56 protein-coding genes (2 of these 56 cut by a window edge) are annotated in these 56,062 nt (G+C 72.6%); 21 read left to right on the top strand and 35 right to left on the bottom strand.

All coding sequences use genetic code 11. The features are described from left to right. A protein-coding gene (locus AB0C59_RS18135) for a TetR family transcriptional regulator (protein ID WP_363005589.1) crosses the window boundary here: on the top strand, positions 1-542 show its 3' portion. The gene continues 55 nt to the left of window position 1, outside the view; the window shows 542 of its 597 coding nt (coding positions 56-597); the start codon falls outside the window, past its left edge; the stop codon is at positions 540-542. 99 nt (positions 543-641) lie between these two features. Here the strand turns inward: AB0C59_RS18135 and AB0C59_RS18140 are convergent, their stop codons facing one another. Next, complete coding sequence (locus AB0C59_RS18140) at positions 642-1,268, bottom strand: alpha-ketoglutarate-dependent dioxygenase AlkB (protein ID WP_363005591.1); 627 nt, start codon at positions 1,266-1,268, stop codon at positions 642-644. 65 nt (positions 1,269-1,333) lie between these two features. Then, a complete protein-coding gene (locus AB0C59_RS18145; protein WP_363005593.1) occupies positions 1,334-2,005 on the bottom strand; it encodes an AIM24 family protein in 672 nt (223 codons plus the stop codon). Between the two features lie 138 nt (positions 2,006-2,143). On the opposite strand from AB0C59_RS18145, the gene AB0C59_RS18150 reads away from it, so the two are divergent. The 3 genes from AB0C59_RS18150 to AB0C59_RS18160 all read left to right on the top strand — a co-directional run bounded on the left by AB0C59_RS18150 (position 2,144) and on the right by AB0C59_RS18160 (position 5,586). Beyond that, positions 2,144-3,655 (top strand): FGGY-family carbohydrate kinase, encoded by a 1,512-nt coding sequence (locus tag AB0C59_RS18150; RefSeq protein ID WP_363005595.1) that lies wholly within the window; start codon positions 2,144-2,146, stop codon positions 3,653-3,655. 97 nt (positions 3,656-3,752) lie between these two features. Beyond that, on the top strand, positions 3,753-5,063 hold the full coding sequence (locus tag AB0C59_RS18155; protein ID WP_363005597.1) for an MFS transporter: 1,311 nt from the start codon (positions 3,753-3,755) through the stop codon (positions 5,061-5,063). 151 nt (positions 5,064-5,214) lie between these two features. Further along, the gene (locus AB0C59_RS18160) at positions 5,215-5,586 is read left to right on the top strand and encodes a DUF6479 family protein (protein WP_363005599.1); all 372 of its coding nucleotides are present in this window, start codon (positions 5,215-5,217) and stop codon (positions 5,584-5,586) included. A gap of 45 nt (positions 5,587-5,631) precedes the next feature. Here AB0C59_RS18160 and AB0C59_RS18165 read toward each other — a convergent pair whose 3' ends face one another. Further along, positions 5,632-6,597, bottom strand: coding sequence for an ATP-dependent DNA ligase (locus tag AB0C59_RS18165; RefSeq protein ID WP_363005601.1), 966 nt, complete (start codon positions 6,595-6,597; stop codon positions 5,632-5,634). A gap of 210 nt (positions 6,598-6,807) precedes the next feature. Here AB0C59_RS18165 and AB0C59_RS18170 point away from each other — a divergent pair, with 210 nt between their 5' ends. Then, on the top strand, positions 6,808-8,232 hold the full coding sequence (locus AB0C59_RS18170; protein ID WP_363005603.1) for a M1 family metallopeptidase: 1,425 nt from the start codon (positions 6,808-6,810) through the stop codon (positions 8,230-8,232). A gap of 29 nt (positions 8,233-8,261) precedes the next feature. Here the strand turns inward: AB0C59_RS18170 and AB0C59_RS18175 are convergent, their stop codons facing one another. Together AB0C59_RS18175 and AB0C59_RS18180 are read right to left on the bottom strand one after the other, a co-directional pair. Then, positions 8,262-9,908 (bottom strand): phospholipid carrier-dependent glycosyltransferase, encoded by a 1,647-nt coding sequence (locus tag AB0C59_RS18175; RefSeq protein WP_363005605.1) that lies wholly within the window; start codon positions 9,906-9,908, stop codon positions 8,262-8,264. Between the two features lie 211 nt (positions 9,909-10,119). Continuing rightward, positions 10,120-10,620: a hypothetical protein gene (locus AB0C59_RS18180; RefSeq protein WP_363005607.1), complete on the bottom strand. Its 501-nt coding sequence runs from the start codon at positions 10,618-10,620 to the stop codon at positions 10,120-10,122. Between the two features lie 243 nt (positions 10,621-10,863). On the opposite strand from AB0C59_RS18180, the gene AB0C59_RS18185 reads away from it, so the two are divergent. Further along, positions 10,864-11,394 (top strand): hypothetical protein, encoded by a 531-nt coding sequence (locus tag AB0C59_RS18185; RefSeq protein WP_363005609.1) that lies wholly within the window; start codon positions 10,864-10,866, stop codon positions 11,392-11,394. Positions 11,395-11,416: 22 nt separating this feature from the next. Here the strand turns inward: AB0C59_RS18185 and AB0C59_RS18190 are convergent, their stop codons facing one another. Both AB0C59_RS18190 and AB0C59_RS18195 read right to left on the bottom strand, forming a co-directional pair. Beyond that, complete coding sequence (locus AB0C59_RS18190; protein WP_363005611.1) at positions 11,417-11,677, bottom strand: hypothetical protein; 261 nt, start codon at positions 11,675-11,677, stop codon at positions 11,417-11,419. 151 nt (positions 11,678-11,828) lie between these two features. After that, entirely contained in the window at positions 11,829-12,221 is a 393-nt protein-coding gene (locus AB0C59_RS18195) for a transcriptional regulator (protein WP_363005613.1), read from the bottom strand. A 233-nt stretch (positions 12,222-12,454) separates the two neighbouring features. Between AB0C59_RS18195 and AB0C59_RS18200 the strand changes: the two genes are divergently transcribed. The 6 genes from AB0C59_RS18200 (at position 12,455) to AB0C59_RS18225 (ending at position 17,866) form a co-directional block, all read left to right on the top strand. After that, positions 12,455-12,670, top strand: coding sequence for a hypothetical protein (locus AB0C59_RS18200; RefSeq protein ID WP_363005615.1), 216 nt, complete (start codon positions 12,455-12,457; stop codon positions 12,668-12,670). A gap of 208 nt (positions 12,671-12,878) precedes the next feature. Next, positions 12,879-13,097 (top strand): hypothetical protein, encoded by a 219-nt coding sequence (locus AB0C59_RS18205; RefSeq protein ID WP_363005617.1) that lies wholly within the window; start codon positions 12,879-12,881, stop codon positions 13,095-13,097. 79 nt (positions 13,098-13,176) lie between these two features. Next, complete coding sequence (locus AB0C59_RS18210) at positions 13,177-15,063, top strand: hypothetical protein (protein WP_363005619.1); 1,887 nt, start codon at positions 13,177-13,179, stop codon at positions 15,061-15,063. A gap of 147 nt (positions 15,064-15,210) precedes the next feature. Then, positions 15,211-15,885, top strand: coding sequence for a hypothetical protein (locus tag AB0C59_RS18215; protein WP_363005621.1), 675 nt, complete (start codon positions 15,211-15,213; stop codon positions 15,883-15,885). Positions 15,886-16,188: 303 nt separating this feature from the next. Then, positions 16,189-16,839: a DUF4360 domain-containing protein gene (locus AB0C59_RS18220; protein WP_363005623.1), complete on the top strand. Its 651-nt coding sequence runs from the start codon at positions 16,189-16,191 to the stop codon at positions 16,837-16,839. A 208-nt stretch (positions 16,840-17,047) separates the two neighbouring features. Continuing rightward, positions 17,048-17,866, top strand: a complete 819-nt coding sequence (locus AB0C59_RS18225; protein ID WP_363005625.1) for an SAM-dependent methyltransferase — start codon at positions 17,048-17,050, stop codon at positions 17,864-17,866. Between the two features lie 30 nt (positions 17,867-17,896). Here the strand turns inward: AB0C59_RS18225 and AB0C59_RS18230 are convergent, their stop codons facing one another. Continuing rightward, positions 17,897-18,808, bottom strand: coding sequence for a helix-turn-helix transcriptional regulator (locus AB0C59_RS18230; protein WP_363005627.1), 912 nt, complete (start codon positions 18,806-18,808; stop codon positions 17,897-17,899). Positions 18,809-18,897: 89 nt separating this feature from the next. Next, complete coding sequence (locus tag AB0C59_RS18235; protein ID WP_363005629.1) at positions 18,898-19,128, bottom strand: DUF397 domain-containing protein; 231 nt, start codon at positions 19,126-19,128, stop codon at positions 18,898-18,900. A 365-nt stretch (positions 19,129-19,493) separates the two neighbouring features. Between AB0C59_RS18235 and AB0C59_RS18240 the strand changes: the two genes are divergently transcribed. The 3 genes from AB0C59_RS18240 to AB0C59_RS18250 all read left to right on the top strand — a co-directional run bounded on the left by AB0C59_RS18240 (position 19,494) and on the right by AB0C59_RS18250 (position 21,285). Further along, on the top strand, positions 19,494-19,967 hold the full coding sequence (locus AB0C59_RS18240; protein ID WP_363005631.1) for a hypothetical protein: 474 nt from the start codon (positions 19,494-19,496) through the stop codon (positions 19,965-19,967). Positions 19,968-20,086: 119 nt separating this feature from the next. Continuing rightward, on the top strand, positions 20,087-20,452 hold the full coding sequence (locus AB0C59_RS18245) for a PRC-barrel domain containing protein (RefSeq protein ID WP_363005633.1): 366 nt from the start codon (positions 20,087-20,089) through the stop codon (positions 20,450-20,452). A 317-nt stretch (positions 20,453-20,769) separates the two neighbouring features. Beyond that, positions 20,770-21,285 carry an ATP-binding protein gene (locus AB0C59_RS18250; protein WP_363005635.1) on the top strand — a complete coding sequence of 172 codons (516 nt, stop codon included), beginning with the start codon at positions 20,770-20,772 and terminating at the stop codon, positions 21,283-21,285. 35 nt (positions 21,286-21,320) lie between these two features. Here the strand turns inward: AB0C59_RS18250 and AB0C59_RS18255 are convergent, their stop codons facing one another. Beyond that, positions 21,321-21,755 carry an ATP-binding protein gene (locus AB0C59_RS18255; protein ID WP_363005637.1) on the bottom strand — a complete coding sequence of 145 codons (435 nt, stop codon included), beginning with the start codon at positions 21,753-21,755 and terminating at the stop codon, positions 21,321-21,323. Between the two features lie 219 nt (positions 21,756-21,974). Between AB0C59_RS18255 and AB0C59_RS18260 the strand changes: the two genes are divergently transcribed. Then, positions 21,975-22,436, top strand: coding sequence for a MarR family transcriptional regulator (locus AB0C59_RS18260; protein ID WP_363005639.1), 462 nt, complete (start codon positions 21,975-21,977; stop codon positions 22,434-22,436). A gap of 4 nt (positions 22,437-22,440) precedes the next feature. On the opposite strand, the gene AB0C59_RS18265 is transcribed toward AB0C59_RS18260, so the two are convergent. The 6 genes from AB0C59_RS18265 to AB0C59_RS18290 form a co-directional block, all read right to left on the bottom strand. Further along, positions 22,441-24,177 carry a SpoIIE family protein phosphatase gene (locus AB0C59_RS18265; protein ID WP_363005641.1) on the bottom strand — a complete coding sequence of 579 codons (1,737 nt, stop codon included), beginning with the start codon at positions 24,175-24,177 and terminating at the stop codon, positions 22,441-22,443. After that, positions 24,174-25,241, bottom strand: coding sequence for an ATP-binding SpoIIE family protein phosphatase (locus AB0C59_RS18270; protein ID WP_363005642.1), 1,068 nt, complete (start codon positions 25,239-25,241; stop codon positions 24,174-24,176). Before AB0C59_RS18270 ends, AB0C59_RS18265 begins: the two co-directional genes overlap by 4 nt. Then, positions 25,238-25,633, bottom strand: a complete 396-nt coding sequence (locus AB0C59_RS18275) for an anti-sigma regulatory factor (protein WP_363005795.1) — start codon at positions 25,631-25,633, stop codon at positions 25,238-25,240. Before AB0C59_RS18275 ends, AB0C59_RS18270 begins: the two co-directional genes overlap by 4 nt. Positions 25,634-25,680: 47 nt before the next feature. Then, on the bottom strand, positions 25,681-26,100 hold the full coding sequence (locus AB0C59_RS18280) for an STAS domain-containing protein (RefSeq protein ID WP_363005644.1): 420 nt from the start codon (positions 26,098-26,100) through the stop codon (positions 25,681-25,683). Beyond that, positions 26,097-26,996, bottom strand: a complete 900-nt coding sequence (locus tag AB0C59_RS18285; protein WP_363005646.1) for an STAS domain-containing protein — start codon at positions 26,994-26,996, stop codon at positions 26,097-26,099. Before AB0C59_RS18285 ends, AB0C59_RS18280 begins: the two co-directional genes overlap by 4 nt. A 178-nt stretch (positions 26,997-27,174) precedes the next feature. Continuing rightward, positions 27,175-28,347, bottom strand: a complete 1,173-nt coding sequence (locus AB0C59_RS18290; RefSeq protein ID WP_363005648.1) for a PP2C family protein-serine/threonine phosphatase — start codon at positions 28,345-28,347, stop codon at positions 27,175-27,177. Between the two features lie 150 nt (positions 28,348-28,497). Here AB0C59_RS18290 and AB0C59_RS18295 point away from each other — a divergent pair, with 150 nt between their 5' ends. Then, complete coding sequence (locus AB0C59_RS18295; protein WP_363005650.1) at positions 28,498-28,977, top strand: MarR family transcriptional regulator; 480 nt, start codon at positions 28,498-28,500, stop codon at positions 28,975-28,977. Positions 28,978-29,173: 196 nt separating this feature from the next. Here the strand turns inward: AB0C59_RS18295 and AB0C59_RS18300 are convergent, their stop codons facing one another. Together AB0C59_RS18300 and AB0C59_RS18305 are read right to left on the bottom strand one after the other, a co-directional pair. Next, on the bottom strand, positions 29,174-29,590 hold the full coding sequence (locus tag AB0C59_RS18300; RefSeq protein ID WP_363005652.1) for an STAS domain-containing protein: 417 nt from the start codon (positions 29,588-29,590) through the stop codon (positions 29,174-29,176). Between the two features lie 175 nt (positions 29,591-29,765). Then, complete coding sequence (locus AB0C59_RS18305; protein ID WP_363005654.1) at positions 29,766-30,941, bottom strand: hypothetical protein; 1,176 nt, start codon at positions 30,939-30,941, stop codon at positions 29,766-29,768. A 297-nt stretch (positions 30,942-31,238) separates the two neighbouring features. Here AB0C59_RS18305 and AB0C59_RS18310 point away from each other — a divergent pair, with 297 nt between their 5' ends. Beyond that, entirely contained in the window at positions 31,239-31,493 is a 255-nt protein-coding gene (locus tag AB0C59_RS18310; protein WP_363005656.1) for a DUF5133 domain-containing protein, read from the top strand. A gap of 288 nt (positions 31,494-31,781) precedes the next feature. Here AB0C59_RS18310 and AB0C59_RS18315 read toward each other — a convergent pair whose 3' ends face one another. Continuing rightward, a complete protein-coding gene (locus tag AB0C59_RS18315; RefSeq protein WP_363005658.1) occupies positions 31,782-31,988 on the bottom strand; it encodes a hypothetical protein in 207 nt (68 codons plus the stop codon). A gap of 424 nt (positions 31,989-32,412) precedes the next feature. On the opposite strand from AB0C59_RS18315, the gene AB0C59_RS18320 reads away from it, so the two are divergent. Continuing rightward, on the top strand, positions 32,413-34,782 hold the full coding sequence (locus tag AB0C59_RS18320; protein WP_363005797.1) for a M4 family metallopeptidase: 2,370 nt from the start codon (positions 32,413-32,415) through the stop codon (positions 34,780-34,782). Positions 34,783-34,853: 71 nt separating this feature from the next. Here the strand turns inward: AB0C59_RS18320 and AB0C59_RS18325 are convergent, their stop codons facing one another. The 13 genes from AB0C59_RS18325 to AB0C59_RS18385 form a co-directional block, all read right to left on the bottom strand. Continuing rightward, entirely contained in the window at positions 34,854-34,982 is a 129-nt protein-coding gene (locus tag AB0C59_RS18325; protein WP_363005660.1) for a hypothetical protein, read from the bottom strand. Positions 34,983-35,151: 169 nt separating this feature from the next. Continuing rightward, positions 35,152-35,865, bottom strand: coding sequence for a cytochrome ubiquinol oxidase subunit I (locus tag AB0C59_RS18330; RefSeq protein ID WP_363005662.1), 714 nt, complete (start codon positions 35,863-35,865; stop codon positions 35,152-35,154). 96 nt (positions 35,866-35,961) lie between these two features. After that, positions 35,962-36,639: a GAP family protein gene (locus AB0C59_RS18335; RefSeq protein WP_363005664.1), complete on the bottom strand. Its 678-nt coding sequence runs from the start codon at positions 36,637-36,639 to the stop codon at positions 35,962-35,964. A 15-nt stretch (positions 36,640-36,654) separates the two neighbouring features. Then, positions 36,655-37,890, bottom strand: coding sequence for a cytochrome P450 (locus tag AB0C59_RS18340; protein WP_363005666.1), 1,236 nt, complete (start codon positions 37,888-37,890; stop codon positions 36,655-36,657). A 63-nt stretch (positions 37,891-37,953) separates the two neighbouring features. Beyond that, positions 37,954-39,348: an FAD-dependent oxidoreductase gene (locus tag AB0C59_RS18345; RefSeq protein ID WP_363005799.1), complete on the bottom strand. Its 1,395-nt coding sequence runs from the start codon at positions 39,346-39,348 to the stop codon at positions 37,954-37,956. Position 39,349: 1 nt separating this feature from the next. Continuing rightward, positions 39,350-39,574: a ferredoxin gene (locus AB0C59_RS18350; RefSeq protein WP_363005668.1), complete on the bottom strand. Its 225-nt coding sequence runs from the start codon at positions 39,572-39,574 to the stop codon at positions 39,350-39,352. A 163-nt stretch (positions 39,575-39,737) separates the two neighbouring features. Further along, positions 39,738-40,616 (bottom strand): DMT family transporter, encoded by an 879-nt coding sequence (locus AB0C59_RS18355; protein ID WP_363005670.1) that lies wholly within the window; start codon positions 40,614-40,616, stop codon positions 39,738-39,740. Positions 40,617-40,702: 86 nt separating this feature from the next. Beyond that, a complete protein-coding gene (locus tag AB0C59_RS18360; RefSeq protein WP_363005672.1) occupies positions 40,703-43,075 on the bottom strand; it encodes an FUSC family protein in 2,373 nt (790 codons plus the stop codon). A gap of 120 nt (positions 43,076-43,195) precedes the next feature. Next, positions 43,196-44,836 carry a HAMP domain-containing sensor histidine kinase gene (locus AB0C59_RS18365; RefSeq protein WP_363005674.1) on the bottom strand — a complete coding sequence of 547 codons (1,641 nt, stop codon included), beginning with the start codon at positions 44,834-44,836 and terminating at the stop codon, positions 43,196-43,198. After that, positions 44,833-45,525 (bottom strand): response regulator transcription factor, encoded by a 693-nt coding sequence (locus AB0C59_RS18370; protein WP_363005801.1) that lies wholly within the window; start codon positions 45,523-45,525, stop codon positions 44,833-44,835. The genes AB0C59_RS18365 and AB0C59_RS18370 overlap by 4 nt, the downstream gene beginning before the upstream one ends. Before the next feature lie 61 nt (positions 45,526-45,586). Continuing rightward, positions 45,587-47,104, bottom strand: coding sequence for a streptophobe family protein (locus AB0C59_RS18375; protein ID WP_363005676.1), 1,518 nt, complete (start codon positions 47,102-47,104; stop codon positions 45,587-45,589). A gap of 202 nt (positions 47,105-47,306) precedes the next feature. After that, the gene (gene zwf, locus AB0C59_RS18380) at positions 47,307-48,683 is read right to left on the bottom strand and encodes a glucose-6-phosphate dehydrogenase (RefSeq protein WP_363005678.1); all 1,377 of its coding nucleotides are present in this window, start codon (positions 48,681-48,683) and stop codon (positions 47,307-47,309) included. A 15-nt stretch (positions 48,684-48,698) separates the two neighbouring features. Then, complete coding sequence (locus AB0C59_RS18385) at positions 48,699-50,279, bottom strand: GMC family oxidoreductase (protein WP_363005680.1); 1,581 nt, start codon at positions 50,277-50,279, stop codon at positions 48,699-48,701. A gap of 265 nt (positions 50,280-50,544) precedes the next feature. On the opposite strand from AB0C59_RS18385, the gene AB0C59_RS18390 reads away from it, so the two are divergent. Then, positions 50,545-51,927 (top strand): cytochrome ubiquinol oxidase subunit I, encoded by a 1,383-nt coding sequence (locus AB0C59_RS18390; protein WP_363005682.1) that lies wholly within the window; start codon positions 50,545-50,547, stop codon positions 51,925-51,927. Between the two features lie 25 nt (positions 51,928-51,952). Next, a complete protein-coding gene (gene cydB, locus AB0C59_RS18395; protein WP_363005684.1) occupies positions 51,953-52,975 on the top strand; it encodes a cytochrome d ubiquinol oxidase subunit II in 1,023 nt (340 codons plus the stop codon). Between the two features lie 7 nt (positions 52,976-52,982). Here cydB and AB0C59_RS18400 read toward each other — a convergent pair whose 3' ends face one another. The 3 genes from AB0C59_RS18400 to AB0C59_RS18410 form a co-directional block, all read right to left on the bottom strand. Beyond that, positions 52,983-53,921: a cyclase family protein gene (locus AB0C59_RS18400; RefSeq protein ID WP_363005686.1), complete on the bottom strand. Its 939-nt coding sequence runs from the start codon at positions 53,919-53,921 to the stop codon at positions 52,983-52,985. Further along, positions 53,922-55,745 carry a glycoside hydrolase family 15 protein gene (locus AB0C59_RS18405; RefSeq protein ID WP_363005688.1) on the bottom strand — a complete coding sequence of 608 codons (1,824 nt, stop codon included), beginning with the start codon at positions 55,743-55,745 and terminating at the stop codon, positions 53,922-53,924. It abuts the gene before it with no gap. Between the two features lie 144 nt (positions 55,746-55,889). Next, positions 55,890-56,062 carry the final stretch of a polysaccharide deacetylase family protein gene (locus AB0C59_RS18410; RefSeq protein WP_363005690.1) on the bottom strand. 574 nt of this gene lie beyond the right edge of the window, so 173 of the gene's 747 nt are visible here — the last part of the coding sequence; the start codon falls outside the window, past its right edge; its stop codon occupies positions 55,890-55,892.

A 56,062-nucleotide genomic window follows, 5' to 3' on the forward strand; every position in this document is an offset into this window, starting at 1 on the left:
GCCGCGACGCCGGGGCGACCAGGGCCGCGATCCTGCGGGCCGCCCGCCACCTCCTGGCCCGCCAGGCCCACGCGGACATCACGCTCAAGGCGGTCGCCGAGCGGGCCGGAGTCAGCCCGCCGCTGATCCTCAAGTACTTCGGGAACAAGGACACGCTGTTCTCGCAGGTCATGTCCTTCGACGCGGACGCCGCCGCGCTGCTGGACGCGCCGCTCTCCGAACTCGGCCGCCACATGGTCCGCCATGTGCTGGTCAGTCAGACCGAACACGGAGCCGACCCGGTCCTGCGCATCGTGTTCGCGCCCCTGCACGGCGAGCAGGGCGACATCCTGCGGGCCAACTTCCGTACCCAGGTCACCGAACGCCTCGGCGCGCGCCTGGAGGGTCCCGACGCGGGGCTGCGCGCGGAACTCGCCGTGGGCGCGCTGCTGGGGCTGGGCGTGATGTTCGGCATCGCGCGGGGCACCCGGCTGCGCGCGGCCGGCGTCGACGACATCGTGGACCGCTGCGCCCCGGCGATCCAGGCACAGCTGACACCCTGAGTCCCTGAGCCTTTGAGCCCCTGGGCTCCTGAGGCCCTGCGCGGCCCGGCGGCCGGCCCGTCCGAGTGGCCGCCGGGCGCGCCGAGGCCCCGACCTCTCTCAGGCCACCCCGCGCGGCCGGAACTGCACACTGATCCGGGGCCCGGCGGCCCGGGCGCTCTTGGGGATCGCGTGCTCCCAGGTGCGCTGGCACGAGCCGCCCATCACGATCAGGTCGCCGTGTCCGAGCGCGTGCCTGACCGCCTCCGTGCCGCCGCGCGGCCTCAGCGCCAATTCGCGCGGCGCGCCCAGGGAGAGGATGGCGACCATCGTGTCCTCGCGCGCGCCGCGGCCGATCCGGTCGCCGTGCCAGGCCACGCTGTCCCGGCCGTCGCGGTAGTAGCACAGCCCGGCCGTGACGAAGGGCTCTCCCAGCTCCGCCGCGTAGTGGGCGGACAGGGCCAGACGTGCCTGCCCCAGGACCGGGTCCGGCAGCGGTTCACCCTCGCGGTAGTACGCCAGCAGCCGCGGCACGTCCACCGTGCGCTCGTACATCCGCCGCCGCTCCGCGCGCCACGGTACCTGGGTCGACAGATGCTCGAACAGCACGTCCGATCCGCTCAGCCAGCCGGGCAGCAGATCGATCCAGGCCCCGGCGCCCAGTGCCGTGCGCCGGGCACCGCCGAGCGGGGCGAGCCGGATGTCGTCGGCCTGGTCGAACAAGGAGCCCTGGAGGTGCGTGGCCATGGAACCAGCGTACCCCTGGATTCGAAAATATGTTCCCATACTGTCCGTGTGGAGGAGCCGCCGTGTCAGTGCTCCCGCTGCGGGCTCGACTCGCTGGGCCGGACGACCACGAACCCCTCCCCGTCCAGCCGGAGCTGCACGGCCTCGCCCGACCCGCCGCGCAGCATCGACCCGAGGGACTGCGAGCGGTGCAGCGAGGTCTGGAGGCGGGCGGTCCAGCCCACCACCGCGTCCGTGTCCACGAACACCGGCTGCCCGGGCGAGACGGGTATCACCAGCGGACTGCCGTCGCAGGCCAGTCCGAGTGCGCCGTGCCCGGTGAACACGCTGTTGAACAGGCCGCCGCCCGAGATCCCGGCGCCCTTCACGGTCTGGATCCGGTACGAGAGAGTCGCGTCGAAGCACAGCACGTACCGTCCGTTCACGGTGAACTCGTCGCCCGGCTCGACACCGACGACGAAGCAGTTCCGCGCCTCGTGCGCGAACCACGCCTCGCCCCGTCCGCTCACGGTCATCAGCGGCAGCCCCTCACCGGTGACGGCCCGCTTGAGCATCCCGCCCACGCCCTGGCCCCTGCGCTCGAAGCGCAGGTCGCCTCGGAAGGCGACCATCGTCCCCTGGCGGGCGAGCATCTCGCCGTCGACGACGTACCGGATGGACTTGGCGTTCTGCACCGACATTCCGGGGCCGGTCGCCGGCCGCACCACGTGCTCGCTGGTAAAGAGATCACCCGTCATGCGCGCATCCTGTCGCGGAACGTCCCCCTCCGCCAAGATCGCGGGAATCGTCGGGAAGGTGACCGGGAAACGTGACGTCGGGGAACCACGGAGGCCGAACCACAGCGGCCGAACCACAGAGGCCAAGGACGGGAACGCATGACGGTGCTCGGTGTCGACATCGGTACGTCCAGCAGCAAGGGTGTGCTGGTCGCCGCGGACGGAACGGTCCTGGCCACCGCGGCGCGCCCGCACACGGTGGACCGTCCACGGCCCGGACACGTCGAGATGGACGCGCGGGTGTGGTGGGACGAGTTCGTCTCCCTCACCCGTGAACTGACCGCCCGCGGGGCCGTGGTCGACGCGGTCGGCGTCAGCGGCATGGGGCCGTGCGTCGCCCTCGCCGACGAGAGGGACACGCCCCTGCATCCGGCGATCCTCTACGGCGTCGACACCCGCGCCACCGCCCAGATCGACCGGCTCGACGCCGAACTCGGCCGTGAGGCGATCCTGGCGCGCTGCGGCTCACTGCTGTCCACCCAGGCGGTGGGCCCCAAGATCCTCTGGCTGGCCGAGCACTGCCCCGAGGTCGTCGCGCGCGCCCGACGGCTCTACATGCCGAGCTCCTACCTGGTGCGCGAACTCACCGGCGCCTACGTCCTCGACCACCACTCGGCGAGCCAGTCGGTGCCGTTGTACGACTCGCTCGCGCACCAGTGGTACCGGCCGTGGGCGCGCCGTGTCGCGCCGGACCTCGAACTGCCGCCGCTGCGCTGGCCCGGCGACATCGCCGGGCGGGTCACGGCAGAGGCGGCGACCGCCACCGGGCTGCGTGCCGGCACCCCGGTGATCACCGGCACCGTCGACGCGTGGTCGGAGGCGCTGAGCGTGGGCGCCCAGCGTCCCGGCGATCTGATGCTGATGTACGGCAGCACCATGTTCCTGATCCACACCGTCGCCGAACGGCTGCTGGTCCCCCGACTGTGGAGCACCGTGGGCGCGTTGCCCGCCACCCGCAGCCTGGCCGGCGGCATGGCCACCTCCGGGGTGATCACCGACTGGCTGCGGGACCTGTTCGGCGGGGGCCGTCACGACGCCCCCGACCACGACACCCTCCTCGCCGAGGCCGCGGCGTCCGGTCCCGGCGCGGGCGGCCTGCTGATGCTGCCCTACTTCGCGGGGGAGCGGACCCCCGTCGCCGACCCGGACGCCCGCGGGGTGATCGCCGGGCTGACCGTGGAGCACACCCGGGGAGACCTCTACCGCGCCGCGCTGGAGGCCACGGCCCACGGTGTACGGCACAACGTCGAGGCGATGCGGGCGGCGGGCGCCGACATCCGCAGGACCGTCGCCGTCGGCGGAGGCACCCGGGGCGGACTGTGGACCCGCGTCGTCTCCGACACCACCGGACTGGAACAGGAGGTCAGGGCCGTCACGCTGGGCGCGAGCTACGGCGCCGCGTACCTGGCCGCACGGGCGACGGGCGACGCGGACATCGACAGCTGGAACCCGGTGCGCGAGCGCGTACGGCCCGACGCGGGACTCCGGCCCGTCTACGACGATCTCCACGACCTCTATCTGCGGCTGTACCCGGCCACCCGCGACATCGGCCACGCCCTCGCCCGCCACCGGCGCGCCGGCGCCCGCACACCGAGGGGGACCGGCCCCTGATCCCCGTCCACGCCCGCACCCCGGGTATCGGAATCACGGACGCGTCCGTGATAGTGGTCCCGGAATCGAAAGGTGTACGAGGCAATCAAGGATGTCCGTGGACACGAGCAAGAGTACGACCGGCGACGGAACGACCCCCGACGGCGACGCGCCGGACCGCACCGTCGCGAGAGGCACAGGCTGGCGCCGCTGGGCCATGGACACCCGTCCCCTGCGGCGCCCCGCGTACCGCCGGCTGTGGTCGTCGACGATCGTCACCTCGGTGGGCAGCCAACTCACGGCGGTGGCCGTGCCCAAGCAGATCTACGACATCACCGGCTCCTCCGCGTGGGTGGGTTACGCGAGCCTCGCCGGACTGCTGCCGCTGACGGTGTTCGCCCTGTGGGGCGGGGCGATCGCCGACAGCATGGACCGCCGCAAGCTGCTGCTGCTCACCAACACCGGCCTGGCGGTCACGTCCGTGCTGTTCTGGGTCCAGGCCTTCACCGGTCTCGACTCCGTCGCCGTCCTGATGGTCCTGCTCGCCCTCCAGCAGGCCTTCTTCGGACTGAACGCGCCGGCTCGCAGCGCCTCCATCGCCCGGCTGGTCCCGGCCGAGGAACTCCCGGCGGCGAACGCGCTCGGCTCCACCGTGATGCAGACCGGACTGGTCGCGGGTCCCCTGCTCGCCGGAGTGCTCATCCCCGTCGTCGGCCTGTCCGAGCTCTATCTGATCGACGCCGTGGCCCTGACCGCGACGGTGTGGGCGGTCGTACGGCTGCCCGCGCTGCCGCCCGAGACGACGACGGAGCGGAAGCGGGCCGGCGTACGGGCCGTCGCCGACGGGTTCCGCTACATCTCGCTCCACAAGGTCCTGCTGCTGTCCTTCCTCGCCGACATCATCGCCATGGTGTTCGGCATGCCCCGCGCCCTCTTCCCGCAGCTCGCCGCCCGCACCTACGACTCCTACGGCCAAGGCATGGCGCTCGGCCTGCTGTTCGCGGCCATCCCGATCGGCGCGGTGCTGGGCGGACTGACGTCGGGCACCTTCTCCCGCGCCCGCCACCACGGCCTGATGGTCATCGGGTCGGTCATCGCCTGGGGCGCGGCCATCGCCGGCCTCGGCCTGACCACGAACCTCTGGGTGGCCGTGGCGTTCCTCGCCGCGGCCGGCGTCGCCGACATGGTCTCGATGGTCTTCCGCGGCGCGATTCTGCTGTCCGCCGCCACCGACGAGATGCGCGGCCGGATGCAGGGTGTCTTCACCGTGGTGGTCGCGGGCGGACCGCGTCTCGCCGATGTCCTGCACGGCACCCTGGGCTCGGCGTTCGGCGCGCGCGCCGCCGTCACCGGCGGCGGCCTCCTGGTCATCGCCGCCACCCTCGTCCTGGCCCTGGCGTCCCCGGCTCTGCGCGAATACCGGATCTGAGAAATGCCCGCGAGTTCGTCCCCCGGAAAGCCCCCCTGAAACGAAAGTCCCCCCGAAACGAATTCCGTGAACGTCGGGATCGCCGATGTCCCTGATTTGCGGGGGAATTCCCCGGGGGGCCGTTCCCCGGGGGCGGGGGTATGGTCGGGGCATGAATACGGCGAGCTATGCAGTACTGGCTGTATCACAGGAACAACTCAACGTGTTCCTCGCCTTCATCGGCGGCATGATCGTCTCCGGCATCCTCATCTGGGCCGTGCAGCTCGGCATGACCGTCCGGGACAAGGAACCCGCACCGCCACGTCCCGAGGAGCAGCCCCACCTGCCCGAATGGGGAGCGGTCCACGAGGAGCGCGAGATGCGGGAGCCGGAGGAGGTGCCGGTGGCGGCGCAGGAGAGCGAGCGGCTCATGCCCTACCAGCTCCACCACGCGGCGACCAGACGGGGCGAGGACCAGCAGCGCAAGCGCTGGCACCCGGGATCCAGCGGTTCGTTCGGCAGCGGTGGCCCCGGCCACGTGTGAACCCGGGGGCGGCCCGCGCGCGGCCCCGCACCGCTGCCCGCCCGCTCACGGCAGGTCCGCCGCCGAGTCCTCCGGCGCCAGATCGGGCCGCAGCCGCAGCCACGAGGGCTGCCTGAGCAGCCCGGCCCGGGTGCGGGTGCTGTAGCGGACCTCGCCGACCAGCCGGGGCAGGACCCAGCGGGCACCCGGCACCCTCGGGTCGCGGTCGAAGGGGCACACCCGTGTCCCCAGCGCCCGCAGCAGGTCGGCGAGCGCGGACCGTTCGGCCGCCGTCCAGCCGGTGCCCACCCGGCCGACGTACCGCAGCCGCCCCGCGTCGCGCTGCCCCACCAGCAGTGCCCCGGGCACCCCGGCGAGCCGCCCCCGGCCGGGCAGCCAGCCGCCCACGATCACATCGACGGCCCGCACGTTGCGGATCTTGATCCAGTGCCGGGAGCGCACACCCGGCTCGTACACCGAGTCCAGCCGCTTGCACACCAGCCCCTCCAGACCGTGCTCCCTGGTGGCGTCGAGGGCCCGCGCGCCGTGCCCGACGATCGCTTCGGGCGTGGACCAGTACGGCCCGTCCAGAGCCAGCGCCTCCAGCCGCGCTCGTCGGCCGGTGTAGGGCAGCGACGTCAGGTCGGCCCGCAGCACCATCACGTCGAACAGCACGAGGTGCACGGGGGTGCGCTCCGCCCGACGGGCCGCGAGCGCGGGGGAGTGGGCGAGGCCCATGCGGGACTGGAGCCGCTGGAAGTCACCGCGGCCCCGCTCGTCCGGCGCCACCACCTCGCCGTCCAGCACGGCGGGCGTACCGCCCAGCGCACCGCCCAGTGCGTGCAGCTCCGGATAGGCGCCGGTGACGACCTCACCCGAGCGGGCACGCAGTTCCACACCGCCGTCACCGGGCAGATAGACGACCACCCGCTGGCCGTCCTGTTTCGTCTCGTACGCCCACCGCGTGTCCTGCCCGGCGGGCGGCAGGACCCCGGGGGTGGCGAGCATGGGGGCGATCAGCGGCAGTCTCACGGGTCAGTTGTGGACGGCACGAGCCGTCCGCACGCGCCCCGGCCGGTCGATTTCCCCTGAACGGCGCCCCGATCGCCCGGACCGGACCACCTCCCCGCACGCGATGCGCCACTCCACCGAGGTAGATGACCGAACAAAGGTGCCACCGGCGTCGGTTCGCCGCCCTATGCTGACTCGCGAGTGATCGCCCTCCCCTCCACAGGAGTCACCGTGACACCAGCGCGTCGGCAGACCGCCCCAGGCACCGCAGTCCTCTCCCGGAAGGCCGTCGCCGCCGCCGTGCCCGTGGCCCTCGCCGCCGTCCTCGCGGCCACCACCCCGGCCTCGGCCGGGACGGTCGGCGCGGCGGGCGCCGGTGACCCGTACTTCCCGCTCCAGGGAAACGGCGGCTACGACGTCCGCCACTACGACCTGAGGCTCGGCTACGACACGTCCACCGGCCGTCTCACCGCACGGGCCGTCCTCAGCGCCCTCGCCACCCGGCGCCTGGGACGCTTCGACCTCGACCTGAGCGGCCTGAAGGTCACCGGCGTGAGCGTCGACCACGCCAAGGCGTCCTTCCGCCGCCGGGGCCAGGAACTCGTCGTCACCCCCCGGCACGCGCTCCACGCGGGCCGGCGGTTCCAGGTCACGGTCGACTACCAGGGCAAGCCCGGCCCGGTCACCGACCCGGACGGGTCGACCGACGGCTGGATCCCCACCGACGACGGCGCGTTCGTGGCGAACGAGCCGCAGGGCGCCATGACCTGGTTCCCGGCCAACAGCCACCCTCTGGACAAGGCGCTCTACGACATCACCATCACCGTCCCCGAGGGCCGCACCGCCGTGTCGGGTGGCGTCCTGGTCTCGCGGCGGACCAGGGGCGGCCACACCACGTTCCACTGGCGCCAGAGCGCACCGACGGCGGCGTACCTGGTCACGGCGACCATCGGCAGATTCAAGGTCGAGCGGTACACCACCCCCGACGGACTCGAGGTCTACAACGCCGTCGACCCCCGCGAGGCGGCGGCCGCCGCCCCGGTGCTGCGCAAGCTGCCCTCCGTCCTGGCCTGGGAGAGCGCGCGGTTCGGCCCCTACCCCTTCCGCGCGGCCGGAGCCGTCGTCGACAGGGCACCGCAGGTGGGCTACGCGCTGGAGACCCAGACCCGGCCCCTCTACGACCGCGCGCCCGACCTCGCCACGCTCGTCCACGAGAGCGCCCACCAGTGGTTCGGGGACTCCGTCACCCTGACCCGCTGGCAGGACATCTGGCTCAACGAGGGCTTCGCCACCTACGCCGAGTGGCTCTACAGCGAGCAGCACGGCGGCAGGACGGCACAGCAGGCCTTCGACGCCCTCTACGCGCGCCCCGCCGGCGACGACCTGTGGGCCTACCCGCCCGCGAACCCCGGCAGCGGGGCCCGGCTCTTCGACACCCCCGTCTACGCCCGCGGCGCCATGGCCCTGCAGCGGCTCCGCGTCACCGTGGGCGACGCGACCTTCCTGCGCGTCCTGCGCACCTGGGCCCAGGACCACCGCCACGGCCACGGCACCACGGACCAGTTCATCCGCCTCTCGGAGCGGCTGTCGGGCAAGAAGCTCGACCGGCTCTTCCACACCTGGATCGGCACCGCGGGCAAGCCGGCCAAGCCCTGAGCCCCGGGGCCCGTCCCCACCGACCCGGGTCAGGGCCTGCGGTAGATCGTGATGGAGTGCCCGACGTCGTCGATCGCCCTGCTGCCCCGCAGCAGGGCCTTGAGCCTGCCCCCGGCCTTGGCGACGGACGTGTCGGACACGGCGAGCAGTCCGTGCACACGGGACGGGGGCACCGTGAGCGGGTCGCGCCCGTGGATGCCGTACCAGGAGGGCACACCGCTGCCCTTGTAGACCAGCCAGACCTCGCGGTCGCTTGGGTGGCGCTCCCGCAGCCGGTCGGCGAGCCGCCCCAGGTCCTGCCCCCAGTCGACGTTCGAGTCGTGCAGCACGAGACGCGTCTTCGAGGGGCCGCCGAAGGCTTCGTTGGAGTACGGCAGATAGAAGGGGTACGCCCGCACCGAGCTGACCGCGACGAACACGGCCAGCGCGGCCGTCGCCGCGTACGCCCACCGCCGCCGCAGCGCGAGAACGCAGGCGGCGGCGACGGCCAGGAACACCGGGACGAACAGCGCGTAGCGCACCCCGAGGTCGCGTGAGCCCTGCGTCGCCGCCGCCAGCAGCACGGCCGGGGGCAGGAGCACGTACGGGACGGCCGGGCGCAGCCGGGGCACGGCCGCCAGGGCCAGGGCGCCGCCGAGCCACAGCGCGAGCATGCCCAGCGGCGTCTTCACCAGCAGCGCGGCCGGCAGGTAGTACCACAGCGAACCGCTGTAGAGCCGCCCGAACAGATAGCCGCGCCAGGTCATGTCCTCGAAGCCGAACTGGACGCGCATCCCGTCCCGGTACGCCTTGGGGAAGGGCAGCGCGTCGATGAGGAACCCGCGCGGCCCGTGCACCGCCGGCAGCCGCGCGGGCGCCGCCCAGCGCAGCCGGGGGTCGACCGCCAGATACACCGCCCACACCACACCCACCACGACCACCGCGACACCCGCGGCCGCCGCGAGGGCGTATGCGACACGGCGCGCCGCCCGACCCCGACCCGCCCCGGCCCGCCAGTACGACCATCCGGCCAGGGCCAGCAGCAGGGGCACCGCGGGCAGGGTGCTCATCTTGGTGGCCACGGCCGCCCCCGTCGCCACACCCGCGAGCGGCAGGTACAGGGCCGGCCTCTCCCGCGCCCGCCACGCCATCCAGGCCGCCGTCACCACGAACCCCGCCGCGGGCAGGTCGAGGGTGGCGAGCGAGCCGTTCGTGATCACGTCGGGCGAGAACGTGTACAGGGCGAGGGCCGTGAGGCCGCCCACGCGCCCGGTGAGATCGCGCGCGAACCCGAGGACGACCAGCCCGAACAGCAGCGTCAGCACGATCACCGGCAGCCGTGCCCAGAACATCACCCGCCAGGGGTCGTTGCTCGACTCGTACAGCAGCCGCCGCCCCAACCGGCCCTGGTCGCCCTGGAAGCCGGGGGCGAGACGAGGATGGGCGAACACCGTGCCGGCGGCGATGACCAGCTTGCCCAGCGGCGGATGCTCGGGGTTGAACCGCAGGCTGTGCTCCCGTACGTACACCACCGCCGTGCCCACGTAGACCGGCTCGTCGATCGTGGGACTCTGCTCGCGGGCGGTGGTGACCATGGCGAACGCCATCTGGGCCAGCAGCGCGATCACCGCCGCCACCAGCAGGAGCCGCCGGTGGCGCCGCAGCCGGGCGCGCCACCCCGGACCGTCGTACGTCATCGCCCGTGCCCCCCGGTGTGCGTCCCGCCCAGGTCGTCCGCGCATCCCGCGCCCATGCATGCTGCCATGCCCTGTGCTACGTGGGCGTCACGCGAAAACGCTCAACGGGTCGAACAGGTCTGTGCGGGTCGCTGGACTGTTCGCGGTCCTCTGCCCGGGACATGCCGCCCGAGGGCGCCTGCGAAGGAAACCAAGGGAGTTGTGATTACCTTCAGGGGCGGGCGTACTCCTGGCGGACGGCCGCGGCGAGTTGGGCCAAGGCCTCCTGCGCGCCGGTGCGGTCGGCCGCGTCGAGCAGGGCGAGCGTGTCCGCCGCGGCCTCGCGGACCACATGGGGCACCTCGTCCAGCGCGGCCATCCGATAGGCGAGAGTGCGCCGCGCGGCGCACTCCTCGGGACTGACCCCCGCGGGTCCGCTGCGCGGGAAGACCGCGGCCTCGTAGGCGGCGACGTGGAGGAGTACCCCGTGCGCGATCCCTTCGGCGTAGCCCCGCATCCCGGCCTGGCGCTGGGCGGCGGCGAAGTGCCGCAGTGCGCGGCGGCGGAAGAGGAGGGCGCCGAGCGCGCCCGCCGCGCCCGAGCACACCGCGGCGCCGAGGGCGACCGGCGCCCCGCCGAAGAGCGCGCCGACCAACGCGCCGCTCGCCGTCGTCAGACAGATCAGTCCGGCCACGAGCAGCAGCAGGGCGCGGGCGGGGGTGATCTGAGCCATGGCGTGAAGTCTGCCAGGCGTCGCCCCGCCCCGGGTCCGGATCGGCCCGCCGGGGTGCCGGTGGGACGTGATGTGCGACACGTGCGCCGACGTCGCGCCGGCGGTCGTCGGACGATCCGTGCTGGGCACGGCTTGATCGGTGATCACGTGCGGCAAATCCGCTGGCCACAGGGGGTTCCCGGCATTTGACACTTTGTTGCGTGCGCAGATAGGAAACAAGGCGCGGAAGTGGAGAGGTGGACTGTGCGCGAGCCCAATGTGATCGGCGACTGGCAGGAATGCGCGGACGAGCATGCCGGTCTGCGTGTCCGGGTCCACGGCCTGGAAAAGGCCGAGCCGCCCCGGGGGCGGGACGACGCCGCCGACGGCCTCACCTATTTCCGCTTCCGGGTGACCGTCGAGAACCGTATGGCGGACCCCATCGGAATTCACCTCGAGGACGGTCAACTCGACATCCGCATCGGGCCTGAGGGCGAGAGCGCGTTCCTCGACTGGCGCAACTCGCAGTTCATCGAGGGTTTCGACCTCTATCCGCTGCGCCGCGCGACCGCCGTGCTGTACGCGGCCGCCTCGGAGTCCACGTTGAACGTGGTCGACATCCAGGTGCAGTTGAAGGCGGACGACGACTGGGCCGACCGCTATCTGTGGTCCGGCGACATGACCGCGCCGGACGGTGCGCCCGGCTCGGGTGTCCGTTCGGAGGGCGCCCTGGAGAGCCTGGATCTCCAGATCACCACGTTCCTGCGCGAACAGGCCGAGCGGGGACAGGGCTGAACCGTCCCCACCCGCCCGTGCCTCACTCCCGGTAGACGGTGAGCGCGGCGCCGTTGATCTCGATGCGCTGCGGCGTGGGGCCCTCGCCCTTGCGCAGCAGCGCGAGGCACTGCTCGAACAGCGCCAGTTCCTCCTCGGAGAGCACGGCGGCCGCGAGGTCGAGCAGTTCGCCGATGGAGGCGTCGGTGAGGTCTGCGGGCAGTTCACCGGAGAGCAGGACCACGTACTCGCCCGACGGGTTTTTGACGATGGCGGTGGTGGGGCCGCCGTGTACGAAGAGCAAGGTTCCCCCTAGAGGGCCTGGGCGTGTGCCTTACTGGGCCCGGGCAGGAGGAGAGACTAGCCGCGGATCTTGCCCCTTTGGGTGAAAGCGGCGTCTTTGGGTCCATGTGGCGCGCGAGGCGGTAGTGCGCGCCCCGCGCGTCCGCCCGCCGTCAGGAGGTACCGGGGGTGCGGCCGAGCAGGGACTCCACCAGTGCCGCGACATGGCGTCGATCGTCGGCCGACAGGCGCTGCACACTTGCGATGAGCACGTCGACCTCCGGGTCGCCGGAGGGCTCGGCGGCCGGGGCGGGCTCGTCCGTGGGCGCGTAGAGATGGATTCCGCAGGCCTTCGCGGCGGCCTGGCGGATGGTGCTCAACGGGATCCCGAGCCCGAGGGCCAGCCCTTCGAGGGTGGCCGGCTGGGGCATACGGGCCATGTGGTCGGCCGTGGCGAGGTGGTGGACCGTCGAGCGCGGGATGCTTCCGCGGCGAGCGACGTCACCGTACGACCAGCGTTCGCTGTCCAACTTCGCGCGGATGATCTGCTGCAGTGCGTTGGCCACCGATGGTCACTTCCTGCTCGCCGGCATGCGGAACTCTTCCGTGTCGGATCATTCTAAAGGCGACTTGGGTGTGTTACGGAAGGTGTTCCCCTGAACCGCTTGCGTAACCCCTGTCGCGGCCCGTAGTGTCCAATCTCGTTGGACGGCCCGTCCGACGGAGTTGGACGCGATCCGGGGGGACCTGACCGCGTCCGACGGACACACCTTTCCCGAACCCTGAGGGGGAATCGATCATGATGGATCCTCGTGAGCTTGACGCCGAGTCCGCGGAGCTGCTGCCGGGCCGTGAGGCCCTCGGTCGCCTGAAGTTCAGCTTCAGCAAGTCCGTGAACGTCACCAAGCACGTCGCCAACGTCCAGGCGCACAACGAGTCGGCCGCGCTCAACGACCACTCGCTGTACTCCGCGGCCGACTCCGGTGCCGCCCAGGCCATCAACATCCACCAGTGATCCGGTGCCGTACGGACCGACGCCCCGGCGCCGTACGGCACGTGGTACCGCCGCGGCGAAGCACCACCACATCTCCGCCCGCCGCGGCGGTACCCGCACTGGACACCGACATCCGACGGCGTTTCACCCGCCGTCCACCGGGCGGTCATCGCTGACCGTCCGGCACCCATCACGTCTTTCAACGAAGATCTTGAGAAAAGGACACGCCATGAGCATGAACGCGCACGAGCTGGAAGCCGAGTCCGCCGAGCTGCTGCCGGGTCGCGAGGCCCTCGGTCGCCTGAAGTTCAGCTTCAGCAAGTCCGTGAACGTCACCAAGCACGTCGCCAACGTCCAGGCGCACAACGAGTCGGCCGCGCTCAACGACCACTCCGCCTTCTCGGTCGCCCAGTCGCAGGCATCGCAGTCGATCAACATCCATCAGTAACCCCCTTGCCACTGAGGGAAGTTCGGCGGACCGCGCAGGGCGACCTGCGCGGTCCGCACCGTGGGGGAGGAAGACGCCCATGACGCTGCTCGGGGACAACACCGCGGCGCTGTACGACACAGGTCCGGTACCGGGTCCCGGGGGGATGCCGGTGACGTACGACCAGGTATCCACCGGTGGCTTCGACGTCATCGGCCTGGAGAGGCCGGTCGTCCCGCGGCTGAGCGCCGGGCTCAAGCTGCACGGTGAGTACCAGGGATCGGGGTTCAACGAGCCCCGGTACATCGCCCGTCGGGGGGACGGGCAGGTCGTGCAGCTGTCACGACTGCTGTACCTCGTCGCGTCGTCGATCGACGGCTACCGCGACATCGAGACCATCGCCCACCGGGTCAGCGGGCGCTTCGGGCGCGAGGTCAGCACGGAGAACATCCGCTATCTCGTCGAGAACAAGCTCGAACCGCTCGGCGTGACCGTGCCCGACGGGCAGGAGGACGACCAGGTCAGCGCGCCCCGGTCGGACCTGCTCCTCGCGCTCAAGGGCCATCGCGTCCTGTTCGACGAGCGCCGCGTGACCCGGATCGCCCGCTCGCTCTCCTGGCTGCACCGGCCCTTGGTCGTGGCCGCCGTACTCATCGCCATGGCCGCACTGGACGTGTGGCTGTTCGTGTTCTTCGGCGCGATCACGCCCGTGCTCGAAGTGCTCGACCAGCCGGTGCTCCTCCTCGCGGTGTTCGTGCTGACCGTGGCCTCCCTGGTCTTCCACGAGTTCGGCCACGCCTCCGCCTGCCGGTACGGCGGAGCCCGGCCCGGCTGCATCGGCTGCGGGCTCTTCCTCATCTGGCCCTCGATGTACACGGACGTCACCGACGTCTACCGCATCGGCAGAGGCGGCCGGCTGCGCACCGACCTCGGCGGCGTCTACTTCAACGTCGTCTTCATGCTGGGCCTCGCCGCCTGCTACTTCGCGACCGGTCAGCCGTTCTTCCTGGCCGCCGTCTACCTCGGGCACTTCGAGATCCTCGAACAGCTGATGCCCGCCGTCCGCCTGGACGGCTACTACATCCTGGGCGACCTCGCCGGCGTCCCCGACCTCTACGGCAAGATCAAGCCGATCCTGCTGAGCCTGGTCCCCGGCGCCAGGGGCCGCGCCGCCCGTGCCGAGGTCGCCGGGCTGAAGAAGTCGGCCAGGACCATCGTCGCCACCTGGGTGCTGACGATGGTGCCGCTGCTGGTGGGCGAACTCGGCTACGCGCTGTGGAACCTGCCGCGGCTCACCACCACGATGATCCGCTCCCTGACCGAGCAGGTGCTGGGCACCGGTGAGGCGTTCGCGCACGCCCAGATCGCCGCCGGTCTCATGGGCGTGGTCGGGTGCGTGATGCTGCTGTGCCCGATGGCCGGTGTGGTGTACCTGTCGGTGAAACTCGGCGGGCGCCTGTGGCGGGGCGGTGTGACGTCGACGGCCGGCCGGCCGGGGCTGCGCGTGGCGCTCAGCGCGCTGCTGCTGCTGAGCCTCGGCGGCCTCAGCTATGCCTGGGTGTCGGGACTGACGCCCGAGCCGCTGCCCAAGAGGCCTCCCATCGCCCCGATCCTGCAGCCCGGTGTGACACCGTCGCCGCCACCGGCCCGGCAGGCGACGGTCCCCGACCCGACCGACGCCTCCCCGTCGGCCTCGCCCACGACCACCCCGTCCGACAGCGCGTCGGCGACGACGTCGGCCGGTCCCTCGGCCTCGACGAGTCCCTCGGCCTTGGTGAGCACGGGCCCCACCGCACCGGCGTCGTCCGCCGCCGCCAGCGCGCCGCCGCCGTCCGCCACCGCCGGCAGCGGGCAGCCCTCCTCCTCGCAACCCACGGGTCCCGAGACCCAGCCGCCCGCCGAGTCCTCGCCCCCGCCCCAGAGCCCGTCCGCGACGGAGAGTTCCAGTGAGCCTCCCGTCGAGCCGACGCCGCCCAGCACTCCCTGACCACCCCGGGCCGTCGCCCGTGGGTCGAGCGGACCGGCTCCGGTCCTGGGCCCGGGGCCGGTCCTCACGTTCCGCCGTCGCGAGGGCACCGGGGCGCCCCGCACGCGGAGTTCCGTCCAACGAATCTCACTCCACCAGGAGACGCATGTGAGTCAGCATCGCAAACCCCGCGCGCACTCCGCGTTCAGCCAACGGGCCGTCCGTGTAGGGCTGTTCGCCGCCGGAGCGGCCGGGATCGCCACCGCCGTGCCCGCGCAGGCGGCGTCGGCCCTGCCGCAGCACGCGGCGATCGTCACCGACCAGACGTCCAGCCGCGCCGACTTCGTCCACCACCAGCAGGTCCGGGACTCCTTCACCGTGCGCCAGTTCGGCACGGTCAACGCCGCGGCCGTGCGCAACCAGGCGACCGCCATGGGGGTGGGCTGCTCGGTCGACGACCACTGCCGTTCGGTCGCGCTGTCCTTCCAGATCGTCACGATGGCCGGTGACCCCACGCACCTGAACGCCATCAACCGCGGTGACGCCCGCAACGAGCACTGCGACGGCTGCCAGACCCTCGCGGGGGCCTACCAGTTCGTCGTCTCCACGCCGCACGCCCTCACCCTGGACAAGGCGAGCCGGCAGAAGCTCGACGACATCCACCGGCGGCTGGACGCGCTGACGCGCTCGACGCTTCCGGCCACCGACCTCAAGACCCGGGCGGACGCCCTGGCCGCCGAGGTCGACAAGGTGCTCGCCGACGCGGTCGCCAAGGCTCCCAAGGGAGCTCAGCGGCCGAGCGTCACCCTCCACCGCCACCTGGACGGCTGGCCCGTCCACTGACCGGGACCGTCACGGCCCGTCGTCCCGCGGTGTGCGGGGCGGCGGGCCGCTCGGCGTGCGCGAGGTTAATGGCCGGAGATGGACGTTCCGGATGTGCGCCCCCGTGCATACGATGCCGTCGCTCCCGTCCTTCACAAGGCGGTCACAGCGCCTTCACAGGAGGGGCTGTGCGTGCTGTCCATTGGCATGCGCATGACTTTCGCACGGTCCGTGACGACCCGGCATCGCAGGTGCGCCGGGTCGCACCCCCCAGCCATCGGCGGTGCACACCGCCGGGACACCGATGCAACGGATAGGAGAACCATGGCCGGTGGACTGCTCCTGAGCGCCGCCACAGCGGCACTCCTCGCCGCCGTACTCCCTGCCGGCGACCCGTCCTCCGGGATCACCGACCCGCCCCCGGACAAGATCGTCATCAAGGTCGCCACCGTGAACGGATCCGGCTGCCCGCAGGGCAGCGCCGCGGTCGCCGTCTCGCCGGACAACACCGCCTTCACGGTCACCTACAGCACCTACGTGGCCCAGGTCGGCGGCGGCGCCGACCCGACCGCGTTCCGCAGGAACTGCCAGGTCAACCTGATCGTCCATGTGCCGCAGGGCTTCACCTACGCCATCGCGAGCGCCGACTACCGCGGCTTCGCCTCCCTGCAGAGAGGGGCCACCAGCACGGAGAAGGCGTCGTACTACTTCCAGGGCTCCCCGGACACGGCGGCGATCACCCACCCGTTCCGCGGCCCCTACAACGACGACTGGCAGACGACGGACACCACCGACTGGTCGCAGCTCGTGTGGGCGCCCTGCGGGGTCCAGCGCAACTTCAACATCAACACCGAGCTCCGGGTCAACGCGGGCACGTCCGCGCCCGGCAGCACCAGCTTCATGACGATGGACTCGACGGACGGTGACATCAACACCGTCTACCACCTGGCATGGAAGGAGTGCCCCGCGTCCTGACCCGCTCCGCCTCCCCGCGCCGCCACCGGTCCCCTCGCACCAGGGCCGGTGGCGGCCGCATGCGCGGCGCCCGGCGAACTCGACTGCGGGGCAACGGAATTCGGAGCCGAATCCTCCGTGAGAGGACTGGCACCGGCAAACGCCGGTTCCCTAGGATGAGTTGCCCGCCGAGCCGGTATCGACGGCACGGCCCGGATCTGGGGAAGCAATGCACTCTGGCAGGCAGTTGTCCACATCGATCGACGCTACGGTGCCCACCGCCGCCCGCATGTACGACTACTACCTCGGAGGCAAGGACAACTACGCGGCCGACCGCGCGGCCGTCGAGGAACTGGACAAGGTCGTGCCCAGCACGCGGGCCCTCGCCCTGAACAACCGGCGGTTCCTGCAGCGGGTCGTGCGCACCCTCGCGGAGGACCACGGCATCCGGCAGTTCCTGGACCACGGATCCGGCCTGCCCACGCAGAACAACGTCCACCAGGTCGCGCAGCAGGTCGACCCCACCACCCATGTGGTGTACGTGGACAACGACCCGATGGTCCTGGTGCACGGCCGTGCCCTGCTGGAGCAGGACGAGCGCACCGCGGTCATCCAGGCCGACATGCGGGAGACGGAGCAGATCTTCTCCCACCCCGAGACGCAGCGTCTGATCGACTTCTCGCAGCCGGTGGCCGTGCTGTTCAACTCGGTGATGCACTGCATTCCGGACAGCGAGACGGACGGCCCGGCGGCTCTGGCCGCCCGGGTGGCGCGGCGACTGGTGCCCGGCAGCTTCATGGTGATGTGCCAGCTCGTCAGCGAGGACGAGAAGGTCCGCGCGTTCGTCACCGACTTCATGGACCAGGCCACCCAGGGGCACTGGGGCCGGGTGCGTCAGCAGAAGGACGTCGCCGGGTGGTTCGAGGAGCTGGACGTGCTCGACCCGGGCCTGGTGGAGGTGTCCACCTGGCGGCCCGACACCGAGGTGTCTCCCCGTCAACTCACCCAGGAGTGGATCGAGTTCGGGGGCGTCGGACGCATCGGGTGACCCCGCGCCACCCGGGCCGAGGCGCAGGGCTCAGAAGCGCTCGTCCAGCATCCGCTGGATCAGGGCGAGTGTGGCACGGGGGTTGAGGGCCTCGTCGGCGAGACGGTCGAGCACCACCCGGTACTCCTCCGTCTCGTCGCGGTCCTCCAGGAAGTTGGCGCTCTTTATGTGCTCCAGGTAGACGATGTCCGGCAGGTCCAGGCCCCCGAACCGCAGATACGTCACCGGGAACGCGGGAGTCGAGGCGTTCGTCACGTCCAGCGGCACGACCTGGAGGATCACGTGCGGCTGCTGGGCCATCTCATGCAGATGCTCCAACTGCTCGCGCATCACCTCGGGGCCGCCCAGCATCCGCAGCAGGACGGACTCGTCCACCACGGCCCACAGTTGGGGCGCGTCCTCGCGCGAGAGCAGTTCGCGGCGCCGCAGCCGCAGGTCCACCCGGCGTTCCACCTCGGCCGCCGACGCCGTGGGCAGACCGCGCTCCACCACCGCCCGGGCGTAGGCGGGCGTCTGCAACAGGCCGGGGACGTACTGGATCTCGAACGTACGGATGGCGGCGGCCGCCTCCTGGAGTCCGACCAGGCGGTCGAACCACTCGGGCATCAGCCTCTTGTCGTAGCGCTGCCACCAGCCGGGCTCACCCGCGCGCCGCAGCAACTGCAGCAGGACCGAGGCCTCGTACGCGTCGGTGCCGTACAGGTCGAGCAGCGCGCGGACATCGGCCTCCGTGGGAGGCTTGCGGCCCTTGCCGGACTCGATCCGCGACAGCTTGGCGGCGCTGAATCCGACCGAGCGCGCCGCCTGCTCCTGGGCGAGGCCCGCGTCCTCGCGTATGCCGCTCAACTGCACACCGACCAGCATCTTCAGCAGGGTCGGGGCGGGTTCGGTTCTGCTCAGATACGGTTCGAGGCGGGAGACGCGGTGCGACTCGGCGGACATCCTGACTCCCGGTTGGCCGGCGGACGACTGGTCCGCATTATCGCACTCCGCCGGGCCGCACCGCATGCTCCGTACCGTCCGGAGTCGATTCACACGAGGTGGTCGAACTCCCCGTCCCTGGCGCCGGCCAGGAAGGCGGCCATCTCGGCGGGGGTGTACACGAGCGCGGGACCCTCCGGGTGGCGCGAGTTGCGCATCGCTATCGCCCCGTCGGCCAGGGTCGCCACCTCGACGCAGTTCCCCTCCGCGTTGCTGTGCCGGCTCTTGATCCAGCGCACGTCCAACGCGCTGGCCCTGACTCCGTTCGGCACTGAACTCACCACAGTCTCCTCGCTGGTTGATCCGCCATGGGGCGAGGGCGCGCGTGCCACGGGCCGAGCGCGCCGCCGCGGCCCCACGGCTCGCGGTCTTCCTCTCCATCGTGCAATTTCCCGTGCAATTGCACAACGGCGTTGACTGCGTGGATAATAGCGGGGGCGTCACAGCAGAGCGGACGCCGGGGACTGACGTCGTATCAGGGAGATGCCGTGCCATCACCTGTACTCGCGCAGCGTGCTCCAGGCTGCCTTCCGGGCAGGGCTGCGCCCCGGGTGGGAACGACCGCCCATCGTGTCCACGCGGCGCGCGTCGCCGCTTCGGAAAGGACGACCGGGGCCCTGCCCCACACGGCTCGCGGGGAGCGGACATGGTCACACCGTTGAAGGATCTGGGGCACGTGCAGTGGGACACCATCAAGGATTCCAGCGGATCCGCGAAGGCCATCCCGGTCCTGCTGCGCAGCGTCGCCTGGGGGGACGAGGACACCGCCCGCGAGGCGCTCGGTGACCTCAGGGCCCGGATCTGCCAGTACGGCTTCGTGGTCGAGCAGGCGACCGCCGCCACCGTCCCCTTCCTGTGGGAGCTGGCCCAGCTTCCCCAGGTGAGGTGCCGGGCGCAGATCCTCCGGCTGCTCGGCAGCATCGCCGCGGCCCGGCAGTGGGAGAGCACCGCCTCCGTGTACCCCAAGCTGCTCAACTACCGCGACGACTACGTGGGGTGGGAGCGTGCGGCACGGCGTGCCGTCCGCGCTGACACGGACGTGCTGGAGCAGCTGCGCGCGGAGCCGGACACCGAAGTCGCCGAGGCCGCCGCGGAACTGGCGACCGCGCTCGCGGCCTGACGGGCACCGGGCTCCTGAGAGCGACCGGCCACCGACCGGGCGAAGACGGGCGTCCTTTCGATTGGTACCCGCGGGTCCCGGGTATCCGGTGCTCCACACGCACCGAGGAAGGGACACCCGTGACCATCGAGAGACCGTGGACGTACGAGGCGGGCAGCGGCCATGTCGAGGGGCAGGACCTGATCGGCTTCACCGTCCAGGCCACGGACGGAGTAGTGGGGCAGGTCGACCGGCAGGCCGACGGGCCCGGCATGCGGCATCTGATCGTGGACACCGGGGTGTGGGTCTTCGGCAAGAGCGTCCTCATCCCCGCGGGCGTCGTCACCGGTATCGACACCGAGGAGCGGCAGATCACGCTGGCCTGCTCCAAGGATGAGGTGAAGGCCGCGCCCCTGTTCCGCACCGACAGCGAGACGCTGGACCCGGACTACCTCGCCGGCGTCGACGACTACTACCGCGGCCTCCCGCCCCGCCACGCCGAGTGACGCTGCCCCGCGCACCCGGCACATCGTGCCGCCACAGGGGCGTCGCCGGTTCCGGCGTCGCCCCTTGTGGCACCCTTGCCTCCCGCGCCGCAGGGTAGACGGGAGATGATGACAGCACAGGACCACACCCCAGAGTCCCTCGCCCGCAGGGCGGACGGGCACCGGGCTTCCGGTGGGCGGACCGCGTGCCGGCACCGCACCGGGGTCCTCGCGACGACGGGGGAGTACACGGGGGAGACCATGGAGAGCACTCTGGCCTGCGGGAACGTCGGGCAGGACCCGACGCCGGATCCGGGCGCGCGATGATACCGGCGGGCATGCCCGCGCCCGGCCCGCGCCGGGGCGAGGTGGGGCAGGAGCGCACGGCGGGCGGCTGCGCGCACCACGCGCCGACGGCCGAGGGAACGCCGCCCGCGTCCGCTCAGGCGGTCACGAGCGCGGCCTCGGCCCGCGCGCACGTGCTGGCCCTCCTGCGCGGGCGCACGGACGGGGACGACACCGCCCCCCCGGCGTCGGCCGATCAGGCCGACCAAGCGGTCACCGATCTGCTGCTGGTCACCTCGGAGCTGGTCTCCAACGCCTTCCGGCACGGAGGCGGTCTCGTGGCCTTCCAGGCGGCCGTGACCCCCGAGGGCGTCCGGATCGGTGTCCACGACCGCAGCGGGGAGATCCCGCCGGTGGCCTTCGGCTCCGGTGCGCTGCCCGTCGGACACCAGGGCGGGGGATACGGATGGCCGTTGATCATCAAGCTGGCGCGGGACATCTCCATCGAACGGTGTGCCGCTGGCGGGAAGGTCGTGAGTGTGCTGGTGCCCCTGGCGCCGCCGTTCTGACACCGCTTCTCGCGCGGTGCCCGCCGGTCAGGCCCCTACCAGGGCAGAAATACATGGACGTCCTTGCCGTCCGGCTGCACGACCACACTCACCTGGTGGCACAGCGTGTGCACCAGATGCCACCCGATGCCCCCCGCCCGGCCCGGCCGGAAGGGCCGGGGTGAGGGCGGAGTGGTGCTGGTGTCGTGCACGGTCACATGCACGGAGTCGAACGTCGGCCGCATCCGCACCGTGAAGCCGCCCGGGGCGTACTGCACGGCGTTGGCGGCGAGCTCGTCGACGACCAGGAGCACGTCGTTCCAGTGCTCCGGACTCGTCGGTGGCGAGGCCCGCGCGAGGCGGCGCAGGAACTCCTCGGCGGCCAGTCGCGCACCCGTCACGTCGCGCGGTTCGCCCCCGAACTCGCCGAAGAGGCACTCGACCGTCTCGAACGGCCAGGGCTTGTCGTCCCAACGAGGTTCGGTTGCCATGCCGTCCTTCCCCCGGCCGGCACCACCGGCCGGTGTCGTCGTTCGTCACGCTGTCGCCCGGCCCCCCTGATGACAGTTGCCGAAAAGAGTGCGCCTACGCCTGTGGGATACACGTGTACTCGGAGGCGGTCTGGGTAGCAGCGCCGCACGGAGCGGCCGAGCCGCTGCGAAGCCAATGCGTGGCCGGCGTGGGAAAGCGCGGTGGGAGTTGACCGTGAGGTGACGGAGGCAGATGAGGCGGGCGGCACTCCACGGGCGGTGGCCCGCGGGCTCGCGGACGCGGTGGAGAGCCTGGTGACCCTGTGGATCTCGGCGGCGGAGTCCGTCACACCCCGATTGTCGAGACATCAGCTGAAGGCGTTGACGGCGGTGATGCACCGCTCGGAACTCAATCTCACCGCGCTGGCCGACACCCTGGGCATCGCGCTGCCCGCCGCGAGCAGACTCTGCGACCGGCTGGAGGCGGCGGGCCTGCTGGAGCGCGTGCCGCATCCGCTCAACCGGCGGGAACTGAAGCTGGAGGTCACCGCGCAGGGGCGCAAGGTGCTGGGCGAGGTCGCCGAACGCAGGGCGGTGCACCTCGAGGCGGTGCTCGTGGCCATGGCACCGGCGCAGCGGGAGGCGCTGGCCCGGGGGCTGCGCGCGGTGCGGGAGGTCCGCGGACCGGGCGAGGAGGACTGAGGCCCTACCGGGGCGTCTCCTCGGCCACGTGGCACAGCAGGAGGCAGACGTCGTCGTCCCGTTCCGAGTCCTTGAGCATGGGGTCCAGGATGTGGTCCGCCGCGCTCTCCAGGTCGTGGGACAGATCGTGCGCGGCCAGGACCGACATCGCCTCGGTGAGACGTTCGATACCCGGATCGATCCCGTGGGCGCGCCGCTCCACCAGGCCGTCCGTGTACAGAGCGAGGGTCGCCCCGGCCGGCAGTTCCACGGTGTGGTCCTCGATGTCCTGGCGCAGCGGGATGCCCAGCATGGCACCCGGCTTGTCGTCCAGGGTGCGCACCCGGCCGTCGGGGGTGCGCAGCACCGGCGGCGGATGACCGGCGGCCGCCCAGGTCAGCACCCGTTCGCCGGGACGGAACCGGGCGATGACCGCCGTCGCGTACAGATCCGGCTGCAGATGGTGCAGGAACAGGTGCAGCCGGGTCAGGAGCCGGCCCGGGCTGCCGCCGTCGACCGCGTAGGCCCGCAGCGCCGTACGCAGCTGGCTCATCATCACCGCCGCGTGCAGCCCGTGGCCGGTGACATCCCCTATGACGGCGATCAGGCTGCCGTCGGGCTGGCGGAAGGCGTCGTACCAGTCGCCGCCGATGTTCAGACCGTGGGTCGCCGGAAGGTAGCGCGCGGCCAGGTGCAGCCCCGGGGGGCTGGGCAGGTCGGTGAGCAGCGCCCGCTGCAGCGTCTCGGCGATGTCGCGGTTGTGTTCGAAGCGCTGCGCGTTGTCGATCGCGGTCCCGGCCCTGCGGGCCAGTTCGATCAGCATCACCGCGTCGTCCGGGTCCCAGTGGTCGCCGGGCGGAGTGAGGATGAGCACGCCGAGTGTCGTACGCCGGGCCGGCAGGGGCAGGCACAGGTGCGGCCGGGTGGGGTGCAGGGCGGACGGCGGCCGGTCCTCCACGCCGGGCAGCCCGCCCGGGTGCGGGGCCGCGTACTGCGGCCGGCCGGTGCGCGCGGCGACCACCGCCGCGGCGGGCCGCGGCGCGTGCCCCCGCTCGGCCTCCTCGTCGCCGAGCAGCCATACGTCGACCGTGTGCGCGTAGGACGGCATCAGCAGCTCCGGGAGCAGCCGCACGATCTCCTCGTGGTTGAGGGACGCCGTCAGCGCGTCGCTGGAGTCGGCGAGGAAGGTGAGCCTGCGGCGCGCCTCCTCCGCCTCCGTGCGCGCGGCGCGCTCGGCGGCGAACAGCTCGCGCTGCGCCTCGCCCGCCGCGTCGAGTTCCGCGTGCAGGGCCAGCACGCCCTGGTTCGTCTGGTGCAGTTCCTCCCGGTGGAACTCGACCAGCGTCTCCTGCTCCGTGAGCGCGTCCAGCACCAGGGCCGTGTCGTCGTCGGAGTCCAGGAGCGCCTCGGCGAGGGACTCGGGGGCGGGCGGCGTCGAGGCCAGCGCGTCAGGCGCGGCGGCGGGCTCCGTCGTCGGTACGGCCGCACGCCACGTCGGCTGTTCGGCGGGTCCGTCGTCCGGTACCGCGCTGAGGGCGAGCCGCAGCTGGGGGTGCTCCGCACGGCCGGGCGGCGCGGCGGTGTGCACGGTCAGCCGCCAGGTGCCGCCCTTGGCCAGGGCCTGGCGCAACTGCGCGGTGAGCGCGGTGAGCAGGCGCGTACGGTCGCGGACGGGCACACCGTGCCCGGCCGCCAGCCGGGCGGTGTCGGTGCGCGCGCGGGCGGCGTCCACCACGGAGGTGATGTGCCAGGTGTGGGTCATGGCCGCCGACTCGTCGCCGTGGGGGAGAGCACCGCCACCGCGGTGTCGTCCCGTACGGGCCGGGCGGAGCTGCTGGCGTCCCGCACGATCAGCGCCGCCGTCACCCCCGGGTCGAGTGCCGGGGGCACGTCGGGGTGCAGCGACCACCGGCTGGGCAGTCCGTCGCTGTGCAGGACGAGCAGGCAGTCCGGGGACCAGGGCAGCCGGTGGCGGGGGATGTGCGCGGGCCGGTGGGCGCCGACTATCCCCGGATGCGACAGCAGATGCTGCCAGCTGTCCCCGGTGCGCAGCCTGGCTCCCACGTTGCCGATGCCGGAGAACTCCAGTCGCCCCGCGGCCAGGTCGAGCTGGGCCACGGCCACCGCGGCACCCCTGGTGTCGCGCAGCGCGTCGTGCAGGTGCCGGAGGAGTTCCTCGGGCGTGAGCATGGCGTGCAGCCGCAGCTGCCGTACGGCGGCGTCGGAGGCCTCGGCCGCGGCCGGGCCGTGGCCCAGCCCGTCGGCGAGGAGCAGCGTGACGCGGTCGCCGGAGCGCGTGCAGGCCCAGGCGTCGCCCGAATCGCCCGCCACCAACGGGATGTTGACCCCTCCCGCGCGGACCGGCGCCGGCCCGCTCCCGTCCTGCTCCCTTCCCTGGGTCCTCGCCGAGGCGTGGATGCGGGCCAGGGCGACGGTGCCGCGCCCGGGGGAGCTGTGGAGGTCGAAGTCGTCCGCGAGACGGCGGCAGGTGCCGAGGCCCGCGCCCAGCGAGGCCGTCGTGGAGAAGCCGTCGCCCAGCGCGGCCGGGAGGTCCTCGATACCCGGTCCGTGATCGATCGCGGTGATCTGCAGCGCGGGCCGCGGCTCGGCCGCCCCGTCCACGAGGGCGGCGTCCACCGTCTCGATCAGTATCTGCCCGCCGCCCGCGTGCTTGAGCAGGTTGGTGGCGAGCTCGGTGGCGACGAGTTCGGCCGCGGCGGCACGGTCGGCAGGCAGCCCTGCCTGTGCCGAGGCGTCCTTCGCCGCGACCCGGGCGTCCCGGACCCGGGTCGGATCGTGCACGGGGACGTCCCGGACGTGGCTCATCGCGCCTCCTCGCGGGGGCGCGGCGGCCCGGCGGTCCAGCAGACCACGGTGATCGACGTACCGGCACCGGGGGTGGTGTCGATGGAGAACTCGTGGACCAGGCGGCGGGCCCCGCCCAGCCCGAGGCCGAGGCCGCCCCCCGAGGTGTAGCCGTCGGTCAGCGCCCGCTCGACGTCGGCGATGCCGGGGCCCTCGTCGCTGAAGGTCAGCCGCAGCCCGCGGGCGCGGCCGTTGTCCACGACCGCGCTCTCCACCTGTCCGCCGCCTCCGTGGACGAGGGTGTTGCGGGCCAGCTCGCTGGCCGCGGTGATCAGCTTGGTCTGCTCCACCAGACCGAAGCCGACCTCGGCCGCCGTCCGCCGCACATGCTGCCGCACCCACGCCAGATCCATGTCCGAGCGGATGGGCAGGCGTGCGGCGAGGCGGCCCGATGTCTCCGTCACGCGGTCTCCTGGCGTCCTGGAGCGGGGGACAGGGGAGTCGACGCCCGCGTCAGCATGCGGAGGGCCTCGTTGGTGTCGAGCGCGGTACGCAGGCCCGGCAGGGAGAGTCCGAGTTCGACCAGGGTGATGGCGACCGCGGGGCGCATGCCCGCCACGACGGTGTCCGCCGCCAGGAGCCGGGCGTTCGCGGCGATCTCCGCGAAGACACGGCCGAGGAAGGAGTCCACGATCTCGACGCCGGAGACGTCGATGACGACGCCCGCGGCCGAACTGCGTGCGATGGCCTCGCCGATGTCCTGCTGGAGCTGCTCGGCGGCCTTGTCGTGCAGCTCGCCGTGGAGCGTGACCAGCAGGACGTCGCCGAGTTTGAGGACGGGGACGTGGGTGCTGTCCGGCCCCCCGAAGCCGTCGATCATCGTGGGCCGCCTCCGCCCGCCGGCCGGTCCACGATCACGGCGCCCTGCTGGTGCAGCGCGTAGGCGAGGGCGTCCGCGAGGCTCGCGCGGGTGACGACCGAGCCCAGGTCGATGCCCAGATGCACGATGGTCTGGGCGATGGCGGGCCGGATGCCGGAGACGACGCACTCGGCTCCCATGAGCCGTGCCGCCGCGACGGTCTTCATCAGGTGCTGCGCCACCAGTGAGTCGACGGTGGGCACCCCGGTGATGTCCAGGATGGCGAAGCCGGCCTGCTGGGTGACGATCGCCTCCAGCAGGCTCTCCATCACGACCTGGCTGCGGGCGCTGTCCAGGGTGCCGATGAGCGGCACCGCGACGATGCCGGTCCACAACTTGATGACGGGCGTGGCCACTTCGAGCAGTTGCAGGCGCTGGCGCTCGATGATCTCCTCGCCCGCGCTGAGGGCGGTCTCCATGACGAGGAGGCGCAGGGTGCCGAGCAGGACGGTGAGCGTGACCACATGGGGTGAGGCGGCCTCGCCGTCCGACATGGCCAGGTCGGCGGTCAGCAGAGCGGTGACCGAGGAGCGCAGCGCCGCCACCTCGTCGGCGATGTGGGAGGGAGCCGCGCCCGCCCGCGCGCGTGCGGCGGCCATCCGGGTCAGCTGCTCCCGCACGTCCTCGAAACCCGCGGCCCTCAGGTCCTCGACGCGCCCGGAGGCGGCGACCGCGGCGAGTGCGTCCACCAGCGCGCCGGCGGCTTCGACGGCCTCGTCGCGGGAGACCGTGAACACCGTGCGGAACAGTGTCTCGTCGGCCCAGCGCTGAGCGATCTGCTCGCGGCGGCGCCCGAGGAACTCCCCGACGACCCGCGCCGCCGTCCCCAGGTCCGTTGCCGACTCCTGCTCCGTCACGTCACTGTCTCCTTCGTGCATGTGCTTGTCCGGTTGCCGGGGGCCTTCTCCAAGGGCGCGGTTCATTGTCGCGTGACAACTGTAATCATGAGAGATCGCGCCGAACACCCATGGCCCCTTCGACCACCGCCCGCGGCCTCGGCACCGCCCGGGCCGGTCGCCGGTGCCTGCGGAAACCCTACGGGGCTCCCTGCTGCCCGAACCAGTCCAGACACACCACCAGCGCGTCGTCCTGGGAGTCGGGCCCGCCGCGGTGGTGGGTGAGCTCCCGCAGCACGGCGCCGGGCACCTCGGCCGCGGGCAGCAGCCTGGTGGCCGCTATGGCCTTCGCCAGTGCCTTCTCGCCGTAGGACTCGCCCCCGGGCGCGCTGACCGCGTAGACACCGTCGCTGACGAAGACGAGCCGGTCGCCCGGCTCCATCCGGATCTCCTGGGCGACGTAGTCCGTCTCCTCGAACATGCCGAGCGGCAGCTGGGCCTCGAAGTCCATCGTCTCCACGCTGCGCCCGCGCAGCCGGAGCATGCGCGGGGAGCCGGCGTCCACGACCTTCATCCGCCCGGTGGACAGTTCCACGTCGAGCAGCAGCACGGACAGATAGGCGGAGCCCCGGTGCTGGGCGTAGATCGCCTGGTCGGCCAGGGCCGCCTGGTCCTCGATGGAGATCCCGGCGCGCCGCGCGTTGCGCAGCGCGTTGATCCCGAGGTTGGTCAGCAGCGAGGCCTCGATGCCCTCGCCCATGCCGTTGGTGATGTAGATCATCAGACGGTCGGGTCCGGCGGACCAGTCGAAGTTGTCCCCGAAGATGGCGTAGGCGGGCTCCAGCTGTGCGCCCAGCGCGTACTCGGGTCGGGCGCACGACCGGCCCGGGAGCAGCTGCCACTGCATCTCCGCCGCGAGGGTCAGCCGCTCCCGGCGGCTGGCCCGCATATAGACGTCGGTGTCCCGGGTGGCCACGACCAGCTCATGGCCGAGGACCTCGGCGATGTCGGCCAGTTCGGGCAGTGCCCCGTCCGCCTCGCCGGCCGGCAGCGTGACCGTCAGAACGCCGAGCCGGTCCCCGCGCACGGTCACGGGCAGATGGATCCGGACCAGGTCGCCGAGTTCCTCCACGACGGGGTCCTGGGCGCCGAAGGCCCGCCCGGCCGTACTGCCGTGCATGGGCAGGGATACGGGTTCGGCCGTGTGGGACTGTGTGGGGACGGGTTGCAGCACGGTGAGCGCGTAGTCGGCCATCAGGAGGTCGACCGACTCCGCGGCGTGCTCGGTGCGCAGCACCTCGCGGAGCGCGTCCACCAGCCGATGCGGTGCCGCGGTCCGAAGCGCCCTTTCCGCTGCGAGGAAACTGTTCACGATGTCGGGTACGCCATTCTTCTACTAGTACGATTCCGGACCCCTGTCATCGCGGGGTGGTGCGGTCGTGCGCCGGAGTCCGTGTCTATCGTTGTGCGTGTGCCTCGTCCCCGGCGGGCCGACAGCATCCGAGAAGTCTGGGAGAGTGAGATGGTGACTTCCTCCAGCCCGCGTCCGGAACCCGCAGAGGTGGCGCATGTGACCTCAGAGGCGGCCGAGCTGCTGGAGATCCTGTGGGGACGTGCCTCGACGGCCCCCGTCTCCGCCTCCCAGTTGCGGGTGCTCTTCATTCTGGAGCACAACGAGGGGATCAACCTGCGGACGCTCGCCGACGCGCTCGGCTCGACGCCGCCCTCGACGAGCCGGCTGTGCGACCGGCTCCAGGCCGTCGGGTTCGTCGAGCGTGCGGCCAGCTCCGTCAGCCGCCGCGAGCTGCGGCTGTATCTGAGCCACCGGGGCCGGACGTTCCTGGCCGAGCTGAGGGCACGGCGCGAGGAGGCCCTTGAGTCCGTCCTGGCCCAGATGCCGGCGGCCAAGAGGACCGCGCTGCTCCAGGGGCTCGAGGCGTTCGTCGCCGCCGCGGCGGCCCAGCTCCACGACGCAGAGGGAACCGACGCACGCACGGCGTGAACCGGGGCAGTCGGCTCCGCCCACCGCAACATTCCAGTTCCCTCCGTGCGTTCGATGCCACCACACTTTGTTGCCTGACGGCTACAGTTGTCAAACGGCAAGTATTGCCGCCGAGTGGCCCCCGCGTGGGCGCATGCCCACGCGAAGGCGACGCGGGGTCGGGGAACGTCGGGGAAACGCGGCTGCCGTGCCCCCGTCAGGGGGTGTCGACGCCCCCGAGGAGGGGCGTGCCCGATATGGGCGGTTCGGTGGGGGCTTCCACGGCGGCGAGCGCGTCGTCCGCGCTCCCGAACGAGGGGACGGTCAGGCTGACCCCCGTCAGGTCCAGGATGCGCCGCACGGCGGGTGTGGGATCGATGAGTCCGATGGAGCCGTCGGCCTGCCGGGTCTCCTTGTAGGCCCGCAGGACGATGTTGATGCCGGACGAGTCCATGAACGGCACGGACGACAGGTCGAGCAGCAGGTGCCGCCGGCCGTGGTGCATCTGGTTGGCCAGGTGGTAGTGCAACTCCGTCGCGGTGTCGACGTCCAGGTAGCCCTCGACGGTGACCAGCGCGACGCCCTCTCGTGGTGTTGCCACATCGATGGACAGGGGGGTCTTCTCAGCCGACACAATGTCCTCCCATACATACGGCTTGAGGGGTTCCGCCTACCCCGGGCCGGGCTCCCGATGCACCGATGGCCGCGCCCCAGTGGTGATCAACCTCTCCCCACCGGACCCGGTCCGGCGGGGAACGCGCGCCCGGATACCCCGGCCTCCCCTTCCCACACCCCGTGCGCGGCGCGGGTCAGCCGACCCCACCGTCCCCCAGCCACTTGCCCAGCCGCCGCGCCCGCACGGAGAGCCCCTCCTTCTTGCGCGGCGCGCCCTCCTGCCGAGGGGTCGGCAACGCGCCGAAGGTCTCCTGGTAGCCCGCCAGCGCCTCGTGCGCCAAGTCCGCCGCCTCCCGATACAGGTCCCGCGACTTCGTCATGGCGTCGAGGGCCTCGGCGTACGAGGCGATCCGGCTGCGGGCGAGATCCAGCTCCTCCTGCAGGGTCCGCAGATGCCACTGCTCGCGCAGCGCGTCCAGCGCCTCCTCCCCGCCCTCGGGCAGCGGCCCGGACGGCTCGGCGCGGCGCCGTACGACATCGACGAGGTCCGTGGGCACCGAGCCGTCCAGGAACACGGAGCGCACGCTGAGGCCGTTGTCCTCGACGCCGGGCTTGCCCGACACCGCGGGCAGCACCACGGCCCCGCCGCGGGGCACCCGCACCCCCAGGTCGTACAGCGCCCAGTTGACCACCTGGAACTGCTCCGGAGCGGCACGGTGCTCCACGACGCGGTGCCGCAGGGAGGGCGGCAGCATCGACGCCAGCGGCCGCAGCCCGCGATCGTCGGTGGTCATCGCCTCGTGGATCACCACATGGATGGCCCAGGTGTGCCGACCGCACTCCTTCAGCAGTCGCTTGAGGGCCCGGTCGTCCGAGGGCAGCGGGTTGATCTGCCGGAACCGCAGACCCGGGACCACGGGGACGACGTCGTGATCCCACGGGCTGTCCTCGTCGTCGGGCCAGAAGAAGGTCGCGGGCGAGGGCCAGTCGAGCTCCCAGCCCCGGTCCGCCTCGGCCACGAGCACCCACTCCCGCCCGCCGTCCTGGCCCTGCTCGGCCCGAAGGTCGAGACGGGCCCGTACGACGACGTCGTCGGCGACCGTCCAGCGCGCCTCGAAGAAGCAGCCGCCCTCGGCCGCGTCCTCGCCCCGGTGGCCGGGGGCGCCCGGCGCCTCGGGCCCGTGGGACCCCTCGGGCCCGTCGGGCGGGTCCGACTCGTCGGACACGTAGAAGTTCTGGATGGCCGCGTCGCGCTTCAGCGCGCGCAGACGCCGCCGGACGGTGTCCTCGGCCTCCGGGCCGAGGTGTCGCCCACGTGCCAGCCACACGGTGTCGGGAGCCGTGGCACGGACGATGGAGGGCTTCGCCATGGATCACTCTGCGGTACGGGGTCGATGGGACGCCTCCCAGTATGGTCCGAGCATGCCACGGGCCTGGAGGCGAGGTCGGGGATGATCGCTCCCCCTACCGTATTGCCATTGGGCGGGCGGATATGCGTGGCGACGAGCAAAAAGTCCGGAAGTCGAGCCGATGGGACGAGCGGCGAAAACGTGCCAACCTGCGGTCCGACGAACTGAGTTATGCGTGGCGTGCCCGGGGCGGGGCATCCGGCTCTCACACCGAAGAGGCCGCAAGAGGTCGCAAGAGATCGAGAGGAAGGCCTGGTCGTGCTCGTTCCGGACCCGAAGGTCGTCAGAGGGCTGCTGACCCGCTACGCGTCCCTGCAGATCGCGCTGGCCGAGAAGCGGACGCCCGAGGGGGCTCGCGAGCTGGAGGACGTCAGTTACACGCTGTGCGTCATGATGGCGACGCGCGGTGTCCATGAGGCCGTGGCGGCCGGGGACGCGCTGCTCCTGGCCGGATCCGGACGCGCGGGACTCCGGGAGCCGGACGGCGGCGGCGCCGTGCCGCTGCCCGTCTGAGGCTCGGCCCGTCGGGCCGATCGCATGCGTCACCGCGCCGGAGCCCGGCTCGCGGCGCGGTGATCTCGTCGATCCGTGCGGCGCGCCCGCGCGAAACCGCCGCAGTGCGCGGACGGCGGGATCGCTAAGGGCTGTCCCGCAATCCCCAGCGGGCGCGCGACGACAGCTACGGCACCTCGCCGCGTTGTCGGATCGCCCGCATACACCCAGTATGCGGACGACCCTCCGCCTTGCGACGCACCGCATCTGACGCCGCGCGCTGATCCGCCGGGGATTGCCGGACAGCCCTTAGGGCAGCAGCTTGTCGACCGCCGCTCGTCCCTCGGAGGCGAGCTTGCGTTCCGCCCAGGCGAGGGTCTTGGGGGTGATGTCCCTCCCCGAGGCGAGGATCAGGTCCTCGCACGAGGGCTCCTGGGGAGCCACGTGCAGCAGGTCGTCCGGCGTGGCGCGGTCGCCGGACGGGCGGTGTGACGCATCGGGTCGTGACGTCGGCATCTTGTCTCCCACGGGAGTCGATCCGCGGTGGTGATGCCCGCGGAAGCGTCGCGGGAGCGGCACACCACCCTTCACCTCACCTTTCACCGCAATGGCGCCTTCCGCATCCCGGGAGGGGCGGCATCCCCCGCTCGCGGACCGTGCGTGACGGCCCGTGCGTCCTGGGTGGCCGGAAGCGCTGTCCGAAAGCCGCCGAGGGATAACCCTTGATTCCGCACCGCCTCACTGACATGCGCGAGTCAAGGCTGCCACCCTGCCACCAGCCGCGGTGTCCACCCGTGAGGGAGGACGGCCCGCGGTTACGGTTCCCCGCACCGCTCAGCTCGTTCCGGACAGCACATCCCGTCTGCCCGGTCTGTCACCGGCCGTAGGACTCACGGCCGCAGCAGTAGGAGTACGAGTGAGACGAATACCCCGTCAGGCGATGGCGACCGGAGCCCTCGTGGCGACCGCCGCCTTCCTCGCCGTCGGCATGCAGGCGGCTCCGGCGACCGCCACCCCCGCTCCCCACGCCGGCACCCTGCGCTCCGGGGCCCTGGAGGCGAAACTCTCCCCCGCCCAGCACAGCGCACTCCTCAAGAGCGCGGCAGAGACGACGACGCGGACCGCGCGCTCCCTCGGCCTCGGCCCGAAGGAGAAACTGGTCGTCAAGGACGTCGTCAAGGACAACGACGGCACGCTCCACACCCGTTACGAGCGCACCTACGACGGCCTGCCCGTCCTCGGCGGCGACCTCGTCGTGCACACCCCGCCGGCCTCCCTGGCCAGCGGCACCGTGAGCACGACGTTCAACAACAAGCACACGATCACGGTGCCCACGACCACCGCGGCGTTCACCAGGTCCGCGGCCCAGTCGAAGGCGCTGACGACCGCCCGGGCGCTCGACGCCAAGAACCCCGCCACCCAGAGCGCCCGCAAGGTGATCTGGGCCGGCAGCGGAACGCCGAAGCTCGCCTGGGAGACGGTGGTCAGCGGGTTCCAGGACGACGGCACGCCCAGCCGGCTGCACGTCATCACGGACGCCACCACCGGCCAGGAGCTGTACCGCTACCAGGGCATCGAGACCGGCGTCGGCAACACCCAGTACAGCGGCACGGTCACGCTGACCACGACACAGTCGGGCTCGACCTACACGCTGAACGACGCCGCGCGCGGCGGTCACAAGACGTACAACCTGAACCACGGGACGTCCGGCACCGGCACCCTGTTCTCGCAGTCGAACGACACCTGGGGCAACGGCACGACGTCCAACGCGGCCACCGCGGGCGCCGACGCCGCCTACGGCGCGCAGGAGACCTGGGACTTCTACAAGAACTCCTTCGGCCGCAGCGGCATCAAGAACGACGGCACGGCCGCCTACTCCCGCGTGCACTACGGCAACTCGTACGTGAACGCGTTCTGGGACGACGGCTGCTTCTGCATGACCTACGGCGACGGCTCGGGCAACAACGACCCGCTGACGGCGCTGGACGTGGCCGGCCACGAGATGAGCCACGGCGTCACCTCCAACACCGCGGGCCTGGACTACACCGGCGAGTCCGGCGGCCTGAACGAGGCGACCTCGGACATCATGGGCACCGGCGTGGAGTTCTACGCCAACAACAGCTCCGACCCCGGTGACTACCTCATCGGCGAGAAGATCAACATCAACGGCGACGGCACCCCGCTGCGCTACATGGACAAGCCCAGCAAGGACGGCGGCTCCGCCGACAGCTGGTACTCCGGTGTCGGCAACCTCGACGTGCACTACTCGTCGGGTCCCGCCAACCACATGTTCTACCTGCTCTCCGAGGGCAGCGGCACCAAGGTCATCAACGGGGTGACCTACAACAGCCCGACCTCGGACGGTGTCGCCGTCACCGGCATCGGCCGCGACAAGGCGCTGCAGATCTGGTACAAGGCGCTGACGTCCTACATGACGTCCAGCACCAACTACGCCGCGGCACGCACGGCCGCCCTGAACGCGGCGACGGCACTGTACGGTGCCAACTCCGCCGAGTACGCCGCGGTCGGCAACGCCTTCGCCGGCATCAACGTGGGCAGCCACATCACTCCGCCGAGCAGCGGCGTGACGGTCACCAACCCGGGCAGCCAGACCTCGACCGTGGGCACGGCCGTGAGCCTGCAGATCGCGGCGTCCAGCACCAACAGCGGCGCCCTGTCCTACAGCGCGACCGGTCTGCCGGCGGGACTCTCGATCAACAGCTCGACCGGAGCCATCACCGGCACGCCGACGACCGCGGGCACCTACAGCACCACGGTGACCGTGACCGACAGCAAGGGTGTGACCGGCACCGCCACCTTCACCTGGACGGTCAACTCCTCGGGCGGCGGCGGAACCTGCACCTCGACCCAGCTGCTGGGCAACCCGGGCTTCGAGTCCGGCAACACCACCTGGACCGCCTCCAGCGGGGTCATCACCAACAGCAGCAGTGAAGCGGCGCACGGTGGCTCGTACAAGGCCTGGATCGACGGCTACGGCTCCACGCACACCGACACGCTGTCCCAGTCCGTGACCATCCCCGCGGGCTGCAAGGCGACGCTCACCTACTGGCTGCACATCGACTCCGCCGAGACCACCACGAGCACCCAGTACGACAAGCTCACGGTGACCGCCGGCTCCAAGACCCTGGCCACGTACTCGAACCTCAACAAGGCCACGGGCTACGCCCAGAAGTCCTTCGACCTGTCCTCGCTCGCCGGGACCACGGTCACCCTGAAGTTCAGCGGTGTGGAGGACTCCTCGCTGCAGACCAGCTTCGTCGTCGACGACACCGCGCTGACGACCAGCTGACCATCACCACCACCGTGGGGGCCGTCCACCGGGCGGCCCCCACGGCCTGTTCCCGGTGCCTTCCGGCCCCCTCACTCCGCCGCCCCGTCCTCGGCCCGGGCAGGCTCGGGCCGCTGCTGGAAGAGGGTGTACAGCCACAGCAGCGACGGCAGGAGCAGCAGCGCTCCCACCGCCAGGGCGACGAGGGTGCTGCCCAGCACGGAGCACTGGGAGGCGCTCGCCCGGACCGTGACCGACGGCGCGGGGCGTCGGCCCGCAGGACGGCGATGCCCACGACGGCCACCAGCCCCGTCACCACGCCCGTGACCAGCGCCCGCCGCCGGAAGTACGCCACCAGCTCCGGCTGCGCGGAGCGGTCGGAGTCGCCGCTCAGATACACCGCCGCGAGATAGGCGCAGGTGCGACGGTGAAGCCCAGGCGGTGGTAGCGGTCGAGGCGACCGCGCAGCAGGGCCACCCCGTACACGGCGGCGGTCAGGAAGGACGTCACCATGAGCGCCGCCAGGATCATGTGCGTGGTCTGCGGCGGGGTCGCGGGATTGAACATCGCCGCCCACGGGTCGACGTGGACCACGTTGCCGTCGCGGAGGGTGAAGCCGCGCGGCTGGTTCGTCCAGGCGTTGGCGCACACCACGAAGAAGGCGGAGGCGATCCCGGCGACGACGATGGGGACGCCCGTCAGGAGATGGCGGCGCGGGGGCAGCCGGTCCCACGCGTACAGATAGATGCCCAGGAAGATCGCCTCGATGAAGAAGGCGATGCCCTCCATGGCGAACGGCAGCCCGATCACCTGGCCGTAGGTCCCCGTCAGACCGGGCCACAGCAGCCCCATCTCGAAACTGAGGATGGTGCCCGACACCGCGCCCACCGCGAACAGCACCCCCATCGCGCGGGCCCATCTGCGGGCGAGCAGACGGCAGGAGGGATCGCCGGTGCGCGCGCCCCACCACTCCACGGTCAGGGGCAGCAGGGGCAGTCCGACGCCCAGGCACGCCAGGACGATGTGCCAGGCGAGGGAGAAGCCCATCTGGGCACGCGCCGCGTCCAGGTTCCCCTGGCTCGCGCTCGCGACGACCGGTGCCATCGAACACCGCCTCTCCGCTCGGCTCGGGCACGTCGGCGGTGATCCCTACCCGTTCCCGGCGGCGCCGCCACGGCCGGTGGGCGGACGTCACCCCGATCACTGGGCGAGGATGTCGATGCCGTCCCCGACCAGCTTGAGTCCGATGACGAAGAAGAGGACGGCCATCACCGCGGTGTTGTGCCGTGCGGCCCAGTCCCGCCAGCCGCCGAGGACGGTCTTGGCGCGCTCTCCCATGAACAGGTAGACGGCGAGCGGCGCCAGCACCCCGATCGAGGAGATGACGACGAACACGGCCATCGCCCCGATCTGCTCCGGCACCGCGATCGCCGTGGCGCTGATGGAGGCGCCGGCGGCGATGGTCAGGGGCGCGTTCTTGGCGTTGGCCGCCGCCAGCAGGAAGCCCAGGCCCAGCACCTTCGGCGGGGTGAAGCCGTCGATGGCGGCCATCCACTTCGGCAGTTGGGCCTGGGAGGGGTCGGTGGGCCGATGGCGCCACATCCGGGCCGAGAACAGGGCGAGCAGGAGGCCGAGGGCGAGCTTGAGGGCGCCCACCCAGGTGGCCGGGTGCTTGTGCGTGGAGGCCCCTCCGGTGCCGCCCACCGCGAGCATGATCGCACCGAGCAGGGCCAGCCCCAGGATCCAGCCGACGGCGAACAGGGTGCCGTTCACGCGGCCCTGGGGCGTGGCGAGGACCAGGATGATCGCCACGATGGGAAGCGGGCTGACCGCCACCGCGGCGGCCAGGCCCAGCACTTCGCCGACGGCATGTCCCACGACGGACTCCTCGCGTCAGTTGTCGATGCCGCTCACGCTGATCGGCAGATGCCGGGGGCCCCGCAGGATCGCGTTGCGCCGGTACGGGGGCGGATCCTGGAGCAGCCGGGGGTTGCCGAGCCGGCGGGCCAGCTCGGTCAGCGCGAGCTGCGCCTCCAGCCGGGCGAGCGGGGCCCCGAAGCAGGAGTGCAGTCCGTGCCCGAAGCCGAGGTGCTCGTTGTCGGGGCGGTCCGGGATGAAGCGGTCCGGGTCCTTGAAGCGCTTGGGGTCCCGGCTGCCGGAGGCCAGCATGAGGTACACGGCGGAACCCTTGGGGATGAGCGTCCCCGCGACCTCGATGTCCGCCAGCGTGGTGCGCTGCGGCAGCATCTGCACCGGAGGCTCGAAGCGCAGCAGCTCCTCGACGAGCGGCACGGCGAGGTCGGGGTCCGAGCGCAGCCGCTGCAGCACGTCGGGGTTGCGCAGCAGCGTGAGCATCCCGTTGGTGATGAGGTTGACCGTGGTCTCGTGGCCGGCGATCAGCAGCAGCGCCGAGGTGGTGATGATCTCCACGGGCGACATGCGGTCGTCCCCGCCGTGGCCCGCGGCCATCGCGGACAGCATGTCGTCGCGCGGTGAGCGCCTGCGCTCCTCGATGAGACCGGCGAGATAGGTGGCCAGCTGGCCCCGGGCCGCGCGGACCCCTTCCACCTTCGCCACCCGTTCCTCGTCCGTGACGACCGGGTCGAGCCCGGCCGCGATGACGTCGGCCCATTCGTGGAAGCGCTTCTCGTCCTCGCGCGGCACACCCAGCAGCCGGCAGATCACCGTGACGGGAAAGGGGTAGGCGATGTCGTCGACGAGGTCGATCTGGTCCTTGCCCAGGCACGCGTCGATGAGCCCCGAGACGATCGAGGACAGCTCGCCGTGCATGTCGTACACGCGGCGGGGCGTCTGGGGAGGCCCGAAGGGGTGCATGGCCAGGCCGCGCAGCCTGTCGTGCTCGGGCGGGTCGAGCCGCAGGAAGTTCGGGGGCAGGTTCGGGTCCTGTTCCTGACCGGTGGCCCGGGCCGCCTCCGGGGTCAGATTGCGGGCGTCGGAACTGATCCGCGGGTCGTGCAGCAGCCCGTGGATCTCCCAGTACGTGCTGACCAGGTACGGACCCGCCTCGTCCCGGACCACCGGCGTCCTGCGCAGCTCGGCGTACAGGGGGTAGGGGTCGGGCAGGCTGGCGCTGTCGGTGATCTTGTGCAGCATGGCGACCGACGTCATGGCTGGTTCCTTCCGAGTGCTTCGGCCGGGCGGCGGGCCCCGCTCCTTGGGGGTGCGTCCGGGTCAGGCACGGGTGGGCGTGAACGTGATGCGCCGGTCGGTCGGCGAGTGGCCGCTGAGGGTCACGGAGGGCCCGTGGGAGGGGACGGAGGGGTCGGGGAACCCGGCGGGCACCGGCTGGAGCCCCTCGGGGCGCCGGTCGACGTTCGGGGGTTCGGGCGGGAACGAGGCCGCACGCTCGATCTGCCGCTCGTAGAAGTCGAGCCACTTCGCCTGGTCGAAGGTGACCGCGGCGATGACACGGCCCTGGTGCCCGTAGGCCGCGGTGAAGCGGTGGTCGGCGAGCGAGCCCTGGGTCACCACGATCTGGTCGGCCATCGGCGGGACGCCGACCGACTTGATGTTCACCCCGAACTGCGCGGACCAGAAGGACGGCATCCACAGGTGCGGCCGCCGTTCGGCGCTGGCGCTGACCATGTTGTGGGCGGCGATCTGCGCCTGGGCGACGGCGTTGCCCCAGTGCTCCAGGGAGAGGAACTGGTAGCCGAACAGGGGGTGCGGGGAGCGGGCGACGTCTCCGGCCACGAACACGTCGTCGGTGACGATGCCCCGTACGTCGAAGGCGCGGCAGCCGGCGTCGCAGGCGATGCCGCGCGGCCCCGCGCCGAGCCCGGAGTCCGCGAGCCACTCGGTGTTGCGGGTCGCGCCCAGGCAGACGACGACCACCTCCGCCTCGACGGACTCACCGTCCGAGAAGTGGGCCTTGCGCACCCGGCCCGCCGGGTCTCCCTCCAGCCCGGTGACCTGCACGCCGCACCGCAGGTCGACACCGTGCGCCCGGTGCAGTTCCGTGGCCACCGCGCCGACCACGCCACCGAGCGCGCCCACCAGCGGTGACGGGCCCCGCTCGGCGACGGTCACGGCGAGCCCGCGCTCCCGGCAGGCCGAGGCGATCTCGGAGCCCGTGAACCCGGCCCCGATCACCAGCACCCGGCGCGGCCCGGCCTTCAGCCGGTGGTGCAGCCGGGCGGCGTCGTCGCGGGTGCGCAGCACGAAGACCCCGTCCAGCTGGGCCTCCATCGGGTTCGGCCAGGGGCGGGCCCGTACCCCGGTCGTGATCAGCAGCCGGTCGTAGTCGAGCGTGTCGCCGTCCGACAGCCGTACCCGCTTCCCGGCCAGGTCGAGGCCGGTCGCGGCGACGCCGAGCCGCCACTTGGCGTCGATGTCCCGGGTGCGGGGCAGCGCGGTGTGGTCGGGGGGGACGAGGCCCAGCAGCACCTGCTTGGACAGCGGCGGCCGGTCGTAGGGCTCGTGGGGCTCGTCGCCGACCATCGTGATCGTGCCGGTGAAGCCCTCGTCGCGCAGGGCCTCGGCGGCCCTGAGGCCGGTCAGGGAGGCACCCACGACGACGATGTCGCCCTGTCGCCGGAACCTCTGGAGATAGCCGTCGTCCGACACGTCAGTCACCGTCCTTCCGCACGGCTCGCGCCCCGTCCTCGTACTCGACGGTGATCGCCTGGACGGGACACGCGCTCGCCGCCCGCCGCACGTCGCGCCACCGGGAGTCCTCGGGCTGAGGGTCGTACATCACCGCCTCGTCGCCGTGCATGAGGAACACGTCCGGGGCGAGGAAGGCGCACTGGGCGTATCCCTGGCAGCGGTTGAGATCGATGACAACTCTCATGAGCGTGACGCTCCTTCGCGCTACGGGGGCCATGGCGCCGCCTGGGTCGCGGGCGAGGCGCGCGGCCCGGATCCGAGCCGTTCGCTCTCCAGCTTGGAAGGCGCCCGGGGGCCCCGCACCTCCACTGGGCCGACGGAGTGAGCCCCCGCGCACGCGGTCCCGGTCATCCCTCCGAGGTCCGGGGCTGAGCCGCCGCCTGGACGGCCCCGGGCACCACCCGGCTCAGCCGCACCACGCCCCACACGATGAACGCGACCCCGATCGCCTCGGGCAGCAGCCACCAGCCGGTCCGGATCCGCTCTCCGAACAGGGTCACGCCGAGCACCAGGCTCACCGTCGCGTCCCCGATGGTGAGCGCCGGCTGGGACGCGGTCAGCCAGCCCGCCTGGAGGGCGTTCTCCAGCAGCAGGACCGCGGCCACACCGGTCAGCGCGAAGCCGTACGTCTGCCAGGCCGTCAGGAACGCCCCGAGGCCGCCGTCGGCGAACGTGCCCGTCGCGGACTTCAGCAGCGCGGCGGTCAGCGCGTTGCCGATGGCCGACGCCGTCGCGAGCACCGCGGCCCGGAACAGCGGCGGGCGTTCGGGGCGGGCCAGCGCCACGGCCGCGGCCATGGCGCCCAGGCACAGCACCAGCGCCGGGACCCAGCGCGTCATCGACGCCTGGTCCCGTACGCCCGAGGGGGCGGCCGATCCCAGGACCAGCGCCAGTCCCGCGACCACCGCCGTCGTGGCCTGCCAGACCGCCGGGGGCAGTCTGCGGTGCATGAGGGAGGCGACGATGAACAGGGCGATGGGCAGTTCGAGCACGAAGAGGGGCTGCACCAGCGCCATGGGCCCGTTCACCAGGGCCAGCGCCTGGAACAGCGCGGCCCCCACGACCCCGGCGATCCCGATCACCCAGGCCGGCCGGTGGGCGAGGGCGAGCAGCAGCCTCAGTCCGCCGCCCCGCGAGACGGTGGACGCGGCCTTGCGCTGGAAGGCGGTGCCCACCGCGTTGCTGGCGGCCCCCATGACGGCGAACAGCGCGGCGAGGACGATCACGCTCCCAGCATGCCCCGGAGCACCTCCGGGTGCCGCCGGACGACGCCCCGCGACCGGGTCGGGCGGCCGGGCGGGCCTCGCCCTCGTCAGGCGGCCGAGGACGCGCCGGCCGCGGCCCGGGCCCCGCCGTTCGCCGGGACACCCCCGCCTTCTGCCGCCGCCGCCAGGCCGGGCTGGAGACGGCGGGCGACGTCGAGGTGGTCACTGGTCCAGATGAGACGGACGGCGGTGGCGGTGGCCTGTCCCCGGCCCTCGCCGAGGTCCCGGCTCAGCGACGCGGCCAGGCCGGCCTCGGCGGGGGGATTGCGCGGCAGCGGGGAGGGCGCGGGGGCGCGCAGGGCGAGGGCCGAGGCCAGGTCGCGGTACCAGTCGGACACCCGGTCCGCGGCGCCCAGCAGGGCGAGCCGGGCGTCGGCACGGTCCGCTCGCCGGCGGTCGAGCCCGCCGCCCCGCCAGATCCCGAGGACGGCGTCCGCGGCCAGACGCAGCCCCACGACCCCGGTGACCAGCGTGGTCAGGTCGGCCAGGGGCAGCCGCTTGTGGCCGTGTTCGGCCAGATAGGTGCGGAAGGTGTCGTCGAGCCTGCGGGCGGATGCGGCGGCCCGGCGGCTCTGCTCCCGGGGAGCGTCCATGGACGCGGTGGCGGGCGGGGAGTCCGGCCCCGCACCGGACACGGCCCCGGTGCCGCCGAGCCCCACCGCGTACGCCACCGCCGCGGCCAGGTAGCGGGCGCTGTCCCGGTAGGCCTCCGCGAGGGCCTGGTCCACGGCGACCGCCGCGCCGCGCGGCCAGAACAGCAGCCCCACCACGACGCTCACCGCGCAGCCCATCGCGATGTCCTGGATCCGCACCAGCGCGATGTGCCAGTTCGGGTCGTGGCCGACGTTGAACAGGATGACCAGGGTCACGGTGAACGCGGCCTGGCCCGCGGCGAACGAGATGACGCTGGGGGCGATGCCCGCGGCCAGCACGGCGAGCGGCAGCAGAACCCACAGCGCCGCCCCGTGATGCCCGAACAGGTTCATCAGCCCGCCCCCGATGAGCGACCCCGCGACCGTGCCGCCCACCGCGCGCAGCGCCTTCTGCCCGGTGCTGAGCGCGTTGGACCGCAGCACGGACATGGTGCCGAGGAGCACCCAGAACGAGTGGGGAACCCCGGTCAGGTCGGCGACGGCGACGGCGGCACCCAGACCGAGCGCGCCCCTGAGGCTGTTGTGCAGCCACACCGAGTGGGTCTCCAGGTGCGCGGCGGCCCGCTCGCGTGCGGAGGCCAGCGGACCGCCGAGGACACCGGGTTCGCGGCCGAGCAGCCGGTCGGGCCAGGAGCGCCGCTCGGCGGCCGCCGCCCGGTCCACGTTCCGGGTGATCTGAAGCGTCGCGAAGCCCAGCTCCTGGGCGCGGAAGGACAGGTCCAGGGTGCCGAGGAAGGCGCGGACCGACGAGGCCGAGGGCCGGTGCACCCGGTGGGCGGGCAGCCGGGTGCCCGCGCTGCGCTCCATGTCCGCCATCGCGGCCCGCAGTTCGGTGAACGCGGCCCGCAGCGCGTCGGGCGACCGGCTCGGCTCGTGCAGCATCCGGGCCGACTCCTCCAGGGCCAGCGCGGCGGCCCGGCGGACCACATGGGCCGCCCGGTCGCACGGCGGGGGGTTCGCGTCCGGGGCCACGCTGTCGGCGACGATCGTGCACAGCCAGGTCAGTTCGTCGACCAGACGGACCACGGCGCGCGACCCCGCCGAGAGCCCGGTGGGCCGGTAGAGGGTGGCGTCGAAGGCGCGGCGCAGTTCGGCGGACGCGGCGGCCGCCTCCGCGGCGGCGGCCCGGCAGGCCGGAGCGCCGGCCGCCTCGTCGCCGCCGGCCAGCCGGGAGGCGTCGGCGCGCAGTTGGGCCGCGACCGCGCGGCAGACCCGCGAGGCGGGCGCGCACAGCGTGTCCACCGTGGGCCGGGGCCACAGCAGGGAGATCGCCAGAAGGGAGGCGGCGGCCGCCAGTCCCGCCCCCGCGAGGCGCGCGGGAATCTCGGACAGGGGGGCGGGCGAGGAGACGGGCAGGACGAACGCCAGCAGCAGGGCGTTGGTGGCCCCGGCCAGAACGGAGCTGACCACTCCGCAGAAGAGGATCACGAAGCCGACCACGACCATGGACGAGACCGCGAGCCACACCTTTCCGGCCACGACCGTGCCCAGGCAGATCAGCAGCGCCCAGACCGCCGCGAGGCCCAGATGGGCGCGCAGCCGTTGTGTCATCGGGCCGGTGAACTCCACGAGCAGCAGCATCGAGAACGACCCGAACGCCGCGTAGGTCGCCATCGTCGCCGAACCGATCACCTGGCCGCACAGCGCGAACAGGGTCGGCAGCACCAGCGCCGTCCGCACGGCCCTGCGGGTCGCCGCGAACTCGGGATCGTGCGCACGCAGCCACTCAAGGGCCCGCGCGGGCCGGATGCGGCCGAGTGTCCGCATACGCCCACCTTCCGTCGGCGGTGCGTCCGAAGTCACCTCACCCTGCCGAGTATCCGCCGTCGCCACCGCCGAGGGCCCCCGGCGTCGGCGAACCGGGTGAACGTGCCCGGCGGGCGCCGGTCAGGGGTGCCCGTGCCCCGGCGCCGGCGCGGGGTCCTCGGCGGCCTCGGCGGCCTCGGCCGAGGAGGGCAGCAGGACCCGGAACGTGGCGCCCTCGCCGGGTGCCGACAGGACCTCGACGCGGCCCGCGTGCGCGGCGACGAGGGACCGCACGATGGCGAGACCGAGCCCGGCGCCGCCCGTGCCGCGGCTGCGGGAGCCGTCGGCGCGGGAGAAGCGCTCGAAGACGCGCTCCCGCATCCCGGGGTCGATGCCGGGACCCTCGTCGGCGATCTCCAGGACGGACTCCTCGCCGAGGGTGCCCACACCCACCCGGACGGGCGTGCCGGGGGGAGTGTGGGTGACCGCGTTGCCGACGAGGTTGGTGACGACCTGGCGCAGCCGGGTCTCGTCGGCGAGCACGGGGGCCGACCCGGGCGGCCCCTCGCCGCCCGGGCCCGTGAGGGTGACGGGGCGTTCCGGGGCCAGTGCGCGCAGGTCGTGGAGGGCGTCGGCCGCGAGGGTCCGCAGATCGGTGGGGGTCCGTTCCAGGTCCAGCGGGAAGGCCGTGTCGGGCCGAGGCCCACCTGGGTCCTCCCCGGTCCGCGCGAGCGCGAGCGCGTGCTCGTCGAGCCGGGCGAGCAGCAGCATGTCCTCCACCAGGCGGGTGAGCCGCTCCGACTCGCGGGCGATACGGGACATGGTGCGGTCGACGTCGCCCTCGGGCAGGGCGCCCATGTGGTGCAGATCGGTGAGGCCCTTGATGCCCGCGAGCGGGGTGCGCAGCTCATGGCCGGCGTCCGCCACGAACCGGCTCATACGCGCCTCGGACCGCTCGCGGGCGGCGAACGCGGCCTCCAGCCGGCCGAGCATCGCGTTGAGCGAGGCGGCCAGGCTGCCGATCTCGGTCCCCGGCCCGGACAGCCGGGGCACCCGCCGGGACAGGTCGCCCCGGGCGATCTCGGCGGCGGTCTGCTCGATACGGGTCAGCGGGCCGAGGCCCGAGCGCACGGCGAACCAGCCCGCCAGCGCCAGCGCGCCCAGCAGGCACAGTCCGGTGGTCGCGTGGATGTGCCACATCCGGTCGACGGTGCCGTCCACGTCCGCCAGCGAGGTGGCCACGACCACGCTGCCGCCGTCGCCCGCCGCCGCCCCGAGGACGCCGGTCAGCACCGGTCCGCCGGTCCTCGGCACGGCGATCACCCGCCAGCGGGTGTCCGAGCGGGTGCCGTCGACCGTGAACGCGCGGCCGCCCCGGGCGCGCACGGCCGCCTCGTCCAGCCTGGGCAGCGCCGGCCCGTCGGCCCCCGCGCCGTGCCCCTGTCCGGCGAGGGAGTCGACGCTGCGCTGCACCCTCCCGTCGGCGGCGACGTAGGTGAGGACCGGATGGCCGAGGACGTTCGTGCTGAGGTCGGACAGGCCCGCGGGCAGGGCCGGGGCGCTCCGCTCACGCGCCGAGAGCGGCGGCAGCACGGCGAAGACCCGGGCCGAGGTGCGCAGCTGGGCGTCCACCCGGTTCGTCATGTCGGCTCGCAGGGCGTTCCCGGTGACCAGGCTGAACGCCGTGAACCCGCAGGTCAGCAGGGTCAGGGCGAGCAGCAGCAGCCGGGTGCGCAGCGAGGCCCGCGCCCAGGGCCCCACGAGCCGCCCGGACCCCGTCATGCCCGGGGTGCGCGCAGGACGTACCCGATCCCGTGCACGGTGTGGATCAGCTTGGGCCCGCCGTTGTCGATCTTCCGGCGCAGATAGCTGATGTAGGTGTCGACGATGCCGGTGTCACCGCTGAAGTCGTAGTTCCACACCCGCTCCAGGATCTGCGCCTTGGAAACGGTGCGGCCCGCGTTCGCCATCAGGTGGTGCAGCAGCCGGAACTCGGTGGGGGACAGGCGAAGGGGCTCGCCCGCCCGGGTCACCTGGTTGCCCTCGGGGTCCAGTTCCAGGTCCCCGGCGCACAGCAGCGCCGAGGGGTCGCCGCTGGTGCGGCGCAGCACCGCGTGGATCCGGGCGATCAGCTCCCGGAGGTCGAACGGCTTGGTGACGTAGTCGTCGCCGCCCAGCACCAGCCCCTCGATCTTGTCGTGGGTGGCGTCACGGGCGGTGAGGAACACCACGGGCAGGTGCCCCGCCCGGTCCGCCGCCCCGGGCCCGCACCGCTCGCGCAGGCGCCGGATCACCTCGAAGCCGTCCATGTCGGGGAGCATCACGTCCAGCAGCACCAGGTCGGGGCGGGCGGCGCGGGCTCCGCTCAGCGCCTCCCGGCCGGTGCCCGCCGCGGCGACGGTGAATCCCGCGTGCCGCAGGGCCGCGCACAGCAGTTCCCGCACGGTCGGTTCGTCGTCGACGACGAGCAGGTGCGCGCCCGCCGTCGCCGCCGGATCGGGGCGGGGCCCGCTGCCGGGACGACGGGTTCGCTCAGCGCTTGCCAACGGGTTCCTCCACAGAGCCGGACGTCGCTCGCCGCCCCGTGCCCGAAGCCGCGGGAGCGCCGGCGCCGGCCGTCGTCCGGGTCCCCGCGCCGAGCATAGGGAAGCGGGCCGTGACCGCGCCGTAAAGGAGGCTCCCGACCCCGCCCGCCAGGGCGCCGACGAGCAGCCCGGCCGGCGGGCAGAGCCCCACCGCGCCGCCGAGTCGCACCCGCGTGCCGCCCACCACGGTGTCGAACACACTCACCGTCAGCTGCCCGGACGCCTGGGCCAGCAGCGCGGCGGCGCCCAGGACGACGGCGGTGACGACACCCAGCCGCCCCGCCCCGGCCAGCTGCCGGCCGTACCGGCCGCCGAAGGGGGGCAGCGGTCGTACCCGGGCCGGATCCGCGGCCCGTGCCGCGAGGCAGCCGCAGACCAGCAGGGCGAGGACGACCACCACGAGAGCCGCCGGCCACAGCGGCACCCCGCCCACGGACAGGTCCCGGAGGTGCTCGGTGCGGTCGGCGGCACCGGTGGCGGTGGGCCGTCCTCGCAGCCGGCCGAGCAGTTCCGCGAGCGCCCCGCCGCCGTCGCCCGAGACCCGGTGCCGGGACGCGGTCCAGGGGACACCGAGCCCCGACGTCAGGCACACCGCCACGGCGTTCGGCGCGAGCAGCAGCGCGGCCCCCGCCGCGACGCCGGGCCGGCCCGCCGCGGTCACGCCCGCGACCACCATCGCGGCCGTCGCGACGGCCACCGTCCCCAGCAGCACACGCACCAGCGACGACAGGCTCGACGCCCACGCGTTCCCCGGCCGTCGGCCCGCCGGACCGGTGGGCCACGGCACCCGGCGGCTGATCACACATCCCAGGGCCAGCACGACGGCCACCCACAGCAGCGCACCGACGACGGCGGCACCGGCGCTCACCTCGAAGTCCGCCACCAGCTGACGTGCCGCCCCGCCCGCGCCGCCGCCCTGCCCGCCGAGCACGGAGCCCGGGACGCGCACGGTGCCGTGCGCGCCGTGCGCCACGCACGCCACGGCGATCAGCGCGCTCACCCCCGCGGCCAGGCCCCGGGCGGCCAGATCGCCCGCGGTGACCCGGCGCCGGCCCAACCCGCGGGAGAACAGCCACCACAGCACGAGGGAGCCGGCCAGCGTCACCCCGAGCGGCACCAGGTCCACGGAGCCGCTGACCGAAGGCTCCGGTCCGCCGCCCCCGCCGAGCAGCCCGGCGAGCGGGGAGGAGCCGTCCCGCGCGGACGGCGCGCCCGAACCGGTCCGCGCAGAGGCGCCGACGGCGAGGGACGTCACGGCCGACGCCAGCGACCACAGGGAGCCGTACGATCCGGCGCCCAGCAGGTACAGCCCGAGACCGGAGAGCGCCGCCATCGCGGCGACCGCGCACAGCGCGGCACCCGCCCCTTCCGCGGCGTTGCGCAGGGGCCCGACCGCCCTCGGCGGCGGGCCGGCCGTACGCGCGGACCCGGACCCGGACCTGGATCTGGAGGTGGGGACAGACATGTCAGGAGGACTCCGCTCCGCTCGACTTCGTTCGACGGGGAGCACAGCCTGTCCCGCGCGCATGACACGATCCGCAGAGGTTCTGGGAGTTCTCTGAGAACCCGGACGACCCCGCCGCAGGTCACGGCGGGGTCGGGGCGGAGGCGCCGGGGGAACTCCCGGAGAACTCCCAGAAGTCGTCGTGGGCCGTCGGTGCCGGTGCTCAGCCGGCCGGGTCGTGCCAGCCGTCCCCGGCGGGCAGCAGGGACTCGGCCTCCTTGGGGCCCCAGGTGCCTCGGGCGTAGGGGTGCGCGGGCACGCGGTCGCCGAGGACCGGGTCGACCACGCGCCAGGCCGCCTCCACCGTGTCCTGCCGGGCGAACAGCCAGCGGTCGCCGTCCAGGGCGGCTCCGATGAGCCGGTCGTAGGGGCGCATGTCCGAGCCGGGCCGCTCGCTGAAGGCCAACTCCTCCGGCTGGGCCAGCCAGCCCGCGCCGGGCTTCTTGCCCGCGAGGGTCAGCGTGAGCCCGGTCTCGGGCCAGACCCGGAACCGCAGCATGTTGGTGGCGGGCGCCGGACGCAGCCCGAACACGTCGTGCGGGGGGCGGCGGAAGCGGACGCACACCTCGGTGGCGGTCACCGGCAGGCACTTGCCGGCCCGGATGAGGACCGGGACGTCGGCCCAGCGCCAGGAGTCGACGGCGAGCCGGATCGCGGCGTAGGTCTCGACCGTCGACTTCGGGTCCACGCCGTCCACGTTCCGATAGCCGTCGTACTGCCCGCGCACGATCGTCTCCGCCGTGAGCGGCCGCAGCGCCGACACGAGCTGCGCCTTGGAGTCCTGCCAGGACGCGAGCCCCTGCCCGGACGGCGGGTCGGCCATCACGGTGGCCAGCACCTGGAGCATGTGGTTCTGGACGACATCCCGGACGGCGCCGGTGTGATCGTAGAACCGGCCGCGGTCCGACACGTCGAACGCCTCGGCCATGGTGATCTGGATGCTCTCCACGTGCGTGCGGTCCAGCAGCGGTTCGACCATCGAGTTGGCGAAGCGCGCGAACAGCAGGTTCTCCACGGGGTCGAGCCCGAGCCAGTGGTCGACGCGGTAGATCGACTCCTCGGGGAAGTGCTCCTGGAGCGTGGTGTTGAGCGTGCGCGCGCTGGCCAGGTCGTGGCCGAAGGGCTTCTCCACCATGATGCGGGCGTCCTTGGCGCGTCCCGCCCCGGCGATCCCCCGCGCGATCCGGCCGAACAGCGCGGGCGGCACCTCCAGGTAGTACAGGGCACGCCTGCCGGCGCCCATGGCCTCGGACATCGCCGTGTAGGTCGCGTCGTCGTCCAGGTCGCCGTCGACATAGCGCAGCAGCCCGAGCAGCTTCACCGCCGCGGGCGAGCGCGGGTCCATCCTGTTCAGGGTGAGCGAGGCCTCGGCGTAGGCGCGGAACTGCGCAAGGCTCCAGCCTGCCTTGGCCACGCCCACCACCGGGACGTCCAGGACGCCGCGCGCCACCAGCCCCACCAGGGCGGGGAACGTCTCCAGTTTGGCCAGGTCACCGGTCGCCCCGAAGATCACCAGCGCGTCCATCTGCCGTGTCGTCATCTCGGACCCTCCTGGTCAGCGCAGCCGTTCGGCGAGGTGGTCACCCACCCGCAGCGCGTTGGCGATGGCCGTCAGGGACGGGTTCACCGCCCCGATGCTCGGGAAGAAGCTGGTGTCGACGACGTAGAGGTTGTCGAGGTCGTGCGCCTTGCACTGGACGTCGAGCGCGGACGAGGCGGGGTCGGTCCCGAACCGGACGGTGCCGGCCTGGTGCGCCGTCGCGCCGATGGGCATGCCCTTGTGCAGGTAGATGCTGTGGGGCAGCAGACCGTGCTCCCGCATCCCGAGCTTCCCGAGCATGCTCTCCAGCTTGTGCCGCAGCCGCGTCAGCCCGGCGATGTTGTTCTTCTCGTCCAGAGCCAGCCGTACGTTCCCGTCGGCGTCCAGCGTCACCCGGTTGTCCGGGTGCGGCAGGTCCTCGCCGCACAGCCAGAAGTCGACCGCGTGGTGGGCGAGGACCTCGAAGGGCAGGTCGGGCGTGAGGGCACCGGCCCAGCGCGGCGCCTCGCCGTGGATCTGCTCGGCGTCGGACTTGCCGAGCATCTGGATGCCGCCGAGCGGATACTCCCAGTCGTCCGCTCCCAGGTACCAGTCGTGCAGGGCGAGGGTCTTCTGGAACACCGTCGGGTTGGGCTCGTGCGACACCGCCATCAGGGCCAGGTTGTTGTGCCGCATGTAGTGGCGGCCCACGACTCCGGAGCTGTTGGCCAGACCGGCCGGATGCCGGTCGCTCGCGGAACGCAGCAGCAGAAGGGCCGAGTTGACCGCGCCGCAGGCCACCACGACGATGTCCGCCGCGAAGGTGACCGTGCTGCCGTCGGCCAGTTCGGTCACCACACCGGTGACGGTACGGCCCGTGGGGTCGGTCTCCAGCCGGCGCACGTACGCGCGGGTGACCAGGCTGACGTTGTCGTGTGCGAGCGCCGGGTCCACGCAGATCACCTGCGCGTCGGACTTGGCGCCCAGCGGGCAGGGGAAGCCGTCCACGCGGTCGCAGCGGATGCAGACGCTGTCGTGGGTGGCGCGGCCGTGCCCGTCCTGCGTGAGGTCCACGCCGATCGGCAGATGGAAGGGGTGCAGGCCCTGCCGCTCCAGATCGTCACCGAGCTGCTGGATGCGCGGCTCGTGCTCGACCGGCCCGAAGGCGTACTGCGCGCTCGCGGGCCCCTCGGTCGGGTCCTCCCCGTGGCGGCCGTGGACCTTGTAGAGATGCTCCGCGCGGGTGTAGTACGGCTCCAGGTCCTGGAGGTCGATCGGCCAGGCGGGTGAGATCCCGCCGTGGTGGCGCAGCTCGCCGAAGTCCTCGGGGCGCAGCCGGAACAGCGCCGCGCCGTAGAACTTGGTGTTGCCGCCGACGTAGTAGTTCACCTCGGGCGGGAAGGCGTTGCCGTCCTTGTCGTACCAGTACTCGGGGGCACGGTAGCGCCCCTTGACGAAGACCGCGGTGGAGTCCCAGTTCTCGCGCTCGCGGGGCAGGTAGTCGCCGCGTTCGAGGATCAGTACGCGCTTGCCGGTGGACGCCAGCCGGTGCGCCAGCGTGCCGCCGCCCGCACCGCTGCCGATGACGACGACGTCGTAGCGCTGATCGTCGGCCACAGGGATTCCGTTCTCCAGTCGTCGGGACACGTCCTGCTCGGCAAGCTATACGGCCCCCGGCCACCCGGCATGTCGAACGGTCGCCGCCCGGGCGGGGCGGCGCGCCGGGTCCGGCCCGTCGCCCCGGCGGGGCCTTCGGTGGGAGCGGCCACCGGCCGGTGCGCCGATCGGTCGGCGCTCGGTGGGGTGAAGCGCGCCGCGTCGCGAGGGTCGGGCGGCCCCTGGCGTGCTCGACTGGGCCGAGTTGAGCCGCGAGGGGAGCCGCATGAGCCAACTCGACCTGGCCCGGCTGCAGTTCGCCATGACGTCGATCTACCACTTCCTCTTCGTCCCGGTGACGATCGGGCTGGGCTTTCTGACCGCGCTGCTGCAGACCGGCTGGCGCCGCACGGGCAGGGCCGAACTGCTCGCCCTGACCCGCTTCTTCGGCACCCTCCTCGTGATCAACATCGCGATGGGCGTGGTCACCGGCCTGGTGCAGGAGTTCCAGTTCGGGATGGACTGGTCGGCCTACTCCCGCACGGTCGGAGACGTCTTCGGCGCGCCCCTGGCGATGGAGGGCCTGGCCGCGTTCTTCCTGGAGTCGACCTTCCTCGGACTGTGGCTGTTCGGCTGGGACCGGTTGAGCCCCCGGGTGCATCTGGCGACGATCTGGCTGGTGGTGGCCGGGGCGGCGCTCTCGGGGGCCTTCATCATGGCGGCGAACTCCTGGATGCAGCACCCGGTCGGCTACACCCTCGACCCCGCCACCCGTCGCCCCCGGCTCGACGACGTGGTCCGGCTGTTCACCAACCCGGTCTTCCTGCGCGGCTATCTGCACGTGCTCCTGGCCTCCCTGGTGACCGGCGCCGTCGTGATGCTCGCGGTCTCCGCCTGGCACCTGCGCAGGGCACCGGACCGGGTCGCCTTCCACGCCTCCGCCCGGCTCGCCCTGGTCGTGCTCGTCCCGTCGCTCCTCGTGGCCATGCTGGTGGGGAGCGAGCTCGGAGTGACCGAGGGCAGGTTCCAGCCCATGAAGATCGCGGGCGCGGAGGCCCAGTGGACCACCTGCGAGCCCTGCTCGTTCTCGCTGTTCCAGATCGGCGGCGGCCGGAACGACACCACACCGACGAAGATCCTCGCCGTACCCCATCTGCTGTCCCTGCTGGCCACCAACCACTGGAACGGCCGGGTGCTCGGACTCGGCGCGGTCCAGAGCCAGTACGAACAGCGGTACGGGCCGGGGGACTACGTGCCGAACATCTTCGTCCAGTACTGGTCCATGCGGGTCATGGCCTACCTCGCCGTGGTCGTGCTGCTGATCGGGCTGTGGGGGCTGTGGCTGGTGTGGCGCAAAAGGCTCGGCCGCTCCCGGTGGTTCCCGCGCGCTGCGCTCTGGATCCTGCCGCTGCCGTTCCTCATGAACACCGCCGGCTGGCTGCTCACCGAGAACGGCCGGCAGCCGTGGATCGTGCAGGGGCTCCAGCTCACCGCGCACGGCGTCTCCCCCTCGCTCGACGCCCCCACGGTCGGCGCCGGCGTCGTCGTCTTCCTGCTCCTCTACGCCGCCCTGGCCGCCGTGGAGGTCGTCCTGATGACCCGCCACGCCCGCAAGGAGCCCGCACCGCCCGCCGCGGGGGACGAGCCCCTGCCCGCCCTCGCCTACTGACTCGACGTGACCGACGGGACAGCCGATGACACTCGCGACGCTCTGGTTCCTCGTCACGGCCCTCCTGTGGACGGGGTTCTTCGTCCTGGAGGGCTTCGATCTGGGTGTCGGCATGCTGCACACCGTCGTCTCCCGCGACGAGCCGGGCCGCAGGGCGGCGATCAACACCATCGGCCCCCTGTGGGACGGCAACGAGGTCTGGCTGGTCGTCGCCGCGGCCGCCATGTTCGCCGCGTTCCCCGACTGGTACGCCACGATGTTCTCCGGCCTGTACCCGGCGCTCGTCCTGCTGCTGGCCGGACTCGTCGTGCGGGGGGTCTCGTTCGAGTTCCGGGGCAAGGGCGAGGGCGCGCGCTGGATCCACACCTGGGACACCCTGCTCACGGTGGGCAGCCTGCTGGTCCCGCTGCTCACCGGGATCGCGCTCGGCGATCTGCTCCACGGGCTGCCCATCGACCGGACCAAGGAGTTCACCGGCGGCCCCGGGGACCTGTTCCCCGCCTACGCGGTGTTCACCGGCGTCACCCTGGTCCTGCTCTGCCTGCTGCACGGCGCCACCTTCCTCGCGCTCAAGACCACCGGCACCGTGGAGGCCCGGGCGTCGCTGCTCGCCCGCCGCATCGGCCCGTTCACGGCCCTGGCGCTGCTCGCCTTCCTGCCCTGGACCCACGCGACGGCGGGCAGGGGAGTGCTGCCGAACATCGTCCAGCTGCTCGCGGCCCTCGCCGTCCTCGCCGCCCTGTGGCTGGTCGTCCGGCACCGCGAGGGATGGGCCTTCGTCGCCACCACGGCGGCTATGGCCACCACCGTCCTGTCGCTCTTCCTCGACCTCTACCCGAGGCTGATGGTGTCGAGCACCGACCCGGCCTACGACCTGACCGTCCGGGGCAGCGCGTCGGGGTCGTACGCCCTGACGGTGATGAGCGTCGTCGCGCTGGTCTTCTTCCCGCTGGTGCTGGCCTACCAGGGCTGGACCTACCACGTCTTCCGGCTGCGCCTGTCCGACGAGCAGTTCGCCGCCCCGACCTCGACCTCCACCTCGGAGTGAGGCCGGTTCACAGCACGGCGATCGGGTTGATCGGCGACCCGGTCGCATGCCGCAGGCGCAGCGGGGCGATGACGCACAGGAACGACCAGCGGCCCAGCTCCTCGCAGACGGGCACCAGGTCCTCGAACTGGAGATAGTCGAGCAGATGCACCCCCATGGCGTGGATCGCGAGTACGTGGACGGGGAAGTCGACTCCCTCGGTCGTGCTCGGCGCGGCGTCGTTGTTGCCGTCGCCGCCCAGCACGGCGACCTGCCGTTCGGCCAGGAAGTCCGCCGCGCCCGGGTGCAGCCCGGCCCGCGCCACCGCGGTCTCCCAGGGCCCCAGCTCGCTACGCCGGCGGCGGTGCCCGACGCGGACGAAGAGCAGATCGCCCGCGCCGACCCGTACGCCCTGGGCGGCCTCGGCGGCGGCCAACTCGTCGGCGGTCACCTGGTCACCGGGTTCCAGCCACCTCACCCCGCGCAGCCGGGGGATGTCCAGCAGCACCCCGCGCCCGACGATCCCGTTCCGGGCCGCGTCGAGGGTGAGCACCTCGCCGCCCCGGGGTACGGGACCGGCCGCCGCGACGTCCCCGAACAGGGTGCCGTGGTAGACGACATGGCACAGCGCGTCCAGATGGCTGTTCACGTCGCTGTGCACGTCCATGCCGAAGCGGTCCCGGGCGAACTGCAGCGCCCCGCTGTCGATGGCGCCCGCCACCACCCCGGTCATACGGTGCCGGGCCGGCTCGGGGTCGTCCGGGGCGACCCCGGTGTGCACCGGCGCGGCCAGACTCACATGGCGCCCGGAGCGGACCTCCCGGGCCGCGAGGACGAGCCGCTCCGGCGTGATCAGGTCGAGTGCCCCGCGTGAGGCGGCCCCGTCCGCCGGCGTCCGGCGGACCCGGTCGTACAGCGCCCGGAACCCCTCCGCGTCCAGGGGCCAGGGCTCCTGGCCGGGTGCCATTCAGGGCCTGCGCTGGGCGTCGAGGGCCTCGTCCAGGGTGCAGGCCGCCATGATCAGGGACAGATGGGTGAAGGCCTGCGGGAAGTTGCCCAGTTGCTCGCCCGTGCGGCCGATCTCCTCGGCGAACAGGCCGACGTGGTTGGCGTAGGTGAGCATCTTCTCGAAGGCGTAGCGGGCCTGGCGCAGCCGCCCGGCGCGGGCCAGGGCGTCGACGTACAGGAAGGTGCACAGGCTGAAGGTGCCCTCGCTGCCGCGCAGCCCGTCGGGGGAGGCGGTGGGGTCGTAGCGGTAGACGAGACTGTCGGACACCAGTTTGCGGTCCATCGCGTCCAGGGTGGACAGCCAGGCGGGGTCCCTGGGGGCGAGCATGCCGACGCGGGGGATGAGCAGCAGGGAGGCGTCGAGCACCTCACCCTCGTAGTGCTGGACCAGCGCCCCCTCCGCGGCGTTCCAGCCGCGGTCCATGATCTGTCGCAGCACGTTGTCGCGGGTGTGCCGCCACAGGCCGAGGTCGGCGGGTCTGCTGAAGTGCTCGGCGATCTTGATGCCGCGGTCGAAGGCGACCCAGGTCATCACCCTGCTGTAGGTGAAGTCCTTGCGGCCGCCGCGGGTCTCCCAGATGCCCTCGTCCGGCCGGTCCCAGTTGTCCGCGAGCCAGTCGAGCACGCTCGCGGTCCCCAGCCAGTTGTGGTAGCCGGCCTGGACGAGGTCGAGTTCGCGCGCCTCGCACACGGCGTACAGCGCCTCGCCGTAGATGTCCAGCTGGAGCTGGTCCATGGCGGCGTTCCCCGCCCGCACCGGATACGAGCCGCGGTAGCCCTCCAGATGCTCCAGGATCTCCTCGTCCAACTGGGGGTCGCCGTCGACCCGGTACATGACCTGGAGGCGTTCGCCCTCCAGATGGGCGCGTTCCCGCATCCGGTCGGTGATCCACGTGGTGAACGCGCTCGCCTCCTCGGCGAACCCGAGGTCGAGCAGGGCCCGCACGGAGAGGGAGGCGTCCCGCACCCAGGTGAAGCGGTAGTCCCAGTTGCGCTCGCCGCCCACCTGCTCGGGCAGGCCCATGGTCGCCGCGGCGATCGGCGCCCCCGTGGGCGCGTAGGTGAGCAGTTTGAGCACGATGGCCGAGCGGCGCACGCTGTTCTGCCACCGGCCCTTGTAGTGCGTGGTGCTCAGCCAGCTCTGCCAGAAGTTGACCGTGGACCACAGCTCCTCGGTGAGGCTCTCCTCGGTGGGCTGCGCGGGCGCGGATCCGCTCCGGGCGCAGACCGTCATGACCACCCCGGCGACCTGGCCGTGGGTGAGCGTCATGGTGCCCTGGACGTCCTCGCCCGCGCGTTCGAGCGGAAAGGTGCTCTGGAGGTGCAGGGAGAGGTCCGGGCTGTGGAAGGTGGCGCGGTCCCCGTCGAAGTCCAGCTCGTGCAGGGCGCGTCCGTAGTCGAAGCGCGGCCGGCAGTCGAGGGTGAAGCGCACCGTGCCGCGCACCGCGCGCACCGCGCGGATCATCGTGTGGCGGTCGGTGGGCAGGCGGGACGTGTTCGGCGGCATCCAGTCCATGAGCTCGCCGACGCCGTCCGCCGACATGAAGCGGGTGACCAGGACGGCGGTGTCCGGGTAGTACAGCTGGTGGTAGGTGACGTCGTCGCCCTCCGCCGCGAGCCGGAAGTACCCGCCGCGGTCGTGGTCGAGCAGCGAGGCGAAGACGCTCGGGGAGTCGAAGCGGGGAGCGGCGAACCAGTCGAGCACGCCCTTGGAGGAGACCAGAGCGACGGTCTGCAGGTCGCCCACCAGTCCGTGGTCGGCGATCGGTGGATAGCGGTCCATCGGCACACTCCGAGCTCTGCGGTCGGCTCCCGGGAAAGCTATCGGAGCCGCGCGGGCACGCGCGGGCAGGCGCCGGGTGTGGTCGCCCGGATCTCCCTCGTACGGCCGAGGCGCGGCGGGGGCGCGCGGGTCGGCGGCGTGAGGTCAGGTGCGCGTTCCGTGGTCGGCGAGCGGGCCCACCGACAGGCCGGCCCGCCGGCAGTGCTCCACGACGGCGGGCAGCGCGCCCAGCGTGGCGCGCCAGCATCCGGCGGCGGACGCCCGGTCCGTGTCGTGCAGAAGGAGGGTCCCGCCGCCCCGGAGCCCGGCCCCGGCGA

Origin of the sequence: Streptomyces sp. NPDC048664 (assembly GCF_040650555.1) — a bacterium.
In the GTDB taxonomy this organism is placed as follows: Bacteria; Actinomycetota; Actinomycetes; order Streptomycetales; family Streptomycetaceae; genus Streptomyces.

Coding starts and splice junctions, on each gene's coding strand:
- AB0C59_RS18140 (WP_363005591.1), bottom strand. CDS start 1,268: ATGGCCACGCACCTCCAGGGCTCCTTGTTCGACCAGGCCGACGACATC.
- AB0C59_RS18145 (WP_363005593.1), bottom strand. CDS start 2,005: ATGACGGGTGATCTCTTTACCAGCGAGCACGTGGTGCGGCCGGCGACC.
- AB0C59_RS18150 (WP_363005595.1), top strand. CDS start 2,144: ATGACGGTGCTCGGTGTCGACATCGGTACGTCCAGCAGCAAGGGTGTG.
- AB0C59_RS18160 (WP_363005599.1), top strand. CDS start 5,215: ATGAATACGGCGAGCTATGCAGTACTGGCTGTATCACAGGAACAACTC.
- AB0C59_RS18175 (WP_363005605.1), bottom strand. CDS start 9,908: ATGACGTACGACGGTCCGGGGTGGCGCGCCCGGCTGCGGCGCCACCGG.
- AB0C59_RS18180 (WP_363005607.1), bottom strand. CDS start 10,620: ATGGCTCAGATCACCCCCGCCCGCGCCCTGCTGCTGCTCGTGGCCGGA.
- AB0C59_RS18200 (WP_363005615.1), top strand. CDS start 12,455: ATGATGGATCCTCGTGAGCTTGACGCCGAGTCCGCGGAGCTGCTGCCG.
- AB0C59_RS18205 (WP_363005617.1), top strand. CDS start 12,879: ATGAGCATGAACGCGCACGAGCTGGAAGCCGAGTCCGCCGAGCTGCTG.
- AB0C59_RS18210 (WP_363005619.1), top strand. CDS start 13,177: ATGACGCTGCTCGGGGACAACACCGCGGCGCTGTACGACACAGGTCCG.
- AB0C59_RS18220 (WP_363005623.1), top strand. CDS start 16,189: ATGGCCGGTGGACTGCTCCTGAGCGCCGCCACAGCGGCACTCCTCGCC.
- AB0C59_RS18225 (WP_363005625.1), top strand. CDS start 17,048: ATGCACTCTGGCAGGCAGTTGTCCACATCGATCGACGCTACGGTGCCC.
- AB0C59_RS18230 (WP_363005627.1), bottom strand. CDS start 18,808: ATGTCCGCCGAGTCGCACCGCGTCTCCCGCCTCGAACCGTATCTGAGC.
- AB0C59_RS18240 (WP_363005631.1), top strand. CDS start 19,494: ATGGTCACACCGTTGAAGGATCTGGGGCACGTGCAGTGGGACACCATC.
- AB0C59_RS18250 (WP_363005635.1), top strand. CDS start 20,770: ATGCCCGCGCCCGGCCCGCGCCGGGGCGAGGTGGGGCAGGAGCGCACG.
- AB0C59_RS18255 (WP_363005637.1), bottom strand. CDS start 21,755: ATGGCAACCGAACCTCGTTGGGACGACAAGCCCTGGCCGTTCGAGACG.
- AB0C59_RS18265 (WP_363005641.1), bottom strand. CDS start 24,177: ATGACCCACACCTGGCACATCACCTCCGTGGTGGACGCCGCCCGCGCG.
- AB0C59_RS18270 (WP_363005642.1), bottom strand. CDS start 25,241: ATGAGCCACGTCCGGGACGTCCCCGTGCACGATCCGACCCGGGTCCGG.
- AB0C59_RS18275 (WP_363005795.1), bottom strand. CDS start 25,633: ATGGATCTGGCGTGGGTGCGGCAGCATGTGCGGCGGACGGCGGCCGAG.
- AB0C59_RS18280 (WP_363005644.1), bottom strand. CDS start 26,100: ATGATCGACGGCTTCGGGGGGCCGGACAGCACCCACGTCCCCGTCCTC.
- AB0C59_RS18295 (WP_363005650.1), top strand. CDS start 28,498: ATGGTGACTTCCTCCAGCCCGCGTCCGGAACCCGCAGAGGTGGCGCAT.
- AB0C59_RS18305 (WP_363005654.1), bottom strand. CDS start 30,941: ATGGCGAAGCCCTCCATCGTCCGTGCCACGGCTCCCGACACCGTGTGG.
- AB0C59_RS18315 (WP_363005658.1), bottom strand. CDS start 31,988: ATGCCGACGTCACGACCCGATGCGTCACACCGCCCGTCCGGCGACCGC.
- AB0C59_RS18320 (WP_363005797.1), top strand. CDS start 32,413: ATGGCGACCGGAGCCCTCGTGGCGACCGCCGCCTTCCTCGCCGTCGGC.
- AB0C59_RS18330 (WP_363005662.1), bottom strand. CDS start 35,865: ATGGCACCGGTCGTCGCGAGCGCGAGCCAGGGGAACCTGGACGCGGCG.
- AB0C59_RS18340 (WP_363005666.1), bottom strand. CDS start 37,890: ATGACGTCGGTCGCCATGCTGCACAAGATCACCGACAGCGCCAGCCTG.
- AB0C59_RS18350 (WP_363005668.1), bottom strand. CDS start 39,574: ATGAGAGTTGTCATCGATCTCAACCGCTGCCAGGGATACGCCCAGTGC.
- AB0C59_RS18360 (WP_363005672.1), bottom strand. CDS start 43,075: ATGCGGACACTCGGCCGCATCCGGCCCGCGCGGGCCCTTGAGTGGCTG.
- AB0C59_RS18365 (WP_363005674.1), bottom strand. CDS start 44,836: ATGACGGGGTCCGGGCGGCTCGTGGGGCCCTGGGCGCGGGCCTCGCTG.
- AB0C59_RS18375 (WP_363005676.1), bottom strand. CDS start 47,104: ATGTCTGTCCCCACCTCCAGATCCAGGTCCGGGTCCGGGTCCGCGCGT.
- zwf (WP_363005678.1), bottom strand. CDS start 48,683: ATGACGACACGGCAGATGGACGCGCTGGTGATCTTCGGGGCGACCGGT.
- AB0C59_RS18390 (WP_363005682.1), top strand. CDS start 50,545: ATGAGCCAACTCGACCTGGCCCGGCTGCAGTTCGCCATGACGTCGATC.
- cydB (WP_363005684.1), top strand. CDS start 51,953: ATGACACTCGCGACGCTCTGGTTCCTCGTCACGGCCCTCCTGTGGACG.
- AB0C59_RS18400 (WP_363005686.1), bottom strand. CDS start 53,921: ATGGCACCCGGCCAGGAGCCCTGGCCCCTGGACGCGGAGGGGTTCCGG.
- AB0C59_RS18405 (WP_363005688.1), bottom strand. CDS start 55,745: ATGGACCGCTATCCACCGATCGCCGACCACGGACTGGTGGGCGACCTG.